The following is a 56288-nucleotide window of genomic DNA, read 5'->3' on the forward strand; positions in this document are numbered from 1 at the left end:
CCTTTTTTCCGTCCTGACCAGTTCGAAAAGAGTGCGACATAATACCTCCGCTGTTCTGGAAGTATTTAGCCCATGCATTGCACCATTAATCGTTAAGGCGTTTCAGCCAGTTCCAGAAATCATCATCTGATTCAGATTCGTCCATACTTACGGTCTTGCCCACGACTTCCGATCCGCGCGCAGGAATGCTCAGCCCAAGTATGTTTTTAACGTAATTTTGGAAAAGTTGCGGTGGCGGCGGGTAGTCATCATCGTCGTATTCATCCTCTCGTACCTCATCTGGCGTTAATTCGAACTGATCAGGCCAACAGTGTTCGTCGTAACCGATCGCCAACAAACGTAATAGGTCTTCTATATTTTCGGCGAGCACACAGAGCATTACCGAGCCAGACCCTGAGCCTAAATGAACAATTCGCTGCTGACCATTATCATCTCGCCAAAGTCCAGCCCACGATCCATCGCCGCCGGTTCGCAAAAAGATCGCTAGCCGGTCGTTTACCTCGGGATCATCACTTTTTGTCCACTGTGCGGTATCAGCAGGGTCAGGTACGAAAAAACCTGTTTTTGCTAGGTCGCTGTGTTCGGGTTTGGGGTACAAGGTCATATAGCGAACGCCGTCGCGACGCGTCCGAACGCAGCCGTGTTCTTCCATGAATTGTAGGGCTTGCCGCAACACGCCCGGAAGCGGGTTCCGCTCCGGGAATGAAGAGGCCATTTCATCAGTAAAACTCATTTCTTTGTAGAACATAAAATGCTAAGAATTGAGTAATTTTTCGATTTCGACATTTGAGAATGGAAGTGTCGGTGACGCAAGCTGTCGAAGGATAGTCAGATGCACGTCTAACTTGAGCTTCCCAAGGTTCTCCAGTCGCATTTTCCCGCCTACAGCTATAGCAGGTTCAAAGCCATAAACTTCGTCTGGTTCAAGTGGGCCTAATTTTTTCAGAGCCCGCTGGAAGAGTTGACGCCCGGATTCGTCTTTTAGGTCACATTCACTAATGCTTAATCCAATAAAAGATCGGACCGACCAATCTTGATCTTCTTTGCTTTTCGGCTTCAAGTCCTTTGGTAGGGAAAAAATTGCGTTGATAGGACAGCTTATTGTCATATTGACGCCGCTGCGTTCGCCGCAAACATAAAGGTCGCCGAATGCCGTTCTACCGATTACGTGGAATGCATCAATTTGTTCCAGCGAAGTATCTTCTAGCCACTCATCAACAATGTCTTCGTAATCGTCTGGATTAACAATCCAAAAAAGGCCATTTGCATAACCGGACCACCCTTCTTCCCTCCAGTATGTTAATAACTGATCGGGTAGCTTGCCTTTCCATTTTTGGATGGCCTCTGCTGGAACATCGGTCCTGTGAGTCGCCTCACCGAATTCATCAATAAATACTTCAAAGTCTTCGTCTCTCATCTCATTCCCTTGCCACGGCAAGGCTCCAGTTTAACATTCATCTTTTGCTCGCCTCGACCGCTATTAATTGCCCTCTCGGCTTCGCGATCCATGCCGGCGACGCGGTCATTTTGGTTCCAACTTGCCCCAATCGACGAGTTTACATCTCGGCGTCCGTGCCCTTTCGGCTCCGGGTCCATCCAACCCCCAGCCACCATGTCAGGATCATGTAGCGCCGCTAACTTGTCCATCACTTGTTTAGCGCGCGCGGCGGCCTCTGTTTTTGCTTCTTGAGCGCTCATTCCCGTTTTTCGCAGGCTGGCGCGAATGCTTGCGCTAATTCTCGACAATGCTCTCTCGTTGAAAGTTTCTTGTGCCGCAGCCGCGGCTGGATTGCGGTTTAGTGCTTTAAACGCGTCTCGTGCCGCTTTGTAATCCGTTGCGCTCAGCTCATTGATTGCGCTTTCTTGACGTTTGAGCTGCGCGGCCATTTCCTTTAAGTATGCCTTCTGTTCGTCCTTACTCATCCGCATGAATTTTTTCTTATCAAACGGATGGAAACAAGGCACTTTATGCTCGCGGCCCTTTACGGTCACCTCTTTTTTTGGTTTTTTGGGACCAGATGCAACTTCCCGCGCCTCTTCTGCCTCTTTGGCTTCTCGGGCTTCCTTGGCTGCTTTGGCTTCTCGCGCAACTCTTGCGGCTTCCTCTGCGTCCTTTGCTGCCTTCGCAGCTTTGGCGACTTCTTCCGCTTCGTGCGCGCCCTTGGCGATCCTTGCAGCCGTGCCTGCGCCTTTCGCCATCCCTACTGCGCCCTTGGCGACCTTACCCACCGTCGTCACAACCTTGCCGCCTGGGATCATACTTGCCGCCGCGATGCCCGCTTCGACAAGATCGCCCTCAGCCGCGTAGATCGCCGTATCCGCCGCACCGGTCACTACTGATAGGCCGGGAACAAAGCTGGCTACACCTAACACTCCATGCACCCAAGGGCTGGACTTTTGCCACATGGTTTTTTCAGCGGCGTTCTCAAGGCTCGTGGCGAGATTGGCTCCGCCGCCATGCGGTTCGACGTGCGTTATAGACCGCTCAGCCTGTTCTAGGATTACCCCCTTCGTACTCATGGCTTAACTTGCCAGATTCATGTCGCACTCGTCGCCATGGCGCACAACGTATTTCTTCTCTGCCCTTACAGAGTTGGCACTTTGCGTAGCACGAACCTTTCCTTTGTTGACACCGGATTTCATGCCGCCGCCTGTTCCGGCCTCATTGCCGGTCACGTTCGTCACCACGCTGTCGTTGAGTAGGAAGACAGGATTGCCATTGAACCTGACCGATTTTGCGACTTCGACGCTATTACTCAGGTCAGCAATGATGGGGTAGGGAACAGGTACCATGTTCGGCCCCATTGGTGTCTTGCATACGTTCGGAACGAGGCTTACGGCCTTGAAGATGCTGTTTTTACGGGCACCAGTTGGCATATATTCCTCTCAAGCGATGGTTGGTGTGGGCTCGTTCGACTGGATTGCCGACTGCGGAGCCTTGAGGTTTTGAGCCTGTTCGCGCAGCGCGTCCACATCAGCGCGTGACAGCATTCGCGCTTCGAGCACCCGTATGGCAGGTTCGGAAGCGACGGTAGCGCGCCACACGCAAACGACGGAAGGCTTTTTGTCCGGGTTGTTAGCGTCGGGAGCCACGTCGATGATGACCGTATCGAGCTTGGCCGCGAGTTCGCCAATGCGTCCGTCTTCAAAACGGACTAGCACGAACGGCAGATGTCCCGGCAGAGCGAACGGCAGGAGCGTGTTGCCCCATGCGTCTTGTGTTGTCCCTGTACCGGCTGGACAAAGGTTGTACAGCGTAATGGTTTCGTCGCCATCCATATGTGGGACAACTTGCTGGTCGGCGGGTGCGCCGTTCCAGTACGCAAAATTGAAATCGGCGGGCAAACTTGGGTGGCGGTTTTCCAGCCATTGCTGGTCGTAGGTGCCTGCCAGCCCCAGGCGCGGCCTCCAGGCACGCCCAATGATGCCAAAGCCATCTGGCTCGCATTCGTCGCCAAAGCGCGCCATGGGCTGGTTAGCGGGCTCTATTTGCGGCGCTGGCACGCGCTTTAGTTTCGTCGCGCGAAGATACCAGTCTTCCGCGAAGCCACGGCCTACCGGGTTTCGCTCGCATACCGTATGGGCGATTGCTTGCGGCGCATCGCCAGTGGCCGCGTTCTCGGGCTGCGGCACTAGGCCTGGCAAGCGATGTTTTTTACTCACGCGCTTGGCTGACCGCTCGGTGACGAGTATTTTGTTCTCACCGCCATAGGCGTATTCGTAGCGCAGCGGCAGCGTTGTGATAGGTTGCGGTGCTGTCAGCTTCCATTTCGGGAGCGTGAACAGGGTCAGCGCCCGTATGAAGGCAGGACGCTTGCGCCATTCGCGAGCACCCGTGATCGTAAGTATCTTGGAGAGAATGAGCGGTCCTTGTTTGGCCTGCGCCGTCAAACGGGCGCACTTCTGCCGCCATTCGGCCATACGTTCGGGCGACGCATGAAATGATGGATTCAGGCCGTGCGGTTCAGGCGGCAAATCTGGCTCGGTAGGCGGGCCGTTGATCTTGAGAGCGACGGCAAACTCTCCGGTCGCGCGGCCCTGCGGCGCGTGCGCGTCGGCGATGACGATCACGTCGGTATGCGGCTTGTACGGCGCAAGGTCGGATTCCTGCTTGACGCTGGAGCGGTTCATTTCGCCGTAGTACTCATCCGACGTTACTAGCGGCGTTTGCTCCGGCGCGAGCAAGAACTTGCCGTCGTGCTGTAACTCGAAGGTGAGCCGCATGACGCCGACGTGGAAGCGCTGGTCATGCTGGTCGAGGGCATCGAACGCCATCGAGGGGTAAGGCGTGAGGTTTCGAAATTCCATGCGCGGCCCGGTCAGTTGATATCGACATCTTTGCCTGATATTTCCATCGGCCCGGATGCCTCGATGGCGATCTGCGTGCCGCTGATGGATATCTTGCCGTCCGCTGTCATTCGAAGGCTTGCCGCGCCGACCGTGATCGACAATTCATCGCCTGCCGTGATCGATATCGTCTTGCCGACTTTTGTAATCTGGTTGATGCCGACGACCGTGGCCATGATCGTGCCAACATTCAGGTTGTAGGCGAGGCCGACATTTTCCATGCGGCCCATGCCGACGTTCTGCATGTAGGCCATGCCGACCGTTTCCGTCTTCATCCGGGCAACGTAAGTCGACCAATTCTTGCCGATGTCGTCCTTGCGGTTCTTGCCGATGGTCTTGACGCGGTTGCCGCCGATATCGACGGTTTCGTTTTTATCGACTGTTTCGATGCGGTTGTTGTGAACAGTGATGGTCTCGTTGTTGTCTACCGTCTCGGTGCGGTCATGTTTGATGTGCGATGTCTCGTCGTGGTCGATGGTCTTGCGGCGGTCGTTGCCGACCCATTTATCCTCGTCGTGCTCGACCTCGGTAAGTTGATCGCGCTCAGCGTGTAGCCAGAGCTGTTCCCGGCCCTTCATGTCTTCGAAGCGCAGCGCGTTAGCGTTGCCGTAGCTGCCCTTCGGCGTGGAACGCGTCAGGATGCCGCTCTGGGTCTTGTTTGCAGGCAGATTCCAAGGCGGCATGTTGGCGGCGTTCGGCACCATGCCGGTGATGAGTCCGCGGTCTGGATTGCCATCCAAGAACTGCACGATCACTTCTGAGCCGACACGCGGAATTGAGGTCATGCCGAAGTTGGAACCAGCCCAAGGGGTAGCGACGCGAAGCCATGCTGAACTTTTCTCGTCGTTCGCGCCTTCGCGGTCCCAGTGGAACTGGACTTTGACGCGCCCGTACTGATCGGTGTGGATTTCTTCGCCCTTCGGTCCAACGACGGTGGCCGTTTGCAGGCCGTAGATTTTCGGTTCTACGCTGTTGAAGCCGCGACCAGGACGCCACGGAATGACCTTGCGGATACACTTGATCCGGTTCTCGTAGTGGGGCCGGCTGGCGTCGTTCACGTGGTAGTTGTTGCTCGCACTGTGACGCACTTCGATGATGAGGAATTCCCGGTCTTCTTTGCTTCCGCCGTCGAAATGGCCTGTCAGCCGGAACCAGTAGCCAGGGACGACGTGGCGATTGTTACCTACGGCCTCGAACAGCTTTCCCGCGTGTTCGAATTCTTCCATGCGCAGCTTCGCGAGACGGTCGCCGTCCTGATGATCCTTAAAGCCATAGGCACCCGCGTATTCGTAGTACTCTTTACGAAGTACCATGCCTTGTCGATTTCGCGTCGGCAGTTCAACGTTTTGCTGCCGAGGTGCCTTGAAATTAAAGGACGTTAGGGCCACGCTCGCAGGCACGATATGCCGCACGCCCGACCATTCATGGATGCCGTTTTCTTCCTGCGAGCCGGTATGACGCTGGTATGCGATCTCCACGCCATCGATGGGTTTGGCGTAGGTCGAATCGTCGCTCAGTATCAGTTTGTGACCCTTGGCCGTGTGTTCGTAGGCATAGTGCCAACCCGCAGCCTCCCAACGTCTGCTTAAGTAGTTGTGGTCGGACTCGTCGAACTGGCACGCCTCGGTCATCGGAGGGTCTTCCGCGTGGCCGCGCAACTCCCACTGAGGCAGAGCGCGGTACTCGCGAAAAATACTCCTCGTTTGATCGTATAGGCTCAGTCCATGGAACAGCATGCAGTTCTTGCGCAGGGCCAGATACTTCAGCCATGGCCCGAGCTTGGCTTCGTAGAACGCGACATTGCCATCCGTCTTCACAAATCGGAAACTGAAGACGTAGCCGGTGAAGTAGCGCAGGCTGCCGTCTTGCCGCACAAGTTCCACAGACATCAATTTGCCTTGGACGTCCTTCAGTTCGAGCGAGGCGTTGTCGGATAGTAGCTCGACAGTGAACTCGAAGTCGCGCGAAAGCCCTTCGTCCGCGTCCAGCCTGTTGACCAGTAACCTGGATTTCGGTTCGTCGCGATTGGGGAAAATCAGCCGCAGGATGCGGGAGTGCTGATAGTCGATAAGGAGGTTTTCAAGACTACGAAGCGTTTTGCTCATGCAGGTTCCCGTGCTCATCAAGACATCATCGCTGATGCAATAATGGCATGTATGATAACCGCTTGCTGAGCTAGCTTGGGGAAATTGCCGACTTGTTGCGCTCGGTCAGTAACATGAGAGCGCACCGGCTACAGCGTCATCTATGACTGCATAAATGTGGCAAGTGTCGTGTGAAGCGACACTTGCTAGGTGTATGCCGGGTCACTGCTTAATTTGTGCTTTCTACCATTGAACCACCGCCGCGAAAGCTTGGCCCCACAACAAAACCCATCTTGTTCATTGCATCGGGCAGATCAAGCATGTCAAATGGAGGCAGTGCCTTGCATTCCTTGGCTGGCTGTTCAGCTTTGGCCTGATCGGTCGCGGCCGTTGACGCCACCCTTTCGATTTTGGCCGCTTGCTTGGCAAGTAAAGCCTTCTCGTCGGGCAACGGTGGCGGCTTCCTCTCAATCAAACGATTGCGACGTTTAACAATAGGAGGGATATCGCGACAAGCTCGGTTGCTCTAGCGATGAGCGCTCGATACTGTGCATCAGGGAACCATCCCCGTGGCTCGTCTTTTTTCTTGATGGTCGGGAAGTTCGGAAGTGTAAGGAGCAGTTGGCGGTGAAGCGCATACCCCATGACTTTGTACACGATACCTAAGTGTCGCTGGATGGAGGACGGTGCCAGGTCGACCCCGATCTTTCCAACGAAGTCTTGCAGGGCGGCGAACGAAATACTCGCAAGCTCCATTGCCCCGAACTCGGCCAAGATTCGCTTGTTGAGCATGTAGATATCGTTGTCGTGCGCCATCTTGGAAAGCTCGCCGCGTTCCACTCGCGACTTCTGCGCTTCAAGCATCTTGTTCGCGCAGATGTCGAAGCGAGTGCCTTGCGTGAGTGCCTTGCCCGTTGCTTGCGCGTGCAGAATCGGGTTGTAGGTCGCCTTTGCGAACTCGATGGCTTCCTGCTTGTCTGTGGTTTTTGTGCTCAGCTTGATCGTCTTGCCGTTTTCAAAGCACCTGACTTGCCAGAACGGGCTTGCTTCGATTCGGTAGATTTTGAGCTTGTCTGGATACCCGCGTAGCGACGTTAGACTGTCCAGTGCGCGTTGATTTGCTAAGGGAAGGGGGAGTGCTTGAGGTCGATTTCGTTACTGGCGCGATTCCAAAAATATCAGGCCCAACTGCGTTGATATCAAAGGAAAACGGACGTGTGAAACCTAACTAAAGTACTACACAGGATACTGTAGTACTTTTAGGAAATCAACGATGGTGTAAGTTGTTGATTTTACTGTGGATTTTGGTCGGGGTGAGAGGATTCGAACCTCCGGCCTCTACGTCCCGAACGTAGCGCTCTACCGGGCTAAGCTACACCCCGACTGGTATGGATACTGCTGAGGGAGAAAAACAGATGGTCGGGGTGAGAGGATTCGAACCTCCGGCCTCTACGTCCCGAACGTAGCGCTCTACCGGGCTAAGCTACACCCCGACTGTTCGAGACGCCGTTACCGGAATCTCGGGAAGGCATTACTATAGTTGCCTCAATGGTTCCTGTCAACAGCGAAGGTGCATAACTGCAGCAGGCTCGCCTTGTATTCGCTCTCCGGCAGGTCGGCGATTGCGGCGGCGGCGCGGCGTGCCGCGGTCTCCGCTTCGCGCCGCGTGAAGTCCAGCGCGCCGCTGTTCGAGACGGCCGCCAGCACGGCGTCGAAATGGGTTTCGTCGCCCTGTTCGATGCAGGTGCGGATCAGTTCGCGCTGCTCGGCCGTGCCGTTTTCCATCACGTAGATCAGCGGCAAGGTCGGCTTGCCTTCGCGCAGGTCGTCGCCCACGTTCTTGCCGATCTCGGCGGCGTCGCCCGCGTAGTCGAGCACGTCGTCGATCAGCTGGAACGCCGTGCCCAGCGAGCGGCCGTATTCGCCGGCCGCTTCGATCTGGTCGTCGTTCGCGCCGGCCACGAGGGCGCCCAGCTGGGCGGCGGCTTCGAACAGTTTCGCGGTCTTCGAGCGGATCACGCGCAGGTAGCTCTCTTGCGTGACTTCCGGATCGTGCATGTTCAGCAGCTGCAGCACTTCACCTTCGGCGATGACGGTCGTCGCGCGCGACAGGATCTGCATGACGCGCATATTGTCCAGGGCCGTCATCATCTCGAACGAGCGCGAGTACAGGTAGTCGCCCACGAGCACCGACGCGGCGTTGCCGAACATGGCGTTGGCCGTCTGGCGGCCGCGGCGCATCGAGGATTCGTCGACGACGTCGTCGTGCAGCAGGGTCGCCGTGTGGATGAATTCCACGACGGCCGCCAGTTCGTGGTGGCCGGTGCCGCGGTAGCCGTAGGCGTTCGCCAGCAGCAGCACCAGCACGGGACGAATCCGCTTGCCGCCGGCACTGATGATGTACTCGGCGATCTGGTTCACCAGCGCGACTTCGGATTGCAGCCGCTGCCGGATCACCGTGTTGACGGCCTCCATGTCGGCTGCGATCGTGCGGGTGATGGGGTTCTGTTGTGCGGTTTGGGTGGCGGCGGACAAGGCGGACCTGCTGACGTTGGATGCGGATAGGTTTTGTTGAGTCGCGATTATACGACATGCAAGCAAAAACCGTCCTTTTTCCCAGTGGCGCCAGAGGGAATCCTCCAGCGCGACGGGCGTCAAGGCCGCGCCACCACAACCGTTTTGACGCCCCGCACCATTCCATGTATAATCCTCTGTTCCCCGAATCCCTGGCTGTGTTTCTTGTGCCGGGAACACGGGAAATTTCTTAACAATCAACGAGGTTTCAAATCATGTACGCGGTCATAAAAACCGGTGGCAAGCAATATAAAGTTGTCGCTGGCGAAAAACTCAAAGTAGAACAGATACCGGCAGACATTGGTTCCGAACTCACTATCGATCAGGTTCTCGCCGTCGGCGAGGGCGAGAGCATCAAATTTGGTGCTCCGCTGGTGGAAGGTGCTTCGGTTCGCGTGACTGTTGTGTCGCACGGTCGTCACGACAAAGTGCGCATTTTCAAGATGCGTCGTCGTAAGCACTACCAGAAGCGTCAGGGCCATCGCCAGAACTACACCGAAATCCAAGTGGTTGCGATCAACGGCTAATCGCCGCGCGTCCCTATTCAGTCATCAAGGAGCATCTAAATGGCACACAAAAAAGGCGGCGGCACTACCCGCAACGGCCGTGACTCAGAAAGCAAACGCCTCGGCGTGAAGGTCTACGGCGGCCAGGCGATCAACGCCGGCGGCATCATCATGCGCCAGCGCGGCACGACTATCCGTCCGGGCACCAACGTCGGCCTGGGCAAGGATCACACCCTGTTCGCCCTGGTCAACGGCACGGTCAAGTTCGTCAAGCAAGGCGTCGGTTCGAAGCAGTACGTGACCGTCATCGCTGCAGAAGCAGCTGCTGCTTAAATCAAGCGGCGCAAGCGGGGCCGGGCCGCAAGGCATGGTCCCGCGAAGTAGGGCGCGAGCCTTACGATCGATAGGCTCTGCCCTCAGGTAGGGCCTTTTTAATTTTTGGCGTTGTCACCGTTAAGTGCGGATCGTTCCGCGGCCGTTCGTCTATCATGGATGCCCGGTCCGTTTTTAACAGTGACACAGCCTTTCGTTTTTGGTGGTCTCATCATGAAGTTTATCGACGAAGCACGCATCGAAGTCATCGCCGGCGACGGCGGCAACGGCTGCGCCTCGTTCCGCCGCGAGAAATTTCGCCCGTTCGGTGGTCCGGACGGCGGCGACGGCGGCCGCGGCGGCTCGATCTGGGCGGTCGCCGACCGCAACATCAACACGCTGGTCGATTTCCGCTTTTCCAAGGTGCACACGGCGCGCAACGGCGAGCCGGGCCGCGGTTCCGACTGCTACGGCAAGGGCGCCGAGGATGTCTACATGCGCATGCCGGTCGGCACCCTGATCGTCGACGACGTCACCGGCGAGATCATCGCCGACCTGACGGAGCACGACCAGGTCGAATTGCTGGCCAGGGGCGGCGAGGGCGGCTGGGGCAACATCCACTTCAAGACGTCGACCAACCGCGCGCCGCGCCAGAAGACGGACGGCAAGGAGGGCGAGCGCCGCGCGCTGCGCCTCGAACTGAAGGTGCTGGCCGACGTGGGCCTGCTGGGCATGCCGAACGCCGGCAAGTCGACGTTCATCACGGCGGTGTCGAACGCGCGTCCCAAGATCGCGGACTATCCGTTCACCACGCTGCACCCGAACCTCGGCGTCGTGCGCGTGTCGCACGCGAAGAGCTTCGTGATCGCCGACATCCCGGGCCTGATCGAAGGCGCGGCGGAAGGCGCCGGCCTCGGTCACCAGTTCCTGCGCCACCTGAGCCGCACGGGCCTGTTGCTGCACATCGTCGACGTCGCGCCGATGGACGGCAAGACGGACCCCGTCAAGGAAACCAAGGCGCTCGTGAAGGAGCTCGAGAAGTACGACGAGGAGCTCGTCAACAAGCCGCGCTGGCTCGTGCTGAACAAGCTGGACGTCGTGCCGGAAGAAGATCGTAAGAAGCTCGTCAAGGACTTCGTCAAGCGCATGGCCTGGAAGGGCCCCGTGTTCGAGATTTCGGCGCTGAACCGCGAAGGCTGCGAAGACCTCGTGCACGCGATCTACAAGTACCTGGAAGAGAAGCGCCACTCCGAGCAGCGCTCGGAAGAGAAGCAGATGACCGAGGAAGCACGCGGCATCGCGTCGATCGATCCGGACGATCCGCGCTTCAAGATCCTCGAAGACTGATCGTTGGCAGTCTCCATCGCCCACATCGCAAGCAGCGCGCGGCGCGCGCGCCTGCGCGGCCAGTTGCTGTCGGCCTGCGCCACGGCGCAGTCGCTGGCTGCGCTCGCGGCCCTGCTGAATCCGGACCGGATGGCGGATGCGATGGGACTGTTCCTCGTCGGCGTGAACGGCTACAGCCAGTTCTACGCCCTCTACGTCGGAGTACGCCTCGCCACCGCGGGGCTGGCTCTGCTGGCGGCAAGGCAGGGCGACCAGCCCATCCTCGGCGACCTCGCAGCATTGTTCATCCTGGCGCAGCCGCTTGGCCGCTTCGTCGCGGCCTTCGCGATCGGCCTGCCCCAGGGCTTATTGTTCGTCGTCAGCGGGATCGAGCTGGCGGTCGGCCTGGCGCTGATCGGCCTGCGCCCGCAAGGACGCTTCCTGTCAATCCGACCGTCGCCATGAACTCTGTCGTCAATTCAGTCATCCTGAAATCCAGCCGCATCATCGTCAAAGTCGGCTCATCGCTCGTCACCGACGAAGGCCGGGGCCTCGACCACGGCGCCATCGCGCGCTGGGCCGCGCAAATCTCCTCGCTCCGCTCGCTCGGCAAGGAAGTCGTGCTGGTGTCGTCCGGTGCCATCGCCGAAGGCATGCTGCGCCTCGGTTTCACCGCGCGCCCGACCGACATCCACGAACTGCAGGCCTGCGCCGCCTGCGGCCAGATGGGCCTCGCGCAGATCTACGAAACGAGCTTCCGCAGCCACGGCGTCAAGACCGCGCAGGTGCTGCTCACGCACGCCGACCTCGCGGACCGCGAACGCTACCTGAACGCGCGCTCCACGCTCACCACCTTGCTGCGCCTGGGCGTCGTCCCGATCATCAACGAGAACGACACCGTCGTCACGGACGAAATCAAGTTCGGCGACAACGACACGCTGGGCGCGCTCGTCGCCAACCTGATCGAGGCGGATGCCCTCGTGATCCTGACCGACCAGAAGGGCCTGTACTCGGCCGATCCGCGCAAGGATCCACAAGCACGGCTGATCGGGGAAGCGCAGGCCGGCGACACGTCGCTCGAAGCGATGGCCGGCGGCGCCGGCAGCAATATCGGGCGCGGCGGCATGCTGACGAAGGTGCTGGCAGCCAAGCGCGCCGCCCGTTCGGGCGCGCACACGGTGATCGCCTGGGGCCGCGAGGACAACGTCCTGACCCGGCTCGCGCACGGCGAAGCGATCGGCACGCAGCTGACGGCGCCGACGGCCCGCCTGACCGCGCGCCGCCAGTGGATGATCGATCACCTGCACACGGCCGGCACGCTCGTACTGGACGCCGGCGCCGCGCAGAAGCTCGTGAAGGAAGGGAAGTCGCTGCTGCCGATCGGCGTGACTGCCGTGCGCGGCGAATTCGGACGCGGCGCCCTCGTGGGCTGCGTGGACGACGCGGGCAACGAGATCGCGCGCGGCCTCACCAATTACACGAGCGGCGAAGTCAAACGCATCATGCGCCACGCGTCGAGCGAGATCGAGGGCATCCTCGGCTACGTCGAGGCGCCCGAACTCGTGCATCGGGATAATCTCGTCCTGCTCTGATCGCGCCTGGCCGGCGTGTAGGGTGGGCGTTTGAGGCCAGGGGCCTCAAACGAAACGTGCCCACGCGTGACGCTGCCCTGATCCCGCCTGGCCTGCGCTCAGTCGGCCTTGAGCACGGCAGCGTCGCCGACCATGATTTTTTCCTTGTCGGGACGGATGGTGATGCGCAGCGCGGCGACGTCGCGCTCGCCCAACGCGAACTTTTGCGCGACCTTCACGAATTCGCAGCCCGCCGGTGCGCCGGCCTGTGCGCCGGTCCAGGCCACGCTCCACGTGCCCTGGGCGTCCCGGCTTTCCACTTTGTCGAGATGTTGCAGGGCTTGCGGATTCAGCGCGATGCGGAAGGCGCCAGCACGGATGGATTCCTTGAACGTGAAGACAAACGCGTACGGCTGACCGGGGGCCGGCGCGGCATTCGTGGTGGCGAGCCACTGGCCCGCCGCGCCCCGGGCGTCGCCGAGCGTGCACTGGGCCGGCAGCGCCGCGAGCTTGGCTGTCAGTGCCTCGTTTTCCCGGCGCGCGTCCTCGATGGTCTTGCGGATGTCCGCGGGCGGTTTCTGGCCGCATGCCGACAGCGCGGCGCAGGTGCCGCCGAAGGCCAGCAGGATGGATGGGATGGCGCGGGCGCGCAGGGAAAACAGGGGCATGGTGTCTCCGCGGGTTGTTGAAAACTTGGCGCGACAGTAGCACGCCGCCCCCGGCCATAAATACGCGCATTGTCACCCGGATCGAACGCCCCCGGCCGGAGATGCATGGCGTGTTCCTTCAGGCCGGGTCGTGGCACACCACGCACAGCTTGTTGCCGTCCGGGTCGCGCAGATACGCGCCGTAATAATGCGCGTGGTAGTGAGGGCGCAGGCCCGGCGCGCCCTCGTCGCTGCCGCCGTGCGCCAGCGCGACGGCGTACGCCGCATCGACGGCCGTGCGGCCGGGGGCGAGGAGGGCGGCCATCTGGCCGTTGCCGGGTGCATGCGGCTGGCCGTCGTACGGGGCGCCGATCAGGAACAGGGGGCGCGCCTGGCCGGGAATCTGCCACCCGGCCCAGGGCCGCGCGCGGTCGCAGAAGCGCTCTTCCAGGCCCAGTGCCGCCATCAGCGGCGTGTAGAACGCGAGCGCCCGTTCAAAATCGACGACGCCGATGAAGACGTGGGAAAACATCGTGACCTCGTTGTCGAAAAAGATGACAAATCCTTACAATAAAAGCCCGGCGCGCGAGGATGAAATCAAGAAGCCGTTCATATTGCTCGGTTATAATACTGAACTTTTGCTATTAAGTATTTCACAGTGTTGGCGGTACTGCACAGTGCGCCAATCTCCTGCAGGACATCCAATTGAATACGGCTCCCCTCATCGTCGACCTGGACGGCACGCTGATCCATACCGACATGCTGCACGAATCCGCGCTGCGGGTATCGCGCGACCGTCCGCTGGACGTGTTGCGCATCCCGTTGTGGCTGCTGCAGGGCAAGGCCGTCCTCAAGAGCCGGCTGGCCAGCCGCAGCAGCTTCGACGCGTCGCTACTGCCGTATAACGAATCGCTGCTGGACTGGCTCAAGGAAGAACGCGCGGCGGGGCGCCGCATCGTGCTGTGCACCGCGTCCGACCGCACCATTGCGGATGCGGTGGCCAGCCACCTGGGCGTGTTCGACGACGTGCTGGCCAGCGACGGCGACGTCAACCTGGCCGGCGACCACAAGGCCGACGCGCTGGAGCGGCACTACGGCCACGGCAACTTCGACTACGTCGGCAATTCCAGCGCCGACCTGAAAGTGTGGCGCCGCGCGCGCCGCGCCATCGTCGTCAACGGCGCCCGCGGCCTCGCGCGCAAGGCGGCCGAGTTGTGCAGCGTCGAGCGCGAGTTCCCGCCGCAGAAGCGCGGCTTCACGGCCTGGCGCAAGGTGCTGCGCGTGCACCAGTGGATGAAGAACCTGCTGCTGTTCGTGCCGCTGCTGGCCGCGCACCGCGTGACCGATATCGACGGCTGGCTGACCCTCGTGCTGGCGTTCGTGTCGTTCAGCCTGTGCGCGTCGACCGTCTACATCGCCAACGACCTGCTCGACCTGGAGAGCGACCGCGCCCACCCGCGCAAGCGCCTGCGCCCGTTCGCGTCGGGCGCCGTGCCCGCGTGGCAGGGCGTGTTGCTGGCGCCCGTGCTGCTCGCCGTCAGCCTCGCGCTCGGGGCCATGGTCGGCGGCACGTTCCTGCCCTGGCTCCTGTTTTATTTCGTGCTGACGTGCGTGTACTCGTGGGGCCTGAAGCGGGTGATCCTCCTCGACTGCATCACGCTCGCGATGCTGTACACCTTGCGCATCACGGCCGGCGCGGCCGCGCTGTCGATGCCGCTGTCGTTCTGGCTGCTGGCGTTTTCCGTGTTCCTGTTCTTGTCGCTGGCCTTCGTCAAGCGCTACGCCGAGCTGCAGACGCAGGCGCTGTCCGGCAAGCAGAAGGTGCACGGCCGCGGTTATTACACCAGCGACGAGCCGCTCGTGCTGAACCTCGGCGTCACCGCCGGCTATGCGTCGGCCGTCGTGCTGGCGCTGTACCTGAACAGCGACGTGGTGCTGGAGCTGTACGCGCGTCCGGAAGCCGTGTGGGGCACCGTGCCCGTGCTGATCTTCTGGATCAGCTGGATCTGGATGCAGGCGCACCGCGGCCACATGCACGACGACCCCGTGGTGTTCGCCGTGAAGGACCGCGCCAGCCGGCTGGCCGGACTCGCGTTCGGCGCCGCGCTCGTCATCGGCGCGCTCGGGTGGCCATGGTAAGAGTCTCGTCGTGGGGCCGGCTGGACAGCCACGAACACGACCTGGTGCCGTTCTCCGACCGCGACCAGGCCGTGCGCGCCGTCGCCGGCGGCCGCGGCCTCGCGCAGGGCAATGCGCGCAGCTATGGCGATGTCTGCCTGAACCCGGACGGCCGCCTGTGGCGCATGACGGGCCTGGACCGCTTCATCGCCTTCGATCCCGCCAGCGGCCGCCTGCGCTGCGAAGCGGGCGTGCTGCTGCGCGACATCCAGCGCATGAGCGTCAATCACGGCTGGCTGCTGCCCGTGACGCCGGGCACGCAGATGATCACGGTCGGCGGCGCCATCGCCAACGACGTCCACGGCAAGAACCACCACGTGCTGGGTTCCTTCGGCGACCACGTGCTCGGCCTGCGCCTCGCGCGCACGGACGGCCGCGTCATCGATTGCGGCCCGGATCGCGAACCGGCCTGGTTCGCCGCGACCGTCGGCGGCATGGGCCTGACGGGCGTGATCGTCGAGGCCGAGCTGCAGCTGCGCAAGGTCGCCGGTCCCTGGCTCGTGACGGACACCGTCCCGTACCGCAACCTCGACGAATTCTTCGCGCTGGCCGACACGTCCGAGGCGGGCTGGGAGCAGACCGTGTCGTGGGTCGACTGCCTGTCCGGCATCGGCCGCGGCCTGTTCTTCCGCGCCAACCTGGCCGAGATCCCGGATCGCATCGCGCAGTCCGGACGCAAGCCGAAGCGCGTGCCATTCGTGCCGCCCGTGTCGCTCGTGAACGGTCTCTCGCTGCGCGCGTTCAACGAAGCCTACTTCCGCGCCAACACGTTCAAGGCCGGCTACGCGGTCGCGCACTTCGAAAACTACACCTACCCGCTCGACAACCTGCACGACTGGAACCGCATGTACGGTCCGCGCGGGTTCTACCAGTACCAGAGCGTGGTGCCGCGCGCGGTGGGACGCGCCGCCATCCAGGCGATGCTGGCGGCGATCAAGGCGTCGGGACAGGGTTCGTTCCTGGCCGTGCTGAAAACCTTCGGCGACCGCGCGAGCCGCGGCATGATGAGTTTTCCGCAGCCCGGCGTCACGCTGGCGCTGGACTTTCCCAACCGCGGCGCGCAAACCGCGGCCCTGTTCGAGCGCCTGGACGCCATCGTGCGCGACGCGGGCGGTCGCATCTACGCCGCCAAGGATGCGCGCATGCCGCGCGACCTGTTCGAGTCGGGCTACCCGCGCCTCGCCGAATTCTTGCAATACCGCGACCCGGGCATCAGCTCGGCCATGTCGCGCCGTCTGATAGGAAGCTGATATGCAGGACTCCCTCCAACGCATCGTGATCGTCGGTGCGACTTCTTCGATCGCCGAGCATTGCGCGCGCCTGTGGGCGACCCGGGGCCGTGTCGCGCTGACGCTGGTCGGGCGCGATGCGGGCCGGCTGGAACGCGTGGCCGCCGACCTGCGCGTGCGCAGCCCCGGCTCGAGCGTCACGGTCCGCACCGCCGACTTCTCCGACCCGCGCGCCATCCGTGCGCTGGCCGACGCCATCGTCACGGACGGCATGCCGCAGCAGGTGCTGATCGCACACGGCTCGCTGCCCGACCAGCAGCAATGCCAGCGCGACCTCGACGCCGCGTACGAAGCGCTCGACGTGAACGGCGTCTCGCCCGTGCTGTTCGCGGAAGCGTTCGCGGGCCACATGGAGCCGGTGGGCGGCGTCATCACGATCATCGGCTCCGTCGCGGGCGACCGCGGGCGCCGCTCGAACTACGTGTACGGCGCCGCCAAGGGCCTCGTCACGCGCTATGCGCAGGGCCTGCAGCACCGCCTGGCCGGCAGCGGCAGCGCGTTGAAGGTCGTGCTGGTCAAGCCGGGTCCGACGGCGACCCCGATGACGGCGCACCTGCCGCAGCGCGGCCTCGCGCCGGTCGAACAGGTGGCGCGCCTGATCGTGGATGGTTCTGCCGCCGGCAAGCCGGTGGTGTACGCGCCGGGCAAGTGGTTCGTGATCATGATGATCATCCGCCACCTGCCGGCGTTCGTGTTCAACAAAATGAATATTTGAGCGAGCAGGCATATGCTGGATACCCGAGAACTGCCGCGCAGCGGCACCCTGTCCATGTCCGCCGCGCGCGGTGCGCCGTCCTTGCTCACCTGGGCCGTGCTGTTCCTGCTGGTCGTCGCGGCGCTCGTCGCCTTCGAATGGCCCATGCTCCGTAACGTCAATTACGAAGTGAGCGACTTCGCCGCCAACAGCCTGCTGATCCAGGACGCCAAGCGGCTGCACCTCATCTACGGCAATTATTCGCGCGTGGGCTTCAATCATCCCGGCCCCGCGATCCTGTACGTGCTGGCGTTCGGCGAGCTGGTGTTCCACGACTGGCTGCACGTCGTGCCGTCGGCGTTTTCCGGCCAGCTGCTGGGCGGGATCCTGTACAACGCCGGCTGGATAGTGCTGGTGTGTGCGCTCGTGCGCCGCATCACCGGGACGCTGTTGCCGGCGCTGATGTTCACGGCGCTGCTCGTGCTGGGCGCAGCAAGCAGCGCCTATTCCATCATCAACGGCATCTGGTTCCCGCACCTGTACGTCTTCCCGTACGCGGCGATGGTCATCGCCATCGCGCCGCTCGTGTACGGCCGGACCGATACCTTGACGCCGCTCGCCGTGTCCAGCGGCTTCCTGATCAACGGGCACGCCTCGTTCATGCCGATGCTGGGCGTGATCCTGATCGTGGTGCTCGTCGCGAACGCCATCGTGGCGCGCCGCGACCGCGTGCACCGCATCCTGTCGCGCGCCTGGTTCGGCCGTCATCGCAGCGATGTCCTCATGGCTTGCGGCATCCTGTTCCTGTTCCTCGTTCCGCTCCTGATCGCCACGGTGACGGAATGGCCCGGGCCGTTGTGGGACTACATCAAGTTCGGCCGCGGCAACAAGGGCAACCCGCCGCTGGAGGCGCTGAAATTCGTCGGCATCTACTGGCGCCTCGGCCAGGCGTCGATGTGGGCACTGCTGGCCGTGCCGCTGTTCGCCGTGCTGCTGGCCAAGGACGCGAAGGCGGACGCGCGCCAGTCCGACTTCGTGCGCGGCACGCGCGCGCTCGCCATCGCTTTCGTGGCCGCGACGCTCGCCGTGCTGTACTACGCCAAGGTCGGCGTCGACGACCTGCACCAGGACTACGTCGCCGTCTTCTATTACGCGGTGCCCGCCATGTGCGTCGCCCTCGTCGTGCTGTACGCGTGCCGCCTCATGGGCAAGCGTGCCGGCAACATCGCCGCGGCCGTCCTCTCGGTGGCGGCGCTGGCCGGCACCGCGCACGTCGAGCGCGCGACGCCGATGTACGAGGTCTTCTACAACCAGCCCGGCGTCGTCGGCCTGTACGACCAGTTGCACGCGCTGCCCGGCGACGGGCGCATCGTGCTCGACCTGGACCCGGACATGCGCACGTGGGGCGTCGTCTGGGGCAATACGCTGGGGCTGCAGGCCTATGCGAAGCGCCAGCACGTGGACCTCGTGTGCATCAACGAAGGCTGGCACATCTCGAACACGCGCCCGGCCAGGTGCCGTCCCGAGGAAGTGGAGCACAATCGCCGTTACTACGTGCAGCAGGTCGATGCCCCCAACGTGGCGCGGGGTGAACCCGACATCGAAACGTTCGGGCTCGCGCTGTACCGCAAGGGCGCGCCGCCGCGGCCGTTCGCCTATCTCACCGTGAAGGATGCGCCCGACGCGTTCAGGCAAATCCTCGGCAAGGGATGGGGCACGATCGAGGGCGATTTCGTGTGGACGGACGGTCACGTGGCCGAGATCAACCTGCCGGCCGACCCCGCGCGCGGCCGCATGCTGACGCTGGACCTGGGCAGCTTCGTGCCGAACGGCGAAATCCGTCTGAGCGTGCAAGCCTTCGCGAACGGCAGGCCGGCGGGCACGGCGCACTTCAATTTCATCGAGATCCGCCACCGCTTCACGCTCGACCTCGGGCCCGAGCCGACGGCGCCCCAGCACATCGAACTCAAGATCGACAACCCGACTTCGCCGAAGCAGTTCGATCTCTCGCCGGACGCCCGCCTGCTCGGCCTGTCGCTGTACGGCATCAGGAAGGACAACCCATGACCGATTTGGACCGCAAGATCATCCTGCCCGGCGGCGCCGGGCTGGTCGGACAAAACCTGGTGGCCCGCCTCATGGCGCGCGGCTACCGCAACATCGTCGTGCTCGACAAGCACCGCGCCAACCTCGACGTGCTGCGCCGCGTGCAGCCCGACATCACCGTCGAATACGCCGACCTGGCCGAGCCGGGCGAGTGGTCGCGCCATTTCACCGACGGCGCCACCGTCGTCATGCTGCAGGCCCAGATCGGCGGCAACGACTGGCAGGACTTCGTGCGCAACAACGTCGACGCGACGCGCCACCAGCTCGACATCATCAAGACGCAGCCGAACACGCGCCTCGTCGCGATCAGCTCCTCGGTCGTCGTCTCGGTCGCCGACGATTTTTATACGCGCAGCAAGCGCGAGCAGGAAGCGATGGTGCTCGCGAGCGGCATCGCGTGTCCGGTGCTGCGGCCCACGCTGATGTTCGGCTGGTTCGACCGCAAGCACCTGGGCTGGCTGTCGCGCTTCATGAGCAAGGTGCCCGTGTTCCCGATCCCGGGCCACGGCCGCTACATGCGCCAGCCGTTGTACGTGGGGGATTTCTGCAACGTGATCATCGGCTGCATCGAGGACCCGTCCATCACGGGCGTCTACAACATCTCGGGCCACGAGGAAGTCGACTACATCGACATCATCCGCGAGATCAAGCGCGTGACCCGCGCGAAGACGCCCATCGTGAAGATCCCGTACGGCCTGTTCTACGCGCTGCTCTGGGTGTGGGGCAAGTTCGACAGCAACCCGCCGTTCACGACGCAGCAGCTGGCGGCGCTCGTCGCGCGCGACAGCTTCGAGGTGATCGACTGGCCCGGCATGTTCAAGGTGCGGAGCACCCCGTTCGCGCAGGCCATCGACGAAACCTTCAACGATCCGAAATACAGCAACGTCGTCCTGGAGTTCTGAATGAAGCAGCGTATTGCCGTCCTGGGGGCGGGGCCGATGGGCCTCGCCGTGGCTTACCAACTGGCGCGCGACGGCCACCAGCCCGTCGTCTACGAAGCGGACGACCGCGTGGGCGGCATGGCCGCGCACTTCGATTTTTCCGGTACGTCGATCGAGCGCTACTATCACTTCCACGCGATCTCCGACCACGCCTTTTTGAAGGTGCTGGACGAGCTGGGGCTGGCGGCGAAGATGCATTGGGTCGCGACGAAAATGGGTTACTGGTACCGCAACGAGGTGCAGGAATGGGGCAACCCGGTCGCGCTGCTCAAGTTCCGCGGCTTGAGCTTCGCCGCCAAGTTCCGCTACGGCCTGCACGCCTTCCTGTCGACCAAGCGCGACGACTGGAAGCCCCTCGACCACGTGGAGGCGAGCGGCTGGATCAAGCGCAACGTCGGCGCGGAAGCGTGGGAAGTGCTGTGGCGCCGCCTGTTCGATTACAAGTTCTACGACTACAGCGACAACCTGTCCGCCGCGTGGATCTGGAGCCGCATCCGCCGCATCGGCCGCTCGCGCTACAACCTGTTCAAGGAAAAGCTGGGCTATATGGACGGCGGTTCCGCGACGCTGCTCGAAGCGATGCGCGCCGACATCGAACGGCATGGCGGCGACCTGCGCCTCAAGACGCCGGCCACGAAGGTCGTCATCGAAGACGGCAAGGTGAAGGGCGTGGAGGCGGGCGGCCGGTTCGAGGCGTTCGACAAGGTGATCAGCACGATTCCGCTGCCGTACGTGCCGCGCGTGATGCCGGACCTGCCGCCCGCGACGCTCGATGCGTTCCGCTCCAAGAAGAACATCGCCGTCGTGTGCGTGATCGCGAAGCTGAAGAAGCCCGTGACGGAGAACTTCTGGCTCAACACGAACGACGAGGAGATGGACATTCCCGGTCTCGTCGAATACACGAACCTGCGGCCGATGGGCGACCAGCACATCGTCTACGTGCCGTTCTACATGCCGGGCGAGCATCCCAAGTTCGCGGAGCCGGACCAGGCCTTCCTCGACAAGGTCAAGCGCTACCTCATGAAGATCAACCCGGCGCTCACGGATGCCGATTTCGTCGACATGCGCGCGAGCCGCTACCGCTACGCGCAGCCGATCTGCGAGCCGGGCTACCTGGACCGCCTGCCGCCGGCCAAGCTGCCCGTGGGCGGGCTGTGGGTCGCGGATACGTCGTACTACTATCCGGAAGACCGCGGCATCTCCGAGAGCATCGATTTCGGCCGCAAGATGGCGCGCGAGGCGGGCGCGTGATCAGGAATTTCGCATCGCGCCAGTTCCTCGTCTTCCTGCTGACGGGAGGCTTTGCCGCGGCCGTCAACTTCGGCTCGCGCATCCTGTACAACCGCACGATGCCGTTTTCCAGTGCCGTCATCTGCGCGTACATCACGGGCATGATCACGGCGTTCGTGCTGGCGAAGCTGTTCGTGTTCCGCGAGAGCCGGCAGGCCACGCACCACGCGGCCGGCTGGTTCATCCTCGTGAACGTGGTGGCCGTCGCGCAGACGTGGGCGATCAGCATGCTGCTCGTGAACTGGGCGCTGCCCGCGCTGGGCGTCACGCTGTTCGCGCGCGAGATCGCGCACGGCGTCGGCGTCGTCGTGCCGGTGTTCACCAGCTATCTCGGGCACAAGCATTTCAGTTTTCGCTGAGCCATCCGCAATGGACGACCAAAGGCGCCGCGGGCGCCTTTTTCATGTAAATGGCATTTATGAATTCCACTAAATGGAAATAAATATTGCGCATCTGTAGTAAAAGCGTTGTTGAACGGTGAAGATACTGTGCTACATTGGCGCCTGATCCGTTGTTTCCACAGAAAGGAAAACGATGTCCAGATTGTCCCGCCTCGGCCCGTACGGTTTGTTGCTGCTTGCATCCCCGGCCCGGGCGCAGGGCCTGAACTTCGCCGCCGAACTGGCGCACGGCGGCCTGGGCATCGTCGCGATCGGCGCGCTGTCCGTGCTGGCGCTGGCCGTGACGCTCGAGCGGCTCGTCAACTTCCGGCTGGAGAAGGTGGCGCCGCCGGATCTGGCGGCCGAAGCGGAAACGCTGTGGCGCGCGGGGCGTTTCGACCAGCTGCGCGAGCGGGTGGCCGGCAGCGGCAGCAGCCTCGCGCGCATCCTCGACTGGATGGTCGAGCACCGGCACCTGCCGGCCGAAAAGCTGGCGGCGCGCGTGGCGGAGATGGCGGGCGTCGAATTGCGCCTGCAGCAGCAGAAGGCGTACGCGCTGAACGTGGTGGCGACGGTCGCGCCGATCGTCGGGCTGCTGGGCACCGTCGTCGGCATGATCGAATCGTTCCACGTCATCGCCTTCAACGGCATGGGCGATCCGACCCTGCTGGCAGGCGGCATCTCGAAGGCCCTCGTCAACACGGCGGCCGGGCTGTCGGTGGCGCTGCCGTCGCTGGCCATGCACCACGTTTTCCGCAACCGGATGGTCGGCATCGGCATCGCGCTGGAGCGCCAGCTGAACCGCGTGCTGGACGGCATGCCGGCGCGCACGCTGGAGGTGGTCCATGCGCATTGACCTCGGCGACGACGAGCAGCCCGAGATCGGCCTGATCGCGCTGATCGACTGCATCTTCTTCCTGCTGATGTTCTTCATGGCGGCGACGTCGTTCAAGCACCCGGACGGCAAGAAGCCCGAGAAGGACATGCACATCGTGCTGCCCACGTCGCAGGTCAGCCTCGACCGTGCCACGGCAGGCGCGGCGCCGCTGGCCATCGGCGTCGACGCCGAGGGTGCGCTCTACATCGACGGCAAGCAGGTGTCGACGCAAGCCCTGCACGACCTGCTCAAGCGCGAGGCGGCGCGTGATCCCGCGCGGCCGATCCGCATCGACGGCGACCAGGCCGCGCGCTACCAGGACATCGTGCACGTGCTCGATCTCTGCCAGTTCGAGGGATTGACCCGGGTCTCGATGCACACGCGCTGACGATGGCCTTCGACGACGCACCGACGTTCGCACCGGCGTTTGCCCCCATCCGGCGGCATCCGTTCCTGGTGGCGGCGCTGGTCCTGCATGCGGTGCCGCTCATCGCGCTCTACCACCTGGGCAGCCAGCGCATCGAGCTCGCCCAGCGCGAGCGGCAGCAACGGCAGGTCGAATCGGGCGCGCGGCTGACGGCCCAGGCCCGCCTCGAAAAGCGCGTGCACGACATGGAGCGGATCAAGTCCCTGCTCGAGCAAAGCGCGGCCGCGCAACCTGCCGCGGACAAGGACGACGACGTGCAGTTCAGCGCGCAGCCGAAGGCGCCGGAGGAATTGCTGAAACAGGCGAGGGAGCTGGCGCGCAAGATCGATGACATCGAGCGCGACACGAAGGCCGAACGGCTGGCGCAGCTGCTCGACATCCCGAAGGAAAAGGCACTGAAGCAGATCGCGGAAACGCCCAGGCCGGAAGCGCCGCCCGTCACGCCGCCGAAGGATGCCGCCGCAGCGGCCGCGCAGATCGAACAGCTCGAAGCGAAGGCGCGCGACGCGCTGGAACAGCGCCGCCAGCAACTGGAACAGCAGCAGAACGGCATGCAGGTCGCGGCCGGCGCGACAGGTGCGACGCAGGGCGGTATCAACAACAGCAAAGGTAAAGGCAACGGCAACGGCAACGGCAACGGCAACGGCCAGCCCGGACAAGGCATCGGCAGCGGGGCGCTGGAGCGGATCGTCGCGTTCGCGAATCCCGACATGCCGGATCGCGCGACGCAGGCCTACACCGGCCGCATGGGCGCCTTCTTCGGCGGTGGCGCCGCGCACGTTCCGACCGTCGACGCGGCGACCATGCTCAAGGGCGCGGGCACGATGATCGGCCCCGGCGGCACGTATGCGAACCGCGTCTGGGTCAACCGCTGGTACGTGATCGGTCCATTCGACGGGCGGCACGGCGAAGGGCTGTTTGCCAATTACCGCCATCCGCCCGAGCAGGGCGTCGTGCTGGACGCTGCATATCGCGGCAAGGGCGGACGCCTCGTCAAATGGGATTACGTCGACATGGCGCACTATCCCCTCGAACCGCCCGTGCACGCGGAAGACGCCGTGTATTACGGCTATACGGAGTTGATGCTCGACGCGGAGCAGGACCTGACGATCTGGGTCGGCGCGGACGACGATGCGCAACTGTGGCTCAACGACCGGCTGGTCTGGAAAGGCGGGAACGTCAACAAGGACTCGTTCTTCGGCCTGGTCTACGAGACGAAGAACACCTTTGTACGCGACTACAACCTGAACGAGGGCACGCGCGTGGTGCACTTCAGGAAGGGTCGCAACAAGCTGTTCTTCAAGCTGTCGAACGGGCCGACCCGGATCTTCTTTTCGCTGGTCCTCACGAAGTGAACGGCATCACCTCGGTCCACGCGTCAGGGGCGCCGCAACCGGCCGATGACGCTCGCGACCTTGGTGGTGATGATGTCGACGGCCGGGTCGTTCGCGCCGTGGGGCAAAATGACATCCGCGTGGCGCTTGGTCGGTTCGATGAATTGCTTGTGCATCGGCCGCACGGTGTCCAGGTACTGGCCGACGATGCTCTCCAGTGAACGGCCACGTTCGGCGATATCGCGCTGCATGCGCCGGATGAAGCGGACGTCGGGAGCGGTGTCGACGAAGATTTTCAGCGACATCATGTCGCGCAGGTCCGCGTCGTACAAGGCGAACAGGCCTTCGATCACGACGACCGGGGCCGGCTTGACCGGAATGGTGCGGGTGGAGCGGTTGTCGATCGTGAAGTCGTACTCCGGCATCGCGATCGTTTCGCCGTTGCGCAAGGCCTGGACGTGCCGTACCAGCAGCGGCCAGTCGAAGGCGTCGGGATGGTCGTAATTCTGCTTGCGGCGGACTTCGGGCGGAAGGTCGGATTGGTCGCGATAGTAGTCGTCCTGCATCACGACCGAGACCATGTCGGCGCCGAAGGAGGCCAGCACCTGTTGGGACACCGTCGACTTGCCGCTGCCGCTTCCGCCGGCGACGCCAATGACAAACGGAAGGAAAGAAATCTCGTTCATCCCCGGATGATACCGGAGACCTCCGCGGCCGGCCATGCTTGACGATCCGGCATCACGCGTCCTTCGGCGCCGGCGTCTTGTCCTTGTATTCGCACAGGTCGTTGATGATGCAGTTCCAGCACTTGGGCGTGCGCGCCACGCACGTGTAGCGGCCGTGCAGGATCAGCCAGTGGTGCGCGTCGTGCAGGAATTCCTTCGGCACGAATTTCAGCAGCTTCCGTTCGACCTCGTCGACGTTCTTCCCGGGCGCGATCTTCGTCCGGTTCGCGACGCGGAAGATGTGCGTGTCGACGGCCATCGTCGGTTCGCCGAACGCGGTGTTCAGCACGACGTTCGCCGTCTTGCGGCCCACGCCGGGCAGGGCCTCCAGCGCCTCGCGCGACTGCGGTACTTCGCCGCCGTACTGGTTCACGAGGATCTCGCACGTGGCGATGACGTTCTTCGCCTTGTTGTTGTACAGGCCGATCGTCGAGATGTATGTCTTGAGTTCGTCCAGGCCCAGGTCGAGGATCGCCTGCGGCGTGTTCGCGACCGGGTACAGGCGGCGCGTGGCCTTGTTGACGCCGACGTCCGTCGATTGCGCGGACAGCAGCACGGCGATCAGGAGTTCGAACGGCGTCGTGTATTCGAGCTCGGTGGTGGGATGCGGATTGGCGTTGCGGAAGCGCGTGAAGATCTCGAGGCGTTTGGCGGGATTCATCGGTGCTTATTCTTTGTTGTCCGGAGCGGGCGGCGTGGCGGCCTTCTGCTTCGCGCGCTCGATGGCGGCGGCGATGATCGCGCGCTTGCGTTCCTTTTCCGCCAGCTCTTCCGCCGTATTCGTCTCTTCCGCCGTCACGGCGCGCATCTTTTCGACGGCCTTGGCGGCCAGGCGCGCATCGTTCTCTTCCTTTTCGCGGCGCAGGCGCGCGCTGCGGAAGTCGTGGCGCGCACGGGCGGCGTCGGCCTGTTCCTGCGACCACGCGGCCCAGCCGGTGGGTTCGCCGGCCGGGTCGTCCGTGAGCGGGATCATGGCGATGCAGTCGACCGGGCAGGGCGCCACGCACAGGTCGCAGCCCGTGCACAGGCTCGGGATGATCGTGTGCATCTGCTTGGCCGCGCCGAGGATCGCGTCGACGGGGCACGCCTGGATGCACAAGGTGCAGCCGATGCACAGGCTTTCGTCGATGAAGGCGACGGGGCGCGGACGCTCGACGCCGTTGGCCGGGTTGATCGGAATGACGGGCCGCCCGGTGACCCGCGCCAGCCGCGCGACGCCTTCCATGCCGCCGGGCGGGCATTGGTTGATCCCGGCCTCGCCGCGCGCGATCGCTTCCGCATACGGGCGGCAGGCGGGATAGCCGCACTTGGTGCACTGGGTCTGCGGCAGCAGGTCTTCGATCTGGTCGGCGAGCGTCTTGGTCACGGCGATGCTGGTTCGAAACTGGATAAACCGACATTATCCGCTAAAAGCCCGAGCCAGTCGAAATGCCCCTCCGATGCCGGCGGTTAATCCAATTTGCATGGTTTCGTGCTGCAACGAACGGATGCAGGCTGAGTCCGGTGGTCTACTGGTGTCCAGGCAATGAACTACATGGAGGGTCTTATGAACAGGAAGCACCTCGCGATGTCCACGTTGCTGGCGGCGCTGCTGAGCGCGGCCGGCGCATCGAGCTTTGCCCAGGACCGTTATCACGGCGGCGACCGCGACGACAGCCGCCGTGGCGACGGACCGTACAGCCAGCGCGACCACGACCGCGGCGACCGCAGCGACCGGCACGGCAACGACCGCAGCGACTGGCGCGGCAACGATCGCCGCAATGACGACCGCCACGACGGCTACCAGGCCCGCGGCGGCGGCCGTTACGGCGACGAGGGTCATGGTGGCGACCGCCGTTGGGATGGTGCCGGACCCAACCACGACATCCGGCGCGGCGGCCATCTGCCGAGCCGCTACCGCAACCATCAATATGTCGTGGATAACTGGCGCGACCACAATCTGCGGCCGCCGCCACGGGGCTACCACTGGGTGCAGACGGGTGGCGATTACGTGCTGGCGGCCGTTGCCACCGGCATTATCGCGGACCTGATCATCAATCACTGACGCCGCGGGCTGCCTTGACGGCGGCCCCGGCAGGTGAATCGCCTGGCCGTTCCTGCCGACGCGGGAGCGGCTTTTGCGTCTTGAGCCCGGCAGCAATCTGCTTTAGACTTGACGCGCCATCAACAGAAGAAAGGAGGCCATCGTGAACCACGTATTCCTGCCGAGCGCAAGTAACGTAAGCGAGGCCCGACTTCCTTCCCGTCGATCGCAAGAAGGTCGCTCGGTGGGCCATCCACTTTCCATTCATGGATTCAACGACTTTCATGCAAGCGATTCCAACGATCTATTTTCCCGGCCTGTGCGCCGAAGCCCTGTCCTTTTATCGTGACATTCTCCACGCCGAGGTATTGTTCCAGCTGACGGCGGTGCCCGACGGTCCGCCGCAATACCTGCAACCCGGCAGCCCGGGCATGATCCTGCGTGCAGGATTGCGCGTCGGTTCCACCACCCTGTACCTGTCCGGCGCGGAGCATGCCGGCGACCTGGCCTTCCGCGGCTTTTCGGTGAGCCTGCAGTTGGCGAGCGCGGACGAGGCCGGCCGGGTGCTGCAGGCGCTGGGCGAGGGCGGCAATATCCGCGTGCCCTTGCGCGCGACGACATTGGCCGAGCACTATGGCGTCGTCATCGACCGGTTCGGACTGCATTGGACCATCGAGGCGGGCGGCACGTACGCCCGCGCCGCCTGACCTGCCGGCGCCTGGCGCCGCAATGAAAAATGCCGCGGTTTCGGCCGCGGCATTTTTATGGGTGCAGGCAACGCTCAGGCGTTCTTGCGGATGAACTCGCCGATCATCGGGCAGATGATTTCGCGCCAGCGGCGGCCGGAGAAGATGCCGTAGTGGCCGCACTTCGGTGCCGTGAACGTCTGCTGCTTGTCGGCCGGGATGCCGCTGCACAGCTCGTGTGCGGCGTGGGTCTGGCCGGCGCCGGAAATGTCGTCCAGCTCGCCTTCGATGGTGAACAGCGCGACGTTCTTGATGTCCTGCGGACGCACGAGTTGGCCGCCCACTTCCCACGTGCCCTTGGGCAGGCGGAATTCCTGGAATACCGTTTTGATCGTTTCCAGATAATACTCGGCCGGCATGTCGAGGACGGCGTTGTACTCGTCGTAGAACTTGCGGTGCGCTTCCGCCGAATCGTCGTCGCCGCGCATCAGGTGCTGGTAGAACTCGCGGTGGCTCTGGGCGTGGCGGCCCGGGTTCATGGCGATGAAGCCGGCGTGCTGCAGGAAGCCAGGATAGACCTTGCGGCCGAAGCCCGGGTAATTGCCCGGCACGGCATAGATCACCGTGTTCTCGAACCACGAGAACGGTTTTTCGATGGCCAGGTCGTTGACGGCCGTCGGGGATTTGCGCGGGTCGATCGGACCGCCCATCATGACCATCGTCTTGGGCAGTTTCGCGTCCTTGTTCGTCGCCATCAGCGAGATCGCGGCCAGCACGGGCACGGTCGGCTGGCAGACGGAGATCACGTGGACGTCCGGGCCCAGGTGGCGGATGAAATCCTGGACATAATAGATGTAGTCGTCCAGGTGGAACGGGCCGTCCGACATCGGCACCATGCGCGCGTCGACCCAGTCGGTGATGTAGACATCCTGGCCGGGCAGCAGCGCGCGGACGGTGTCGCGCAGCAGCGTCGAATGGTGGCCGGACAGCGGGGCCACGACGAGCACCGTCGGCTGTTCGAGCGCGGCGAAGTCGCCGTCGTTCATGTCCTTCTTGAAGTGCAGCAGCTTGCAGAACGGCTTGCTGACGACCGCGCGTTCAACGATGCCGACCGTCTTCCCGTCGATGATGGTCGAGTTCAGGCCGAAAGCAGGTTTATCGTAGTCCTTGCCGAGGCGGTACATCAGCTCGTAGCCGGCAGCGATACGCTGCGAGAACGGGGTGTGCGCGAACGGTGACACCGGATTCGAAAACAGTTTGGCAGAGGCATCGGCCCACTGCATCAGCGGGTTCAGGAAGGAGCGTTGCATTTCGTGCAGTTGGTAAAGCATAATTTTTTCCTTCGTGACTCTGTGCGCACCTGAAATCGATTGCGCAACGTGTTCGATCAATTATAGGCTCATTCGGCTTGGCGCGGGGCAACATCGAGCCTGAGTCGAAATCAGTTATTACTGCATTGCACCATTAGTATCACATTGTCCGGACCCGGTTCGTTAAGTGCACTACATAAGAAAAATGCCCCGCACGGGCGGGGCATTTTCGTCGTACCGGCGTTACGGAACGATCAGTCGAACACGGGTGTCTCGACGCCGAGGATCTTGTGCAGTTTCGGCGAGGTCGTCGTGTACTGCATGTGAATCTTCTTGTCCGGGAAGATGTACGGCGCGGCGCCGAAGGCGGCCAGCGCGGCTTCGTGGAAGCCCGACAGGATCAGCTTCTTCTTGCCCGGGTAGGTGTTGATGTCGCCCACGGCGAAGATGCCCGGCACGTTGGTCTCGAACTTTTCCGTGTCCATGACCTTGAGCTGGCGGCGTTCGATGTCCAGGCCCCATTCGGCGATCGGGCCCAGCTTCGGCGACAGGCCGAAGAACACCATCAGCATGTCCAGCGGCACGCGGCGGGTCACGCCGTCGGCACCGGTGACCTTGACTTCGGACAGCTGGCCGTCCTTTTCGTCGAAGCCGGTGACCTGGCCGGTGATCAACTGCATTTCGTATTCTTCGCACAGCTGCTTCATCTTGGCGACGGACGCGGGCGCTGCGCGGAAGTCTTCGCGGCGGTGCACCAGCACGACGGACTCGGCCTTGCCGACGAAGTTCAGCGCCCAGTCCAGCGCGGAGTCGCCGCCGCCGCAGATGACGAGGTTCTTGCCTTCGAACAGGCTCGGATCCTTGACGCGGTAGAACAGCTGGCTGTTGTCGAACTTCTCGATGCCGTCGACCTTGATCGTGCGCGCCTGGAACGAACCGACGCCGGCCGCGATGAAGATGGTCTTGGTGATGAAGCGGGTGCCGGTCGAGGTCTCGACGTTGAAGCGGTGGTCTTCACGGCGCTGGACGGTCGTGACTTCCTGGCCCAGGTGGAAGGTCGGCTCGAACGGCTCGATCTGCTTGAGCAGGTTGTCGGTCAGTTCCTGGCCGGTGCAGACGGGCACGGCCGGGATGTCGTAAATCGGCTTGTCCGGGTACAGTTCCACGCACTGGCCGCCGACGGCCGGCAGCGAATCGATCACGTGGGCCTTGATCTCCAGCAGGCCCAGCTCGAACACCTGGAACAGGCCGACCGGGCCCGCGCCGATGATCACGGCATCGGCTTCGATGGCGCCGGCGAAGGAGCTGTTGGGAGCGATGGTGCCCGCTTCGGGGGTCGTAGTCATGCTAATTTCCTATGAAGGGGGCACGCCGAACCTGCTGCGCGTTGCAAAGCGGCCTGCGATGCGCGCCGTACGCCAGTACGGCTGCGCTTCTCGACCACTTCTGCCGCCGCTCGCTACGGTTTGGCGCGACCCTGATACTGAGTTGGGTCTGAAGTTGTTTAGCGGGCCAGTTGGTCCAGCTTGCTCTTGACGTCCTTCCACTCCTCCGCGTCGGGCAGGGCCGGCTTGGTCTTGGTGATGGACGGCCAGTGGCGCGCCAGCTCGACGTTAAGCTTGATGAATTGCTGCTGGTCCGACGGCACGTCCTCTTCCGCGTAGATCGCGTTGACCGGGCACTCCGCCACGCACACGGCGCAGTCGATGCACTCGTCCGGGTCAATGGCGAGGAAATTCGGGCCTTCCCGGAAACAATCTACCGGGCATACATCCACGCAGTCGGTATAGCGACAACGGATGCACGATTCGGTGACAACGTGGGTCATAACAGTCCTATCAGTGAGTGGAGGCGGCGGCGCGTGACTTTTACAGGGAACGTTCGGGCACCTCGAAAAACCCTCGCGAGCGGCAGCAATGGCATTCGAGAAGCGCAGCCGTACGAGCAGTACAGCGAGCATCGCAAAATGACAGTGCAACGCGCAGCAGGTTTTCCGACGCGCCCGTTCGCCGGACGCGGCAAAGCACTGTATTTTAGGGCAATTCTGCTTCTACGACAAATCAGGCTTATACACAATACACATAAGCAAATGTGTGCTGGCGGCCCCGGCAGGCCCGGGAAACGGGCCCGTCGGGCGGGTCATGTCGACGCGGGCAGGTCGACGACCGCGGTCGTCGCGACGGCCGTTCCGGCGGCATCCGTCACCGTGACGGCCGTCAGCGCCAGGGATGTCTGCGCCGCCGGCGGGGTTGCGCCGGCGGGCCCGAGCCGGCCGTGTTCGGCGCACCAGCGCGCCAGCGCATCCGCTTCCGCCTGCAGCACCCGTTCGACGTCGTAGTACTCGGCCAGGTTCATCGTGCCGCAGCAGGCGCGCCGGTCCTGGCGGGCGCCGGGCGCGTCCGTCACGAGCGGCAGCAGGCGCAGGCCGGCCGGATGGTCGCTCGTGAGGCCGGCCGGCACGGCGAACACTTCGCGCTGGGCGAAGCGGTCGCGGATCGCGTTGATGACCGGCTGCGGCTTGCCGTCGTCGTTTGCGATGCGCAGCATCTCGTTGGCCACGTCGGCATACGTGGCGGCCGCGTCCGGCGCGGCGATCAGCGCGCGCAGCACGAGCCCGCGCAGCCAGCCGGCGACCCGGTGCAGGACGCTGGCGCAATCTTCCAGCGCGGGATTGCGCTCGAAGGCGAACACGTCGGCCAGGATGTCGTAGACGGCCCCCGTGAACACTTGCGAGATCGCGTGCACCTCGGTGCCGGCCTGCGACAGGGTCAGGTCGTTGTCGGCATTGCGCAGGCCGGTCGTGCTGCCCAGGGCCAGGCCGAACTGCTCGGCGATGTCGGCCAGGAAGGTTTTATCGTGCAGGTGCGCCTTGGTCTGGGCGACGACGGCGTCGCACTGGTCGAGCTGCGACAGCGCCAGGAAGATCGCCGTCAGGTCGCCGAACGACTCGTGCAGGCCGCCCGTCTGCGGCGGATTGTCGGCCAGCAGCCATTGCGGCTTGAGGCCGTCGAGCACGGCGTGCCCGGTCTCGTGCGAGACGATGTCGAACGAGCGGCACGTGTAGACGCGCGCCGTGTCTCCGCCGGGGACGAAGTCGCCGAATTTCAGGCAGGCCTGCGCGCGGCTGTAATAGGCGTTCATCACGTTCGGCAGGCCGTATGGCCAGACCTGCAGCGGCGACGTGTCCGTGCTGCTGTTCCACTGCCAGGGCAGGGGCATCGCGCTGCCCGCCGTCGACAGCGCGCGCTGGTACATCGTCAAGGTCTGGCGCACGACGGCGAACGTGTGGACGGCGTCGAACTGCGGGGTGTCCGGCATCGTCACGAAGTCGCCGAAGGCATTCGGTTCGACGGGCGGGATGGCGGTATCGCCCGACGCCAGCACGATGCGCGCGTCGCGCGGGCCGGCCAGCACGACGCCGGGCAGGAACACCTTGCGCGTGCCGATCTCGTCGACCGACGGGTCCTGCTTCCACATCAGCACGCGCGCGCCGGACGCGTAGGGCAGGGGGACGTCGGCCGGCTGGCCGGCTTCGGGCGCCGAGGGGCTGCCGGGGCCGGCCTGCGGGCGCGGCTTGCCCGGCTGGTCGAGCAGCTGCGCGGCCTTGCGGTGCTGGCGGTAGGCGCTGCTCGGCGTCGGCACGAACCCGACGGGCAACCGCGGGCGGCGGGTGGGGGCGGATGAGTCCATGATCGCTTCCTCCTTGATGCATACGAGGCATGGTCGCCCCTTACCCGATAGCGACATTGAGGCTCATCAATTGATTATTCTCCAGGCAAGCGCTGGCCTTTGCGCCCATCAACTGGCATGATGGCGGGCTTGTTTGATTTGAATCAGTAAGGAAATCGCATGCCGGACATCAGCATCACCCAGCCGCACAGCCTGAGTCAGACCGACGCGCGCGCCGCCGCGCAGAAGGTGGCGGACAAGCTGGCCCGTGAATATGGATTGAGTTGCCAATGGGAGGGCGACGTACTGCGTTTCGCGCGCAGCGGCGTCGAAGGGGCGCTCACCCTGGGCGAGCGCCAGGCCGCGTTGCGCATCAAGCTGGGCTTCCTGATGAGTGCCTTCGCGTCCACCATCGAACAGAAGGTGGGGGAAAGCATGCGCAAGACGTTCAACGCCTGATTACTGGTCCTTCAGTTCGTCGATCAGGTCGACGTACTGCTGCATCGCCTCGTCCTGCGCCGTGCCTTTCAGCGCGGCCCAGGCGTCGTACTTGGCGCGGCCGACCATGTCGGTGAAGCCGGGACGCTCGCCGCCCACGTCGCCGCTCGACGCCTGCTTGAACAGCGCGTAGATCTTCAGCAGGGTCATATTGTCCGGACGCTCCGGCAGATTCTTCGAATCGAGCTGGGCCTGGGCGAACTGTTCTTGCAAACTCATGGTAACTCCTTTGACGATGTGCGGGCATCTTAGCGCATCGTGTCGGGATCACACCCCGTTCGGCGGGTTTTTAGAAGAATTGCTCGGTCTGCTTCGTGGGCTCGGGGAGCCCACCCTACAGCTGCCTGGTGGGCACCCTGTGCCCACCAGGCGCAGACGTAAATCAAACGTCCAGCAGCTCGACGTCGAAGATCAGCGTGGCATTCGGCGGAATCACGCCGCCCGCGCCGCGTGCGCCGTAGCCGAGGCTCGCCGGGATGATCAGGCGGCGTGCGCCGCCGACCTTCATGCCCTGCACGCCTTCGTCCCAGCCTCGGATCACGTGGCCGGCGCCCAGCGGGAACTGGAACGGGTCGTTGCGGTCTTTGCTGGAGTCGAACTTGACGCCGGTGCTGCCGTCGTCGTTCTGCAGCCAGCCGGTGTAGTGCACGGTCACGTGGTTGCCGGCCTTCGCCTCGGCGCCGCTGCCGACGACGGTGTCTTCATATTGCAAGCCGGAATTCGTGGTGGTGATGGACATGGTTTTCCCTTGTTGTTCAGAGTGAAAGGCCGATTGTAGTGCATGGCCTGTCAAAGTGCCATTGACGTCCTGGCCACTGTGTTGCGGCGGCGCGCCGCCCGCGTGCGATTGCGGCGCCCGGCGCTACGGGGTGTTCAAGTTTCCCCTTAGAATAAAGCTTTTCCTCCTGGGCTCGTGCCGTTCCATGCTGCGTCGCTTCCACCAGTCTCTCATTCTCGGTTTCTCATTGTTTTCGGCCATCCAGGCCGCCGATGCGAATGTCGTGGTCGTGCTCAATTCGCGCGACGCCACCGTCCAGCTGCTCGACCAGGCGACGGGCGCCGACAACGGCACGTTCGCGGTCGGCAAGGAGCCGCACCACCTGATGGCCACGCCGGACAACAAGTCGCTGATCGTCGCCAGTTCCGCCGGCAACGAGCTGGTCTTCCTCGACCCCGTCACCGGGAAGGTGCAGCGCCGCCTGCCGGGCGTGCTTGATCCGTACCAGATCGGCTTCTCCCCGGACCAGAAGTGGTTCGTGTCGGCGGCGCTGCGCATGGACCACGTCGACATCTACCGCTACGACGGCGCCAGCCTCACGCTCAGCAAACGGCTGCCGCTCGCGCGCATGCCCAGCCACATCGCGTTCGATGCGAACAGCACGACGGCATTCGTCACGCAGCAGGGCAGCGACCAGGTCAGCGCGATCGACCTCAGGACGCAGGCCGTCAAATGGACGCTCCCGGTCGGCAAGCTCCCGGCCGGCATCACGATGACGCCGGACGACAAGTACCTGCTCGTCGGGATCATGGGCAGCGACTACGTCGAGGTGATCGACTGGCGCGCGCAAAAGACCGTCAAGCGCATCAAGACGGGTAACGGCGCCCACAACTTCCGCGCCGCGGGCGACCGCCGCCACGTGTTCGTGTCGAACCGCGTGCAGAATTCGATCAACGTCATCGACCAGGTCACGCTGGAAAACGTCGGCATGATCCCCGTGCCGGGCGGTCCGGACTGCATGGAACTCACGGCCGACGGCAAGACGCTGTGGGTGACCCTCCGCTGGATCAAGAAGGTCGCGGTGATCGACGTGGCGAGCCGCAAGGTGATCAAGCTGATCCCGGTCGGCCGTTCGCCGCACGGCGTGTTCTTCGCCAACGCGGCGCCGCGGCTGTGATGGCGCGGTCCCCGTACGCCGCGGCCGTGGCGCTGCTGGCGGCCACCTCGATCGCCCAGGCGGCGGCACAGCCCGACGAGGCGCCCGCGTGCAAGGGCACGATCTACCTGACGTTCGACACGGGCAGCCAGTCGCAGGCCGACCTGATCGCCGCCACGCTCCGCCGCCACCGCATCAAGGCCACGTTCTTCCTCGCCAACGAAAAGACGGTGCGCGGCGACTGGTCGCTCGATCCGTCCTGGGCCGGCTTCTGGAAGGCGCGCGTGGCGGAAGGCCACGCGTTCGGCAGCCACACGTTCGACCACGTCTACTTCCAGCGCGACGCGGCGGGCGGGCGCATCGTCGTCAAGCCGCAGTTCGGCGCCCACGCCGGCCAACGGGAAACGTGGACGCAGCAGCAGTACTGCGACGAACTGCGCCGCGTCGACACGCGCTTCGCGCAGCTCACCGGCCGCCATCTCGACCCGATCTTCCGCACGCCGGGCGGCCACAGCTCGCCCAACATCCTGGCGGCCGCCAAGGCGTGCGGCTACCGGCACGTGGGCTGGGCGCCGGCCGGTTTCTCGGGCGACGAGACGGCCAGCGACAAATTCCCGAACGACGTGCTCCTCAAGCGCGCGCTGGCCAATCTGAAGGACGGCGACATCTTCATGGCGCACATGGGCATCTGGTCGCGCAAGGACCCGTGGATGCCCGCGAACCTCGAGCCGCTCATCGCCGGGCTCGAGCGCAAAGGCTTCTGTTTCGCTACACTGAGGGAGCATCCGGACTACCGCCGCATGCAGCCTTGATTGGCGTTGATCCCGACCGGCACACTGAAAGACACATGATCCAGCACTTCCTCGATTGGTTCGCCTTCCTGCAGGGATGGCTGTTCGAGCACATGGTCGAACCGGCGATGTTCGCCATGGGCCTCGGCGAATACCTCGAAGACGCCTTCGAGGGCGTCGAGTGGTTCCTCGCCGGCGCCTGCGAAGTGGCGGCCCTGTATCTCGTGCTGCGTCCGCTGGAAGCCGTCATCCCCGTGCAGGAGATGACGGACCGCGCCGCGCGCCGGAACGATTTCATCTACACGCTGATCCACCGCCTCGGCCTGTTCGGCATGGCCGTGTTCTTCACGCTCGACCCCGTGATGGACCACGTCGCCGGCCTGCTGCGCTTGGAAGGCGTCCACCCGTTCAACCTGGAAGGGCTCATGACGGGCTTCCACCCGCTCGCCAGCTTCCTGCTGTACCTCGTCGTGCTGGACTTCTTCGATTACTGGTTCCACCGCGGCCAGCACCGGTTCCGCTGGTGGTGGGCGCTGCACAGCCTGCACCACAGCCAGCTGAACATGAACCTCTGGAGCGACGACCGCAACCACCTGCTGGACGACCTGCTGCGCGACGTCTACATGGCCGTCCTCGCGCTCGCGATCGGCGTGGCGCCGAGCCAGTACGTGCTGCTGGTATCGGTCTCGCGCGGCCTGCAAAGCCTGCAGCACGCGAACGTGCGCATCCACTTCGGCCGTCTCGGCGAGCGCCTGCTCGTGTCGCCGCGCTTCCACCGCACGCACCACGCCGTCGGCGTCGGCCACGAATCGCCAGGGCATGAGCTGGGCGGCTGCAATTTCGGCGTGCTGCTGCCCGTGTGGGACCTGGTCTTCGGCACCGCCAACTTCGCCGCCGGCTGGCACGGCACCGGCGTGCGCGACCAGTTCGCGCGCACGAATCCGGACGGCTCCAGCCGTCCCGCGCGCGACTACGGGCGCGGTTTCTGGCGCCAGCAGTGGCTCGGTCTCGTGCGCTTGATGGAAGCCGGCAGCCGGCGCAAGGCGGCATGATGCGCCCCGTCGCCATCGCCTACGGCCGCGCGCTGCGCTCCCAGTTTTCGGGACGCATGCTGCTCCTGTCCATCGTGCCGCTGCTGCTGTCGCTGGCCTTGTGGGGCGGCCTGCTGTACGCCGGCATGCAGCCGCTGCTGGACTGGCTGCACGCGCTGTTCGCCGACTACGGCCTGTTCGAGACGAGCAACGGCATCCTCGCCACGCTGGGCCTCGGCTTCTTGAAGACGCTCGTGATCCCGCTCGTGGCGATGCTCGTGCTGCTGCCGCTGATGATCATCACGTCGCTGCTGTTCATCGGCGTGGGCGCCATGCCGGCCATTGCGCGCCACGTCAGCCGCGTGCAGTTTCCGGCGCTCGAACGCAGGGAAGGCGGCAGCTTCCTGGGCAGCCTCGGCGTGAACCTGTCGGGCATCGTCGTATTCGCGCTGCTGTGGCTCGTCACCCTGCCGCTGTACGCGCTGGCGCCCGTCGCCCTCATCGTGCAGGCGGTGCTGTGGGGCTGGCTCACGGCGCGCGTGATGAGCTACGACGCGCTCGCCATCCACGCGAGCCTCGAGGAGCGCCGCACGATCGTGCATGCGCAGCGCCGGTCGCTGCTGCTGATCGGCACCGTGTCCGGCCTGCTCGGCGCGCTGCCGGGCGTCGCATGGGTGGGCGGCGCGCTGTTTTCGGTGGTGCTGTTCCCCGTGCTGGCCGTGCTGTCGATCTGGCTCTACCTCGTCATCTTCATCTTCACGGGCCTGTGGTTCCAGTACTTTTGCCTGCAGGCGCTGGCCGACCTGCGCGCCGGACAGGTCCTGAAAGACATCGAGCCCTGACCGTCGGTGCACGCAGCCGAAGCTCGGCCAATGCGCGCGGCAGGCTGCGGCGCACTGTGGCACACTGGAACCGGAAGGAGGTACGCATGGCATTCGGCCTCATCATCATCGGCGACGAAATCCTGTCCGGGAAGCGGCGCGACCAGCACCTGCCCAAGGTCATCGAGTTGCTGGGCGAGCGCGGCCTGCGCCTGTCCTGGGCCGAGGTCGTGGGCGACGAACCCGCGCGCATCACGGCGCTGTTGAAGCGCACGTTCGCCGGACCCGACGTCGTGTTGTCCTGCGGCGGCATCGGCGCCACGCCGGACGACCACACGCGCCAGTGCGCCGCCGCGGCGCTCGGTGTGCCGCTCGCACTGCATCCGGAAGGGCGTACGCTGGTCGAGGAGCGCATCCGCGAGACCGCGGGTGCCGACGCCGACCTGCGCGCGCCCGAGAACCTGCAGCGCCTCAAGATGGCCGAATTCCCCGCGGGCGCGCGCCTGATCCCGAATCCCTACAACCGCATCCCCGGCTTCACGGTGGCGCAGCACCACTTCGTGCCCGGCTTTCCCGTGATGGCGTGGCCGATGATCGCGTGGGTGCTCGATACGCTGTATGCCGACCGCTTCCACCGCGAGCCCCGGCGCGAACGGGCGTTGCTGGTGTACGAACAGGCCGAAGCGGCGCTCACGCCGCTGATGGAATCGCTGGAGGCGCGCTACCCCGGCGTGCGCGTGTTCAGCCTGCCCAGCGTGGGCGATGCGCACACGCGGCGCCATATCGAATTGGGCGTGAAAGGCGAGCCGGAACAGGTCGATGCGGCGTGGGCCGACATGTGCGCCGCGCTCGAACGTATGGAAGTGGAAACACAGCCGTTGCCGCCCGTGGACAGCCGGGCAAACTGAGCCGTTGTTTTTTTGCGAAAATGGCAGGGCGACGTCAAAAAACTGCATGTGTGGTTCCTGCATGTCACATTGATGTGGTGGAATGATGTTTGTGAGCAGGGACGATCCAGAGTGAGGTCGCCACCTGCTTTGTGAACTTTTACGACCTGGGATCACTCGAACCGACCAGCAGCAGGATGGCGAGCAGGTTGACGGGATTTGCAGGCGTGTTTCAAACCGGTTGAGCCATCATGGATAGTATTCGCCGTCTCCGACGGCCCCGCTTCTTCGCCCGCGCATTCCACCGCTTCTTTGGTGGGGCCGCGCCGGTGCAACCCTCTCTCGCCGGCGTGCCCGCCATGGCGGCCGAGCAGGATGTTCCCGTTCGTATCATGCCGCCGCGATTGGAACCCAGTCTCGAGCCCGCGCTCGATCCGGACGCCGACACCGGCGACGGCGCCGCGCCGCCGCCACAGCAGCCGGCGCCGCCCAAGCGGCGCTGGCGCAAGACCAAACGCGCGATGCTCGTCCTGCTGCTGCTCGTGGTGGCCGCCGTGGCCGCCGTGGGCGTGTACGAAAGCCGCACGTCGGCGCTGGAAGCGCGCTTCTTCGCCGGCCTGGCGAGCAAGCTCACCTACCGCGTCGGCAAGGGGCCCAGCAACGCGATCCGCTTCCCGCAGGCGAGCCCGTACGACGAGCGCCTCGGCTACTCCAATCTGCCGAACTACCTGGCCAAGCTCAAGACGCGCGACTACGTCGTCGTCGAACAGGCGCGCATGTCGCCCAAGATGCTGCAGATGGCCGACCTCGGCCTGTTCGCCACGTACCGCGAAAAGACGCGCGCCGGCCTCGACATCCTCGACAGCAGCGGCGCGCCGCTGTTCTCGGCCCGCTTCCCCGAGCGCCTGTACGAACGGTTCGACGCCGCGCCGCAGGTTCTCGTGAAGAGCCTGCTGTTCATCGAGAACCGCGAACTGCTCGACACGACTTATCCCAAGCGCAACCCGGCCGTCGAATGGGACCGCTTCTCGAAAGCCGTGTTCGACAAGACGGTCCATGCGGTGGGCCTGGGCGGCGGCGGCCGCGTCGCCGGCGGCAGCACGCTCGCCACGCAGATCGAAAAGTACCGCCATTCGCCGGAAGGCCGCACGGCGTCGCTGGGCGACAAGCTGCGCCAGATGGCCTCGGCCACGCTGCGTTCCTACCAGGACGGCGAGGACACGAGCAAGACCCGGCGCCACATCGTGCTCGAATACCTGAACACCGTGCCGCTGTCGGCCAAGCTCGGCTACGGCGAAGTGAACGGCATCGGCGACGGCATGTGGGTCTGGTACGGCCGCGATTTCAATGACGTCAACCGTGTCCTGTCCAATAACCAGGCAAATGCGCAGGTCACCCCCGACTTCGCGCTCGTCTACAAGGAAGCGCTGTCGCTGATGATCGCGCAGCGCCGTCCGGCCTACTACCTGGGCGCCGGCGAAAAGGATCTCGAGACCCTCACGAACTCGCACCTGCGCGTGCTGGCGCAGGCGGGCGTGATCTCGCCCCAGCTGCGCGACGCCGCGCTCGCCACCGTGCTGCATCCCGCGCTGGGTTCGGGCGTGGCGCCGCCGCCGGCGAACACGTTCGTCACGCGCAAGGCCGCCAACGCCGTGCGCAACCACCTGGCCACCCTGCTGGGCGACTCGCGCCTGTACAACCTCGACCGCCTCGACCTCTCCGTCGTGACGACGTTGAACGCCGATGCGCAGAGAGCCGTCACGGCCGCCTTGCGCAAGCTGACCGACAACGAAGCCGCGGCCGCCGCCGGCCTGACGGGCAAGGGCATGCTGGGCAACGGCGACCCGTCCAAGGTCGTGTACAGCTTCACGCTGATGGAGCGCGGCGACAAGGCCAACTACCTGCGCGTCCAGACCGACAATTACGACCAGCCGCTCGACATCAACGAGGGCGCCAAGCTCGACCTCGGCTCGACCGCGAAGCTGCGCACGCTGACGACCTACCTCGACATCATCGACCAGCTGCACCAGCGCTACGAGCCGATGTCGAAGGCGGAACTCGCGAAGGTCACCGTCGATCCGAAGGACCGGCTGAGCCAGTGGGCCGTCGATTACTTCAAGGCGTTGCCGGACGGCGCCGACCGCGGCCTCGTGCCGATGCTGGGCGCAGCGATGGAGCGCAAGTATTCGGGCAACCCGGGCGAAGCGTTCTTCACCGGTGGCGGCGTGCACATCTTCGGCAACTTCAGCAAGCTGGACGACAGCCGCATCCTCACCGTGCAGGAGGCGCTGCAGCACTCGACGAACCTCGTGTTCGTGCGCCTGATGCGCGACGTCGTGCGCTACTACATGTTCCAGTTGCCCGGTTCGTCCGCCCAGCTGCTGGCCGACGCCGACGACCCGCGCCGCGCCGAATACCTGTCGCGCTTCGCCGACCGCGAAGGCAAGGACTTCCTGGCGCGCTTCTGGAACAAGTACCGCGGCAAGAACTGGGACGAGATCGAGACGGCGCTGATGCAGGGCGTGCGCATCAAGGCCTCGAAGATCGCGGCCGTGCACCGCACGATCTACCCGGACGCGTCGCCGGACGAGTTCGCGAAGTTCCTGCATAAGTATCTGCCGGCAGAGGCCGAGGTCGACGACGAGCGCATCGCCAAGATGTACGACCAGTACTCGGTCGCGAACATGTCGCTGGCCGACCGCGGCTACGTCGCCTCCGTGCACCCGCTCGAGCTGTGGCTCGTCGGTTATTTCCGCACCCATCCGAAAGCCGGCTGGGACGAGGTCGTCGCCGCGTCGACGAAGCAGCGCCAGGAAGTCTATTCCTGGCTGTTCAAGACGCACCGCAAGCACGCCCAGGACAAGCGCATCGCCGGCCTGATCGAGGTCGAAGCCTTCCTCAAGATCCACGCGCAGTGGAAGAAGATGGGCTATCCGTTCGACTCGCTCGTGCCGTCGTACGCGACGACCCTGGGCGCATCGGCCGACCGTCCGATCGCGCTGGCCGAGCTGATGGGCATCCTCATCAACGGCGGCGTGCGCAAGCCCACGCAGCGCATCGATTCGCTGCACTTCGCCAAGGACACGCCGTACGAGACCCTCGTCAAGCGCAGCGACGCGGAGAAGGGCGAGCGGGTGCTGAATCCCCTGGTGGCGCGCGCCGTCGTCAACGCCATCCGCGGCGTCGTGCAGGAAGGCACGGCCAAGCGCGTCAAGACCGCCTTCGTCAAGGAAGACGGCAGCGTGATCGCGCTGGGCGGCAAGACCGGCACGGGCGACCAGCGCTTCGACGTCTACGGCGCCGGCCACCGCCTGATCGAGTCGCGCTACGTGAACCGCTCCGCCACGTTCGTGTTCAACATCGGCGAGCGCTTCTTCGGCAGCATGACGGCGTACGTCCATGGTCCGGACTCCGCCCACTACGACTTCACGAGCGCGCTGCCGGTGCAGTTGCTGGTGACGCTGGCCCCGAGCCTGATGCCGATGATCGCGCACCAGGACACCGTGACCATCCCGGGCCTGCACGTCGAGCGCGCCGCGCCGGCGCCGGCGGGACCGGCGGACGCCGTCGCGCGCGATACCGAGCAGGCCGTGCCGGCGGACGCGGCGCCCGCCGATGCCGATGCCGCCCCGGCCGCCAAGGCCGAACCGGTCGCCAAGGCCAGTGCGAAGCCGGCCGAGAAGCCATCCGTCAAGCCGGCCGAGAAGCCCGCCGTCAAGCCGGCCGGCGAGACGCATCCGAAGGCTGTGGGCGAGGGCGCGCACGCCGCGCCGCACAAGCCCGCGGCCGACGAACACGTCCCGGCCAGACCACCCGTCGTCCACAAGGGCGACGCGGAGGGCCACGCCAGACCCGCCGTGCACAAGCCGGCCGCGAAGCCCGCGGCCGAAGCGGATACGCCGCCCAGGACGTCGCGCGCCAAGCCGCCCGCCGTCGAAGAAGTGCTGCAGTGAGCGCCGGGTGCGCTAACCCGGCGCACGGGAGCCGGGCCGCATGAAGCGGCTCCCGCTGCGTAAATTCAGCCTCGTATCGTTGCGCGACCTGCTGCTGGCGGTGGCGCCGACGGCCGTGCTCGTGCTGGCCGCCTGCATCGTCGCGTACATCGTCGTCGACCCGGCGCCGCCGCGCCACGTCGTCCTCGCGACGGGGCAGGAGAACAGCGCGTACGAGGAATTCGGCCGCCAGTACGGCGTCATCCTGGCGCGCGACGGCATCAAGGTCGAGCAGCAGCGCTCGCCCGGTTCGGAAGACAACCTGCAGCGCCTCATCGACGGCAAGGCCGACATCGCCTTCGTGCAGAGCGGCTCGACGAGCGAGGCGCAGGCGGAGCGCCGCGGCCTCGTTTCCCTCGGCAGCCTGTTCACGGAACCCGTCTGGCTGTTCCTGCGCGAGCGCGACGCGCGCGGGCGCAAGCTCGACGTGCGCAGCATCACGCAATTGAAGGGCCTGCGCATCAACCTCGGTCCGGAAGGCACGGGCGTGCCCAAGCTGTTCCGCCAGGTGCTGGCCGTGAACGGCCTGGAGCCGGGCCAGCTGACCACGTCCTCGCTCGAGAACACGCCCGCCACGGTGGAATTGTTGGCGGGGCATATCGACGGCCTCGTGTTCAGCTCGGCCCCGGAAGCGCCGCTGATCCAGATGCTGTTGCAGACGCCGGGCATCCGCCTGTTCGATTTCCACCAGGCCGAGGCGTACTCGCGCCGGCTGCCGTTCCTGACGCACGTCGTGCTGCCGCGCGGGATCGTCGACCTCGGGCGCGACATCCCCGCGCGCAACGTCCACCTGATCGCGCCGACCGCGACCCTCGTCGCGCGCGCGGACCTGCATCCGGCGCTGGTGGACCTGTTCGTCAAGGCGGCCACGGAGATCCACGGCGGCACGGGCTGGTTCCAGCAGCAGGGGCAGTTCCCGTCGCCGCGCTATACCGAGATCCCGGTGGCGCGCGAAGCGGCCAAGTACTACCGCGACGGCCCGCCGTTCCTGCAGCGCTACCTGTCCTTCTGGCTGGCGAACCTGTTCGACCGGCTGTGGGTCGTCGTCGTGGCGCTGGCCGCGTTGATCATCCCGTTGTCGAAGATCGTGCCGCCGCTGTACGTATGGCGCATCCGCTCGCGCGTGTACCGCTGGTACGGCCAGTTGCGCGCCGTCGAGCAGGCGCTGGAGAATGCGGGGGACGCGCACCGCGACGAGGCGCGCGCGGAGCTGCTGCGCCGCCTCGACGACATCGAGCAGCGCGTCAACCACATCTCGATCCCGCTGGCGTATGCCGATGCCTTGTACGGCCTGCGCAGCCACATCAACTTCGTGCGCCAGCGCGTGAAGGTCATGCTGGCGGTGCCCGCAGCCGCGCAGGACGGCTAATAGCGGGCACGGCCGGCGTAGGCGCCACGTGCCCACGGGCGACGTAGCCGGTGTGTTGGCGTGACTGCACAGGCGGTAGGGTGGGCACAGTGTGCCCACCCTACGTTCTGCACAGCCAGTGGGGTGGGCACGGCCGGCGTAGGCACCACGTGCCCACGCCACGTTCGTATTTGCAGCCGGTAGGGTGGGCACCACGTGCCCACGCGTGACGTTGCCGCTGTGTTGGCGAGGGTTCGACGCGTTACGGCAGGACGATCTTGACGACGGCGTGGCCCGACGTCGCGTACAGCGTGCCGTCGGGGGCGACCGTGAGGCCGCGCAGCGTGGCGAAGCTGCCGAGCAGCTTGCCCGTCTTCAGCGCCGTCGCGCCGGCCGTGCCCGCCGGCGTCGTCACGACCGCATTCGTCGTGATCTTGCGGATCGTGTTGTTGACGGCGTCGGCGGCGTACAGGTCGCCGTTCTTGGCGACCGTGAGCGCGACTACCTGCTGGAAGCGGGCTGTCGTCGCGTTGCCGTCGTCCTTGCCCGTCTGCCCGGGCGTACCGGCGAACGTCGCCAGGCTCGACGCGCCGGACGTGGCGCGGCTGATCGTCTTTTTCAGGTCGGCCACGTAGGCCGTATCGTCGGCATTCACGGCGACGCCGCGCGTGACCGGGTCGGTCGTGCCGGGAAGGATCTCGACGGCACCCGTTTCCAGCTTCGTCCAGCGATTCGGATTCGCGAGCGGGACGCGGCGCGTGTCGACGCCCGTCGTCACGATCAGGTTGCCGGACCCGTCCGCGGCGATCCCGCCGGGGAAGAGCCGGGTGTCGCCCGAGAAGTCGCTGGCGGCGAACGTGATGACCGTGCTGACGGTGCCGTCCGGCGTGATCTTGCGGATCGCCACTCCGTCCGTGACGTAGAGGTCGCTGTTGCCGTCGATCGTGATGGCCGACGGCTGCGTGAACAGGGCGTTGGTGCCCGTGCCATTCTTCGTCCCGCTCGTGCCGCGCATGCCGGCGAACGGCGACACGGTGCCGTCCGGCGCGACCTTGCGGATCGCGAAATTCAGCTGGTCGGCCACGTACAGGTTGCCGTTCGCGTCGATGGCGATGCCGCGCGGCGTATTGAAGCGGGCGGCCGCGCCCTTGTTGTCGGAACTGCCGCTGACCGCGGCATCGCCGGCCAGCACGGAAATGCCCGTGCTCGGCCCGGTGTCGCCGCCGCTGCCGTCGTCCGTCTCGCGCTTGGGACCGCCGGGGCCGCATGCGCACAACAGCGCCGCGACGCCCGCGCACAGGAGACGCACGCGCAGGCGGGCGGGTACGGCGGATTCGATCTTCATGGGTTCCATCTCCAGGTCAGCGGTGAGCCGGCATGCTAGCACGCGCGCACCGTGCGGAATCTCAGCGATTGTCACGGTGCGGCCAGGAGATGACGGGGATCAGGCGCCGATCCAGGGCAGGCCGGCCTTGCACCAGCCGCCGACGGTCTTGCGATGGCCTTCGGGGTCGCGGTCGCCTTCGAAACCTTCCAGGATGTCGAACGCGTTCGGGTAGCCCAGTTCCGTGGCCGTGCGGGCCGCGTGGCGCGAACGTACGCCGGACCGGCACAGGAACAGGACGACGTCGCCCGGCGCGGCGACGTTTTGCAGTTGCGTGGCGAAATCGGGATTCGGCGCGCCGCCGGGGTACAGCGACCATTGGACGGCGCCGTGCTGGGCGTCCGGCAGCGCGGGGCGGCCGACCCAGTCGCGTTCCGCGTTCGTACGCACGTCGACCAGTTTGACCCTGGGGTCCGATTGCAGCAGCGCGAACGCTTCCAGCGGCGTGACGGCGCCCGCGTAAGGCTGGCCGGGCGCGCGGGTCCGGGCATTGGCGAGAATCTCGTCGGTCGTACTCATGTCATGTTCTCCATCTATCCTGGTTGCGGGCGCCGTCGCCGCACCGTTACAGTTCGTAGCGACGCCTCGGCTCGCACTTTTGGTGCACTGCGCATCAAATCGGTGCATACTCGACAAATTGCACTTGTTTGGTGCGTATGCATAAGTTTGCATCAAATCCGTGCACCCATACGGTGTCATTGATTTTAAGGGCCAAATTGAGTGGCCTCAAAGTATTCATTATTTATTTGTTCAGGGAAAAATGCTGGCATAATTTCTGCTTAGAAGGAAATGCGCCTGTCGCACGCCCCGTCGGCGTCGACACCCCTTTTTGACTTAGGAGATACGAATGGCAAGGACCGCCGCAGATGTAATGCAGATGCTGAAGGACAACGAAGTCAAGTTCGTTGATTTGCGCTTCGCCGATACCCGCGGCAAGGAACAGCACGTGACCGTTCCCATCTCGCATTTTGACGAAGACAAATTCGAATCCGGCCACGCATTCGACGGCTCGTCGATCGCCGGCTGGAAAGGCATCGAAGCATCGGACATGCTGCTGATCCCTGATCCGAACACCGCGAACATCGACCCGTTCTTTGAAGAGACCACCGTGTTCATGCAGTGCGACGTGATCGAACCGTCGGACGGCAAGGGCTACGACCGTGACCCGCGTTCCATCGCCAAGCGCGCCGAAGCGTACCTGAAGTCGTCGGGCATCGGCGACACCGCCTACTTCGGCCCGGAGCCGGAATTCTTCATCTTTGATTCGGTCCGCTGGAAGATCGACATGTCGGGCAGCTTCGTCAAGATCGATTCGGAAGAAGCCTCCTGGTCGACCGACAAGGAATTCGAAGGCGGCAACAGCGGCCACCGTCCTTCCGTCAAGGGCGGCTACTTCCCGGTCCCGCCGGTCGACAGCTTCCAGGACATGCGTTCGGAAATCTCGCTGATCCTCGAATCGCTGGGCATCCCGGTCGAAGTGCACCACCACGAAGTGGCGGGTGCGGGCCAGATGGAACTGGGCACCAAGTTCTCGACCCTGGTCGAGCGCGCCGACTGGACGCAAAACCTGAAGTACGTGATCTGGAACGTCGCCCACAGCTACGGCAAGACCGCCACCTTCATGCCGAAGCCGATGAACGGCGACAACGGCTCGGGCATGCACGTCCACCAGTCGATCTGGAAAGACGGCAAGAACCTGTTCGCCGGCGACGGCTATGCCGGCCTGTCGGAAACCGCGCTGTTCTACATCGGCGGCATCATCAAGCACGCCAAGGCCCTGAACGCCATCACCAACCCGGGCACGAACTCGTACAAGCGCCTGGTGCCGGGCTATGAAGCCCCGGTCAAGCTGGCTTACTCGGCCAAGAACCGTTCGGCGTCGATCCGTATCCCGCACGTGGCGAACCCGAAAGGCCGCCGCATCGAGACCCGCTTCCCGGACCCGCTGGCCAACGTCTACCTGTGCTTCGCAGCCCTGCTGATGGCAGGCCTGGACGGTATCCAGAACAAGATCCACCCGGGCGAAGCCGCGACGAAGGACCTGTACCACCTGCCGCCGGAAGAAGACAAGCTGATCCCGACGGTCTGCTCGTCGCTGGAAGAAGCGCTGGACTCCCTGAACAAGGACCGCGAGTTCCTGACCCGCGGCGGCGTGTTCAGCGATGCCATGCTCGACGCCTACATCGACCTGAAGATGCAGGAAGTCCAGCGTCTGCGCATGACCCCGCACCCGGCCGAATTCGACATGTACTACTCGTCGTAATTCGTTGGCATCACCCAGTGCCGGATTGGAAACGAACGGCACTGGAGTGTATCCACACAGTAACGAAAACGCGGGGAAAGCCAGCCGGCTGCCTCGCGTTTTTTCTTGGATGGGGTATAGTCGGAAGCTTCCCAACCATGCATCCAGACTGCTCCGATGCGAATGACAAGCAGCTTCTTCCTGCGCCTGGCGTTGCTCGCGGGACTTGCCGCGCACGACGGTGCCCGGGCCGATTCCGTCGTCTACAAATGCGTTTCCAAGGATGGCCGGGTGGAGTTCACCGACATCAATAAACCCGGCTGTAAAGTGCTCGACCTGCCCGGCTATATCTCGACGCCGGCCCCGGCGCCGCGCGCCGCGCCCGCGGTGACGATGCGGCAAGGGGCGGGGCGCCCGGCGGCGAACCCGAATCCGGCGGGATTCCCGCGCGTGGACACGGCCACGCAGCGCGCGCGCGACGACGACCGGCGCGCGATCCTCGAGGACGAATTGCGGTCCGAGGAAAAGAAACTGGCGGACCTGAAGCGCGACTTCAACAACGGCGAACCGGAACGCCAGGGCAACGAAAAGAATTACGCGAAGTACCAGGAGCGCGTGGCCCAGATGCGCGACGACATCGGCCGCAGCGAAAAGAACATCGAAGCGCTCAGGCGCGAGATCGCCAACATACGATAAGGACGACACCCCTGCGATGAACGGAACCCCGGCCCAGCCCCTCCAGCACGACCGTTTCGCAGGCCTCGACATGCTCGCCTCCGCCGTGCTGGTGGCGGACGCCGGCGGGCTCGTGCGCTACGCCAATCCGGCCGCCGAGCACCTGCTCGACATGTCCGCCAAGGCACTGTCGCGCCAGAAGCTCGTCGGCCTGTTCACCAACGGCGAGGAACTGGGCGTCCTGTGCGAGCAGGCGATCGCCCACAAATACGCCGACCTGCGCCAGGACCTCACGCTGTTCCGTCCGGCGCGCGACCCGCTGCACGTGCACAGCATCGTCAGCGCGGCCGGCGAGGCCGAGGTCGTCGTCGAGCTGCGCGAGAACGTCCAGCAACTGAAGCTCGACCGCGAGGAGCGCCTGCTCGACCAGAGCCTGGCCAACAAGGAGCTCATCCGCAACCTCGCCCACGAGATCAAGAACCCGCTGGGCGGCATCCGCGGCGCGGCCCAGCTGCTGGAGCTGGAACTGCCGGACGTGCACCTCAGTTCCCTGCGCGAGTACACGCAGGTGATCATCAAGGAGGCCGACCGCCTGCAGACGCTGGTCGACCGCCTCCTGGCGCCGCACCGCCGGCCGCACATCGTGGGCGACGTCAACATCCACGAAGTGTGCGAGCGCGTGCGCAGCCTCGTGCTGGCCGAGTTCCCGTCCGGGCTCGCCATCCGGCGCGACTACGACGCGTCGATTCCCGAGTTCCGCGGCGACAAGGAACAGCTGATCCAGGCCGTGCTGAACATCGTCCACAACGCCGCCCAGGCCCTGCGCGCCCGGATCGCGGCGGGCGACGCCGAGATCGTCCTGCGCACCCGCGTGGCGCGCCAGGTCACCCTGGCGAAGGTGCGTTACGGCCTGGCATTAGACTTGCATATCATCGACAACGGACCGGGCATCGCCCCCGATATCCGCGACCGCATCTTCTATCCGCTCGTCTCCGGGCGCGAAGGCGGCAGCGGTCTCGGGCTGACCCTGGCGCAGACCTTCGTGCAGCAGCACATGGGACTGATCGAGTGCGAAAGCCGGCCTGGATTGACGGATTTCCGCATCCTGATTCCCCTGCCATAAGCAGCGGATGAGAGGGCGGCTGCGTCGGTCCCCCTTGAACCTTCGCGGGAAAAACGAATTACATGAAACCAATCTGGATTGTCGACGACGATGCATCGATCCGCTGGGTGCTGGAAAAAGCCCTGGCGCGCGAGAACCTCGCCACCCGGAGTTTTGCCAGCGGCCGCGAAGCGCTGGCAGCGTTCGAAACGGATACGCCGCAGGTGCTGGTGTCGGACATCCGCATGCCGGGCGAATCGGGCCTGGACCTGCTGGCGGCCGTCAAGGAACGCCATCCCGGCCTGCCGGTCATCGTCATCACCGCGTTCTCCGACCTCGATTCGGCCGTCGCCTCGTTCCAGGGCGGCGCCTTCGAATACCTGGCCAAGCCGTTCGACATCGACAAGGCCGTCGCGCTGATCCGGCGCGCCCTCGAGGAAAGCCTGCGCGACGCCAGCGTCGACATCGCGCCCGGCGAAACGCCGGAGATCCTGGGCCAGGCGCCCGCGATGCAGGAAGTGTTCCGCGCCATCGGCCGCCTGTCGCAGTCGAACGTGACGGTCCTCATCACCGGCGAATCCGGTTCCGGCAAGGAGCTCGTCGCGCGCGCCCTGCACAAGCACAGCCCGCGCGCGCAGCAGCCGTTCATCGCGCTGAACACGGCGGCGATCCCGAAGGACCTGCTCGAATCCGAACTGTTCGGCCACGAGCGCGGCGCGTTCACGGGCGCGCAGGCGATGCGGCGCGGCCGCTTCGAGCAGGCCGAGAACGGCACGCTGTTCCTGGACGAGATCGGCGACATGCCGTTCGATTTGCAGACGCGTTTGCTGCGCGTACTGTCCGACGGCCATTTTTATCGCGTGGGCGGGCACCAGCCCGTGAAGGCCAACGTGCGCGTGATCGCCGCGACGCACCAGAACCTGGAACAACGCGTGCGCGACGGCCTGTTCCGCGAAGACTTGTACCACCGCCTGAACGTGATCCGCCTGCGCCTTCCGTCCTTGCGCGAGCGGCGCGAAGACATCCCCATTCTGGTGCGCCACTTTCTGGTGCAGAGTGCACGCCAATTGGGCGTCGAGACCAAGCGCATGAGCGAGGAGGCCGTGCGTTTCCTGACCGGCCTCGAACTCCCCGGCAACGTGCGCCAGCTGGAAAACCTGTGCAACTGGATCACGGTGATGGCGCCGGGCCAGACGGTCGAAGTGAAGGACCTGCCGCGCGACCTGACCCAGGCCCAGGCCGCCCCGGCGGGCGGCAACGGCTTTGCCGTCGGACTCGGCTCGGGCGTCGGCGCACAAGGCACGGTCGCGTTCGCCGCGCCGCCCGCCGCCGCGGCGCACGGCGCCGACCATGGCGCGCCGCCGAATGGCGCCGACGGCTGGATCGGCCTGCTCGAAATGCAGGCCGCGCGCATGCTGTCGGAAGGGCAGGTCGAAGTGATGGACGTGCTGGGCCGCCAGTTCGAATCGGCACTGATCCGCACGGCGCTGAAGCACACCCACGGACGCAAGAACGACGCGGCGATCCGGCTCGGGATCGGGCGCAATACGATCACGCGCAAGATTGCCGAACTCGGCATCGACGGCGCGAAGGACGAATAAGGCCCGGGGGGCCTTATTCGAAAGGCCCGGGGGCCTTATTCGAAAGGCCCGCGGGGCTTGTTCGACACTGCGCGCGTGGGCACGGGGTGCCCACCCTACGGCGGGCGGGGCGCGTAGGGTGGGCTCCCCGAGCCCACGCGGACGTTCGCGTAATGCCGGCACGCGTGACGTTGGTGTAAGCTCTGTCATCTTAGCAACAACCACCCGATGACATGCTGATCAACTGTGTCGCCTACCAGGAAGGCAAGAAGCTGTGCGACATCCCGGTCGAGGACATCAGCGATTTTCTCGTTAAACCCGACTGCTTCGTCTGGGTTGCGCTGCGCGATGCCACCGACGCCGAAATGGCGCAGATGAAGGAAGAGTTCAGCCTGCACGAACTCGCCGTCGAAGACGCCGCGCGCGGCCACCAGCGCCCCAAGATCGAAGAATACGGCGACTGCCTGTTCACCGTCGTGCACACGGTCGACCTCGTCGAAGGCGACCGTCTCGCCTCCGGCGAACTGGCGATCTTCGCCGGCAAGAACTACGTGCTGTCGGTGCGGCGCGATTCGGCCAAGGGCTTCCTGGGCGTACGCGCGCGCGCGGAGCGCGAACCGCACCTGCTCAAGATGGGATCGGCGTTCGTGATGTACGCGCTGATGGACGCCGTCGTCGACCGCTACTTCCCCATCGTCGACATGCTCGAGTCGGAACTGGAGACCGTCGAGGACCGCATCTTCACGCACGGCGCCCAGCGCGAGAACGTCGAGCGCCTGTACCAGTTGAAGAGAAAGGGCCTCGTCCTGCGCCATGCCGTGATGCCGCTGATGGAAGCGATCGGCCGGCTGCACGGCGGCCGCGTGCCGACGCTCGTCACCGGCACGCAGGATTATTTCCGCGACGTGCACGACCACCTGATCCGCATCGGCGGCCGCCTGGACTCGATCCGCGACACGACCAGCACCGCGATCCAGGTGAACCTGTCGATGGTCTCGATCGACGAGAGCGAAGTGAACAAGCGCCTGGCCGCGTGGGCCGCGATCTTTGCCGTGTTCACGGCGTTCGCCGGCGTGTGGGGCATGAATTTCAAGTACATGCCCGAGCTGGAGTGGAAGTGGGCCTATCCGACGGCGCTCGCCATCATGATTGCCGTGGGCGTCTACATGTATCGCAAGTTCAAGAAGGCTGGCTGGTTGTGATGCCGGGCGGGCCCGGTGAGCCCGCCCTGCGTTGAATCACCGGCACAATAAAAAACGCCCGGTGCGCGAGCACCGGGCGTTTGCATTGCTACGTGGCGGCCAGCTTAGAACGTGTAGGTCGCACGCGCGTAGAAGGTACGGCCCAGCGGATCCGTGTAACGCGGATCGTAGCCGGCCTGGAACGTGGCGTCCTGGTACGACAGCGGCGGATCCTTGTCGAACAGGTTACGCACGCCGACCGTCAGGCCGAGGCCCTTCGGCTGCGTCCAGGCGACGAACGTGTCGAACGTGGTGTAGGAAGCGACGTGGTTGGTCGGGTCCTGGTCGACGTAACCGCTCTTGTAGTGCGCGGTCAGGCCGGCCGAGTAGGCGTTCTTGTTCCACACCAGGTTGTTGGTCGACTGCCAGCGGAACACCGGGTTGTTGCCCGAGTACACGCCAACGTTCTTGTGCCACTCGCCGCCTTCCGAGTTCTGGTAGTCGTACTTGTGGACGTAGGTGGTGTTCGACGCGAACGTGAAGTTGCCGTAGGCGGCGCTGCGCAAGCGGTAGTTGGCCGACAGGTCGAGACCGTTGGTGATGATGCCGCCCAGGTTCTGGTTACGCAGGTCGACATAGCCGCAGGTTGCCGGGTTCGGGCATTGCGAGCCGTCCACCGACAGTTCGCCGTTCGGGTTGCGGTGGTACACGGAGGCGTACTTGACCGGATCCGCGAACACGTCGTCCTGGCTCAGCGTGCTGATCTGGTGATCCAGCTTCAGGGCCCACAGGTCGAAACCGACGCTCAGGCCCTTCAGCGGCTCGATCACGAGGCCGAGGGTGGCGTTCTTCGACTTCTCAGGCTGCAGCGTGTTGCTGCCGCCGCCCAGCACCTGGAACTGCTGGCTGCAGTTCGCGGCGCGCGAGTGACCCGGCAGCGGGGTGCCGCCCGGGCAGTTGATCGGGTCGTCGTAGGTGCCGGCGGTGTTGGTGTAGGTCTGTGCCGAGTGGATCTCGTACAGCGACGGCGCGCGGAAGCCGGTCGAGTACGAACCGCGCAGCATCACGGACTGTGCCGGCTGCCAGCGGAACGACACTTTCGGGTTCGTCGAGTTGCCGAAGTCGCTGTACTTGTCGAAGCGGACCGAGCCCGTCACGTCCAGGGTCTTGTTGATCGGGACGTTCAGTTCGCCGTAGCCGGCAAACACGTGGCGCGTGCCGGAATTGAACGTGTTCGGGTCGATACCGGTCGATGCGACGACCTTCTCGGCGAACTCCGTATTGGCGGCGCTCGTGAACTTGTCGTACGTACCCTGGACACCCAGTGCCAGTGCGGCGGCGCGACCGGCGTTCAGCCAGTCGCCCACTTCGCGGCTGGCGTGGAAGTCGGCGCCGGTGGACTGGCCGCGGGCGGACTGGATGGTGCCCGACAGTGCAGCCGAGTTCAGCAGCGCGGTGCCTGCGGCGGACTGGTCGCCGAACGGGTTGATGACGCCATTCAGGACGCCGTCGGTGATGATGTTGCCGTTGCTGTAGCCGAACAGCTGCTCCTGCACGCGGTTTTCGTTCCAGGTGACGGCGCTCTCGTAGTCCCAGCCGCCGATGTTACCTTGCAGCGAAACGACCAGGCGCTGCTGGCGGTTCGTGTTCTTGTCCTGGCGCACGCCGTTCGGCATGTCGCGCCATTTCACGTGGGCGAAGCCCGGCTGCACGCCGTCCGGCATGTACGGTTCCGTGTAGGCCGCATCCAGGCCGGCCGGGAAGTACGGGTTGGCCGTGCCGTCCGGACGCAGGCGGTTCATGTACAGGCCGCCGTACGGGACCGGGGCGATGGTGGTGGCCACGATGCTCTGGCTCGTCAGGTACTCGACGCCCAGTTCGTGCTCGCCCAGCTTCATGGTGCCGCGGATCAGGCCGGAGTCGCGCACGTTGCGCGGGACGTAGTCGACGAACGACGAGGTCGTCATCAGGCAGCCGGTGCCGCCGTCCGGGATCAGGTGTACGCCGGTCGTGCAGCCCGGGCCCGCCGGGTTGACGCTGTCGCCGCCCTGGTAGTAGTTGGCCGGGAAGGTCGACGACGACAGGCCGCCGGGATAGCGGGTGTTGTACGAGCGGTCGGTGCCGGTCAGCGGATACTGTTCCTGGTGGTCGATCACGGCCGAGATGTTCCAGCCCTTGGTGTCCAGGTCGCCGAAGCCGAAGGCCACGTTGGCGTTGATCGAACGGCCGCCGCCATGCGACGGGACGTCTTCGCCGAAGGTGGCGACGCCACCCTGGAAATTCTTCTTGGTGATGAAGTTGATCACACCGCCGACGGCGTCGGAGCCGTACAGCGACGATGCGCCGTCGCGCAGCACTTCGACGCGCTCGAGCGCGGCGAACGGGATCATGTTCAGGTCGGGGGCCGAGCTGTCGTAGGCATTGTTCGCCAGGCGACGGCCGTTCAGCAGCACCAGGGTCTTGTTCTGGCCGATGCCGCGCAGGTCGGCGAACGAGGCGCCGCCGGTGCTGGAACCCACCGATTGGCTGGTGCCTTGCTGGGCTTGCGAGACGCTCAGGTTGGCCATCACCTGTTCGATGGTGGTGATGCCTTCCTTTTTCAGGTCGTCGGCACGAATCACCGTGACGGGCACGGAGGTTTCAGCGTCGATCCGTTTGATTGCCGAGCCGGTGATTTCGACGCGGGCGATCGGGGCCTGCTGGGCGTCCTGGGTTTGTGCCAGGGCATTTCCAGCGAAACCAAAGCCGGCCGCGAGGGTGGTGCCGGAGAATACGAGGCGCAGGGTGCGCGCCATGGTTTTTTCAGTGAGCATCTTGGTCCTGTTGTTTTAGGTAAGCAAGTTTGAAATAGCGGTTCACCAATATTTCAAGACTGGTAAAGATACACCACAGAAACTAAAACCCGGGTAATTTTGTTGTGTAATTACGTCAAAAACAGACAGATTTACATCAGCAGTTGTAAGAATTTGAAACAATATTCCTGTGCGAAATCTATTGATGCCTCACATGCACCGTTTGTGCGCACGCCGGCGGGGTGTGGCGGGGCCGGCCGGCCCCGGAACCGGCCCCGGAACCGATGAGGAGGATCAGCCGACCATCGCCAGCGCGACGGCTTCGGCGACGCGGATGCCGTCGATGGCGGCCGACATGATGCCGCCCGCGTAGCCCGCGCCTTCGCCCGCCGGGTACAGGCCGCGCGTATTCAGGCTCTGCAGGTTGTCGTCGTGGCGTTTGATGCGGATCGGCGACGACGTGCGCGTCTCGACGCCCGTCAGCACGGCGTCTTCCTTGTAATACCCCTTGATCTGCTTGTCGAAGGCGACGAAGGCTTCGCGCATCGCGACGATGGCGTAGTCGGGCAGGGAAGGGGCGAGGTCGGTCAGGTGCACGGCCGGCTTGAACGACGGGACGACGCTGCCGAATTCGGTCGACGCCCTGCCTTTCACGAAGTCGCCCATCAACTGGCCCGGCGCATCGTAGTTGCCGCCGCCCAGCACGAAGGCGCGCGATTCCAGTTCGCGCTGGAAGGCGACGCCGGCCAGCGGGTGGCCCGGGTAGTCGGCCGGCGTGATGCCGACGACGATGG

Annotated in this window: 54 protein-coding genes and 2 tRNA genes (1 of these 56 only partly in view); 30 read left to right on the top strand and 26 right to left on the bottom strand. The window is 64.5% G+C overall.

The features are described from left to right. Positions 1-85 precede the first annotated feature (85 nt). The 11 genes from ACEN9Q_RS02315 to ispB form a co-directional block, all read right to left on the bottom strand. Complete coding sequence (locus ACEN9Q_RS02315; protein ID WP_157201762.1) at positions 86-748, bottom strand: hypothetical protein; 663 nt, start codon at positions 746-748, stop codon at positions 86-88. A gap of 6 nt (positions 749-754) precedes the next feature. Next, complete coding sequence (locus ACEN9Q_RS02320; RefSeq protein ID WP_082547803.1) at positions 755-1417, bottom strand: GAD-like domain-containing protein; 663 nt, start codon at positions 1415-1417, stop codon at positions 755-757. Then, positions 1414-2520, bottom strand: coding sequence for a polymorphic toxin type 15 domain-containing protein (locus ACEN9Q_RS02325; RefSeq protein WP_495627235.1), 1107 nt, complete (start codon positions 2518-2520; stop codon positions 1414-1416). The genes ACEN9Q_RS02320 and ACEN9Q_RS02325 overlap by 4 nt, the downstream gene beginning before the upstream one ends. Positions 2521-2523: 3 nt before the next feature. Continuing rightward, positions 2524-2877, bottom strand: coding sequence for a DUF4150 domain-containing protein (locus tag ACEN9Q_RS02330; protein WP_082547805.1), 354 nt, complete (start codon positions 2875-2877; stop codon positions 2524-2526). A 9-nt stretch (positions 2878-2886) separates the two neighbouring features. Then, positions 2887-4308, bottom strand: a complete 1422-nt coding sequence (locus tag ACEN9Q_RS02335; protein WP_056438844.1) for a DUF2169 family type VI secretion system accessory protein — start codon at positions 4306-4308, stop codon at positions 2887-2889. Between the two features lie 11 nt (positions 4309-4319). Next, complete coding sequence (locus ACEN9Q_RS02340; protein ID WP_157201763.1) at positions 4320-6452, bottom strand: type VI secretion system Vgr family protein; 2133 nt, start codon at positions 6450-6452, stop codon at positions 4320-4322. A 208-nt stretch (positions 6453-6660) separates the two neighbouring features. After that, on the bottom strand, positions 6661-6882 hold the full coding sequence (locus ACEN9Q_RS02345; RefSeq protein ID WP_157201764.1) for a hypothetical protein: 222 nt from the start codon (positions 6880-6882) through the stop codon (positions 6661-6663). Between the two features lie 20 nt (positions 6883-6902). Continuing rightward, entirely contained in the window at positions 6903-7295 is a 393-nt protein-coding gene (locus tag ACEN9Q_RS02350; protein WP_056438848.1) for a hypothetical protein, read from the bottom strand. A 441-nt stretch (positions 7296-7736) separates the two neighbouring features. After that, positions 7737-7813 (bottom strand) — tRNA-Pro (locus ACEN9Q_RS02355). Between the two features lie 34 nt (positions 7814-7847). Then, positions 7848-7924: transfer RNA gene (locus tag ACEN9Q_RS02360), tRNA-Pro, on the bottom strand. A 52-nt stretch (positions 7925-7976) separates the two neighbouring features. Then, positions 7977-8966 carry an octaprenyl diphosphate synthase gene (gene ispB / locus ACEN9Q_RS02365; RefSeq protein WP_495627236.1) on the bottom strand — a complete coding sequence of 330 codons (990 nt, stop codon included), beginning with the start codon at positions 8964-8966 and terminating at the stop codon, positions 7977-7979. Positions 8967-9220: 254 nt separating this feature from the next. Here ispB and rplU point away from each other — a divergent pair, with 254 nt between their 5' ends. From rplU to proB, 5 genes are all read left to right on the top strand, one after another. Then, a complete protein-coding gene (rplU, locus tag ACEN9Q_RS02370) occupies positions 9221-9532 on the top strand; it encodes a 50S ribosomal protein L21 (RefSeq protein WP_036230184.1) in 312 nt (103 codons plus the stop codon). Positions 9533-9571: 39 nt separating this feature from the next. Continuing rightward, positions 9572-9844 carry a 50S ribosomal protein L27 gene (rpmA, locus tag ACEN9Q_RS02375; RefSeq protein WP_056438856.1) on the top strand — a complete coding sequence of 91 codons (273 nt, stop codon included), beginning with the start codon at positions 9572-9574 and terminating at the stop codon, positions 9842-9844. Between the two features lie 213 nt (positions 9845-10057). Continuing rightward, positions 10058-11170, top strand: coding sequence for an Obg family GTPase CgtA (gene cgtA / locus ACEN9Q_RS02380; RefSeq protein WP_495627237.1), 1113 nt, complete (start codon positions 10058-10060; stop codon positions 11168-11170). Between the two features lie 3 nt (positions 11171-11173). Continuing rightward, the gene (locus ACEN9Q_RS02385; protein ID WP_056438861.1) at positions 11174-11614 is read left to right on the top strand and encodes a hypothetical protein; all 441 of its coding nucleotides are present in this window, start codon (positions 11174-11176) and stop codon (positions 11612-11614) included. Continuing rightward, the gene (gene proB / locus ACEN9Q_RS02390; protein ID WP_495627238.1) at positions 11611-12741 is read left to right on the top strand and encodes a glutamate 5-kinase; all 1131 of its coding nucleotides are present in this window, start codon (positions 11611-11613) and stop codon (positions 12739-12741) included. Before ACEN9Q_RS02385 ends, proB begins: the two co-directional genes overlap by 4 nt. Positions 12742-12839: 98 nt before the next feature. On the opposite strand, the gene ACEN9Q_RS02395 is transcribed toward proB, so the two are convergent. After that, positions 12840-13388, bottom strand: a complete 549-nt coding sequence (locus tag ACEN9Q_RS02395) for a hypothetical protein (protein ID WP_495627239.1) — start codon at positions 13386-13388, stop codon at positions 12840-12842. Positions 13389-13506: 118 nt separating this feature from the next. Beyond that, positions 13507-13899: a VOC family protein gene (locus ACEN9Q_RS02400; protein ID WP_056438867.1), complete on the bottom strand. Its 393-nt coding sequence runs from the start codon at positions 13897-13899 to the stop codon at positions 13507-13509. Positions 13900-14072: 173 nt separating this feature from the next. Here ACEN9Q_RS02400 and ACEN9Q_RS02405 point away from each other — a divergent pair, with 173 nt between their 5' ends. The 10 genes from ACEN9Q_RS02405 (at position 14073) to ACEN9Q_RS02450 (ending at position 24904) form a co-directional block, all read left to right on the top strand. Beyond that, positions 14073-15506: a UbiA family prenyltransferase gene (locus ACEN9Q_RS02405; RefSeq protein WP_056438870.1), complete on the top strand. Its 1434-nt coding sequence runs from the start codon at positions 14073-14075 to the stop codon at positions 15504-15506. Beyond that, positions 15500-16795: an FAD-binding oxidoreductase gene (locus tag ACEN9Q_RS02410; RefSeq protein WP_495627240.1), complete on the top strand. Its 1296-nt coding sequence runs from the start codon at positions 15500-15502 to the stop codon at positions 16793-16795. The genes ACEN9Q_RS02405 and ACEN9Q_RS02410 overlap by 7 nt, the downstream gene beginning before the upstream one ends. A gap of 1 nt (position 16796) precedes the next feature. After that, entirely contained in the window at positions 16797-17549 is a 753-nt protein-coding gene (locus ACEN9Q_RS02415) for an SDR family NAD(P)-dependent oxidoreductase (RefSeq protein ID WP_495627241.1), read from the top strand. A gap of 12 nt (positions 17550-17561) precedes the next feature. Then, positions 17562-19595 carry a hypothetical protein gene (locus tag ACEN9Q_RS02420; protein WP_495627242.1) on the top strand — a complete coding sequence of 678 codons (2034 nt, stop codon included), beginning with the start codon at positions 17562-17564 and terminating at the stop codon, positions 19593-19595. Then, the gene (locus ACEN9Q_RS02425; RefSeq protein WP_495627243.1) at positions 19592-20536 is read left to right on the top strand and encodes an NAD-dependent epimerase/dehydratase family protein; all 945 of its coding nucleotides are present in this window, start codon (positions 19592-19594) and stop codon (positions 20534-20536) included. Before ACEN9Q_RS02420 ends, ACEN9Q_RS02425 begins: the two co-directional genes overlap by 4 nt. Beyond that, the gene (locus ACEN9Q_RS02430) at positions 20537-21826 is read left to right on the top strand and encodes an NAD(P)/FAD-dependent oxidoreductase (protein WP_495627244.1); all 1290 of its coding nucleotides are present in this window, start codon (positions 20537-20539) and stop codon (positions 21824-21826) included. Next, entirely contained in the window at positions 21823-22224 is a 402-nt protein-coding gene (locus ACEN9Q_RS02435; protein ID WP_495627245.1) for a GtrA family protein, read from the top strand. Before ACEN9Q_RS02430 ends, ACEN9Q_RS02435 begins: the two co-directional genes overlap by 4 nt. Positions 22225-22399: 175 nt before the next feature. After that, positions 22400-23101 (top strand): MotA/TolQ/ExbB proton channel family protein, encoded by a 702-nt coding sequence (locus ACEN9Q_RS02440; RefSeq protein ID WP_157201765.1) that lies wholly within the window; start codon positions 22400-22402, stop codon positions 23099-23101. Further along, a complete protein-coding gene (locus tag ACEN9Q_RS02445) occupies positions 23091-23510 on the top strand; it encodes an ExbD/TolR family protein (protein WP_056438890.1) in 420 nt (139 codons plus the stop codon). The genes ACEN9Q_RS02440 and ACEN9Q_RS02445 overlap by 11 nt, the downstream gene beginning before the upstream one ends. Positions 23511-23512: 2 nt before the next feature. After that, positions 23513-24904, top strand: a complete 1392-nt coding sequence (locus ACEN9Q_RS02450) for a hypothetical protein (protein WP_495627246.1) — start codon at positions 23513-23515, stop codon at positions 24902-24904. 23 nt (positions 24905-24927) lie between these two features. Here the strand turns inward: ACEN9Q_RS02450 and udk are convergent, their stop codons facing one another. From udk to rsxB, 3 genes are read right to left on the bottom strand one after another with little or no spacing between them, the layout of a single operon-like run. Then, positions 24928-25605 carry a uridine kinase gene (udk, locus tag ACEN9Q_RS02455; RefSeq protein ID WP_495627247.1) on the bottom strand — a complete coding sequence of 226 codons (678 nt, stop codon included), beginning with the start codon at positions 25603-25605 and terminating at the stop codon, positions 24928-24930. A 16-nt stretch (positions 25606-25621) separates the two neighbouring features. Then, positions 25622-26269: an endonuclease III gene (nth, locus tag ACEN9Q_RS02460; protein WP_495627248.1), complete on the bottom strand. Its 648-nt coding sequence runs from the start codon at positions 26267-26269 to the stop codon at positions 25622-25624. A gap of 6 nt (positions 26270-26275) precedes the next feature. Next, positions 26276-26974: an electron transport complex subunit RsxB gene (gene rsxB, locus ACEN9Q_RS02465; RefSeq protein ID WP_056438901.1), complete on the bottom strand. Its 699-nt coding sequence runs from the start codon at positions 26972-26974 to the stop codon at positions 26276-26278. A 180-nt stretch (positions 26975-27154) separates the two neighbouring features. Here rsxB and ACEN9Q_RS02470 point away from each other — a divergent pair, with 180 nt between their 5' ends. Further along, positions 27155-27652 (top strand): RcnB family protein, encoded by a 498-nt coding sequence (locus tag ACEN9Q_RS02470; RefSeq protein WP_495627249.1) that lies wholly within the window; start codon positions 27155-27157, stop codon positions 27650-27652. 263 nt (positions 27653-27915) lie between these two features. Continuing rightward, positions 27916-28338 carry a VOC family protein gene (locus ACEN9Q_RS02475; RefSeq protein ID WP_056438907.1) on the top strand — a complete coding sequence of 141 codons (423 nt, stop codon included), beginning with the start codon at positions 27916-27918 and terminating at the stop codon, positions 28336-28338. A 74-nt stretch (positions 28339-28412) separates the two neighbouring features. Here ACEN9Q_RS02475 and ACEN9Q_RS02480 read toward each other — a convergent pair whose 3' ends face one another. From ACEN9Q_RS02480 to ACEN9Q_RS02495, 4 genes are all read right to left on the bottom strand, one after another. Continuing rightward, positions 28413-29648 (bottom strand): polyhydroxyalkanoate depolymerase, encoded by a 1236-nt coding sequence (locus ACEN9Q_RS02480; RefSeq protein ID WP_495627250.1) that lies wholly within the window; start codon positions 29646-29648, stop codon positions 28413-28415. Between the two features lie 233 nt (positions 29649-29881). Continuing rightward, on the bottom strand, positions 29882-30973 hold the full coding sequence (locus tag ACEN9Q_RS02485; RefSeq protein WP_495627251.1) for an NAD(P)/FAD-dependent oxidoreductase: 1092 nt from the start codon (positions 30971-30973) through the stop codon (positions 29882-29884). Between the two features lie 158 nt (positions 30974-31131). Continuing rightward, a complete protein-coding gene (gene fdxA / locus ACEN9Q_RS02490; protein WP_056438916.1) occupies positions 31132-31455 on the bottom strand; it encodes a ferredoxin FdxA in 324 nt (107 codons plus the stop codon). 311 nt (positions 31456-31766) lie between these two features. Next, a complete protein-coding gene (locus ACEN9Q_RS02495) occupies positions 31767-33317 on the bottom strand; it encodes a hypothetical protein (protein ID WP_495627252.1) in 1551 nt (516 codons plus the stop codon). A gap of 159 nt (positions 33318-33476) precedes the next feature. Here ACEN9Q_RS02495 and ACEN9Q_RS02500 point away from each other — a divergent pair, with 159 nt between their 5' ends. Then, positions 33477-33755, top strand: a complete 279-nt coding sequence (locus ACEN9Q_RS02500; protein ID WP_056438919.1) for a polyhydroxyalkanoic acid system family protein — start codon at positions 33477-33479, stop codon at positions 33753-33755. Here ACEN9Q_RS02500 and ACEN9Q_RS02505 read toward each other — a convergent pair whose 3' ends face one another. Together ACEN9Q_RS02505 and ACEN9Q_RS02510 are read right to left on the bottom strand one after the other, a co-directional pair. After that, positions 33756-34013: an acyl-CoA-binding protein gene (locus ACEN9Q_RS02505; protein WP_056438922.1), complete on the bottom strand. Its 258-nt coding sequence runs from the start codon at positions 34011-34013 to the stop codon at positions 33756-33758. Positions 34014-34176: 163 nt separating this feature from the next. Continuing rightward, the gene (locus tag ACEN9Q_RS02510) at positions 34177-34533 is read right to left on the bottom strand and encodes an FKBP-type peptidyl-prolyl cis-trans isomerase (protein ID WP_056438928.1); all 357 of its coding nucleotides are present in this window, start codon (positions 34531-34533) and stop codon (positions 34177-34179) included. A gap of 184 nt (positions 34534-34717) precedes the next feature. Here ACEN9Q_RS02510 and ACEN9Q_RS02515 point away from each other — a divergent pair, with 184 nt between their 5' ends. The 7 genes from ACEN9Q_RS02515 (at position 34718) to ACEN9Q_RS02545 (ending at position 44559) form a co-directional block, all read left to right on the top strand. After that, entirely contained in the window at positions 34718-35689 is a 972-nt protein-coding gene (locus ACEN9Q_RS02515; RefSeq protein ID WP_495627253.1) for a YVTN family beta-propeller repeat protein, read from the top strand. Next, positions 35689-36480, top strand: a complete 792-nt coding sequence (locus tag ACEN9Q_RS02520) for a polysaccharide deacetylase family protein (protein WP_495627254.1) — start codon at positions 35689-35691, stop codon at positions 36478-36480. Before ACEN9Q_RS02515 ends, ACEN9Q_RS02520 begins: the two co-directional genes overlap by 1 nt. A 35-nt stretch (positions 36481-36515) precedes the next feature. After that, the gene (locus ACEN9Q_RS02525; protein WP_495627255.1) at positions 36516-37511 is read left to right on the top strand and encodes a sterol desaturase family protein; all 996 of its coding nucleotides are present in this window, start codon (positions 36516-36518) and stop codon (positions 37509-37511) included. Further along, positions 37508-38332 carry an EI24 domain-containing protein gene (locus ACEN9Q_RS02530; protein ID WP_495627256.1) on the top strand — a complete coding sequence of 275 codons (825 nt, stop codon included), beginning with the start codon at positions 37508-37510 and terminating at the stop codon, positions 38330-38332. The genes ACEN9Q_RS02525 and ACEN9Q_RS02530 overlap by 4 nt, the downstream gene beginning before the upstream one ends. 86 nt (positions 38333-38418) lie before the next feature. Further along, positions 38419-39219 (top strand): competence/damage-inducible protein A, encoded by an 801-nt coding sequence (locus tag ACEN9Q_RS02535; protein WP_495627257.1) that lies wholly within the window; start codon positions 38419-38421, stop codon positions 39217-39219. A 500-nt stretch (positions 39220-39719) separates the two neighbouring features. Continuing rightward, positions 39720-43151: a transglycosylase domain-containing protein gene (locus ACEN9Q_RS02540; RefSeq protein WP_495628909.1), complete on the top strand. Its 3432-nt coding sequence runs from the start codon at positions 39720-39722 to the stop codon at positions 43149-43151. Positions 43152-43191: 40 nt separating this feature from the next. Next, the gene (locus tag ACEN9Q_RS02545; RefSeq protein WP_495627258.1) at positions 43192-44559 is read left to right on the top strand and encodes a TAXI family TRAP transporter solute-binding subunit; all 1368 of its coding nucleotides are present in this window, start codon (positions 43192-43194) and stop codon (positions 44557-44559) included. A 241-nt stretch (positions 44560-44800) separates the two neighbouring features. On the opposite strand, the gene ACEN9Q_RS02550 is transcribed toward ACEN9Q_RS02545, so the two are convergent. Next, positions 44801-45883 carry an NHL repeat-containing protein gene (locus ACEN9Q_RS02550; RefSeq protein WP_495627259.1) on the bottom strand — a complete coding sequence of 361 codons (1083 nt, stop codon included), beginning with the start codon at positions 45881-45883 and terminating at the stop codon, positions 44801-44803. Positions 45884-45982: 99 nt separating this feature from the next. Further along, positions 45983-46441 carry a rhodanese-like domain-containing protein gene (locus tag ACEN9Q_RS02555; protein WP_056438952.1) on the bottom strand — a complete coding sequence of 153 codons (459 nt, stop codon included), beginning with the start codon at positions 46439-46441 and terminating at the stop codon, positions 45983-45985. Between the two features lie 328 nt (positions 46442-46769). On the opposite strand from ACEN9Q_RS02555, the gene glnA reads away from it, so the two are divergent. From glnA to corA, 5 genes are all read left to right on the top strand, one after another. After that, the gene (gene glnA, locus ACEN9Q_RS02560) at positions 46770-48185 is read left to right on the top strand and encodes a type I glutamate--ammonia ligase (protein WP_056438955.1); all 1416 of its coding nucleotides are present in this window, start codon (positions 46770-46772) and stop codon (positions 48183-48185) included. Between the two features lie 162 nt (positions 48186-48347). Beyond that, the gene (locus tag ACEN9Q_RS02565; protein WP_495627260.1) at positions 48348-48860 is read left to right on the top strand and encodes a DUF4124 domain-containing protein; all 513 of its coding nucleotides are present in this window, start codon (positions 48348-48350) and stop codon (positions 48858-48860) included. 16 nt (positions 48861-48876) lie between these two features. Further along, positions 48877-49962, top strand: a complete 1086-nt coding sequence (glnL, locus tag ACEN9Q_RS02570) for a nitrogen regulation protein NR(II) (RefSeq protein WP_056438962.1) — start codon at positions 48877-48879, stop codon at positions 49960-49962. Between the two features lie 62 nt (positions 49963-50024). Next, positions 50025-51542, top strand: coding sequence for a nitrogen regulation protein NR(I) (gene ntrC / locus ACEN9Q_RS02575; protein ID WP_056438965.1), 1518 nt, complete (start codon positions 50025-50027; stop codon positions 51540-51542). A gap of 212 nt (positions 51543-51754) precedes the next feature. Next, positions 51755-52723: a magnesium/cobalt transporter CorA gene (gene corA / locus ACEN9Q_RS02580; RefSeq protein WP_056438967.1), complete on the top strand. Its 969-nt coding sequence runs from the start codon at positions 51755-51757 to the stop codon at positions 52721-52723. Between the two features lie 104 nt (positions 52724-52827). On the opposite strand, the gene ACEN9Q_RS02585 is transcribed toward corA, so the two are convergent. Next, positions 52828-55515 (bottom strand): TonB-dependent receptor, encoded by a 2688-nt coding sequence (locus ACEN9Q_RS02585; protein ID WP_495627261.1) that lies wholly within the window; start codon positions 55513-55515, stop codon positions 52828-52830. Between the two features lie 273 nt (positions 55516-55788). Then, a protein-coding gene (locus tag ACEN9Q_RS02590) for an NAD(P)/FAD-dependent oxidoreductase (RefSeq protein ID WP_056438973.1) crosses the window boundary here: on the bottom strand, positions 55789-56288 show its 3' end. Its footprint extends 1117 nt past the window's final position; the window shows 500 of its 1617 coding nt (coding positions 1118-1617); its start codon lies off the right edge, out of view — the gene reads right to left on this strand; the stop codon is at positions 55789-55791.

The organism is Massilia sp. Masssp93 (assembly GCF_059491295.1).

Coding starts and splice junctions, on each gene's coding strand:
- ACEN9Q_RS02315 (WP_157201762.1), bottom strand. CDS start 748: ATGTTCTACAAAGAAATGAGTTTTACTGATGAAATGGCCTCTTCATTC.
- ACEN9Q_RS02320 (WP_082547803.1), bottom strand. CDS start 1,417: ATGAGAGACGAAGACTTTGAAGTATTTATTGATGAATTCGGTGAGGCG.
- ACEN9Q_RS02325 (WP_495627235.1), bottom strand. CDS start 2,520: ATGAGTACGAAGGGGGTAATCCTAGAACAGGCTGAGCGGTCTATAACG.
- ACEN9Q_RS02330 (WP_082547805.1), bottom strand. CDS start 2,877: ATGCCAACTGGTGCCCGTAAAAACAGCATCTTCAAGGCCGTAAGCCTC.
- ACEN9Q_RS02335 (WP_056438844.1), bottom strand. CDS start 4,308: ATGGAATTTCGAAACCTCACGCCTTACCCCTCGATGGCGTTCGATGCC.
- ACEN9Q_RS02340 (WP_157201763.1), bottom strand. CDS start 6,452: ATGAGCAAAACGCTTCGTAGTCTTGAAAACCTCCTTATCGACTATCAG.
- ACEN9Q_RS02350 (WP_056438848.1), bottom strand. CDS start 7,295: ATGCTTGAAGCGCAGAAGTCGCGAGTGGAACGCGGCGAGCTTTCCAAG.
- rplU (WP_036230184.1), top strand. CDS start 9,221: ATGTACGCGGTCATAAAAACCGGTGGCAAGCAATATAAAGTTGTCGCT.
- rpmA (WP_056438856.1), top strand. CDS start 9,572: ATGGCACACAAAAAAGGCGGCGGCACTACCCGCAACGGCCGTGACTCA.
- cgtA (WP_495627237.1), top strand. CDS start 10,058: ATGAAGTTTATCGACGAAGCACGCATCGAAGTCATCGCCGGCGACGGC.
- proB (WP_495627238.1), top strand. CDS start 11,611: ATGAACTCTGTCGTCAATTCAGTCATCCTGAAATCCAGCCGCATCATC.
- ACEN9Q_RS02395 (WP_495627239.1), bottom strand. CDS start 13,388: ATGCCCCTGTTTTCCCTGCGCGCCCGCGCCATCCCATCCATCCTGCTG.
- ACEN9Q_RS02400 (WP_056438867.1), bottom strand. CDS start 13,899: ATGTTTTCCCACGTCTTCATCGGCGTCGTCGATTTTGAACGGGCGCTC.
- ACEN9Q_RS02410 (WP_495627240.1), top strand. CDS start 15,500: ATGGTAAGAGTCTCGTCGTGGGGCCGGCTGGACAGCCACGAACACGAC.
- ACEN9Q_RS02415 (WP_495627241.1), top strand. CDS start 16,797: ATGCAGGACTCCCTCCAACGCATCGTGATCGTCGGTGCGACTTCTTCG.
- ACEN9Q_RS02420 (WP_495627242.1), top strand. CDS start 17,562: ATGCTGGATACCCGAGAACTGCCGCGCAGCGGCACCCTGTCCATGTCC.
- ACEN9Q_RS02425 (WP_495627243.1), top strand. CDS start 19,592: ATGACCGATTTGGACCGCAAGATCATCCTGCCCGGCGGCGCCGGGCTG.
- ACEN9Q_RS02430 (WP_495627244.1), top strand. CDS start 20,537: ATGAAGCAGCGTATTGCCGTCCTGGGGGCGGGGCCGATGGGCCTCGCC.
- ACEN9Q_RS02440 (WP_157201765.1), top strand. CDS start 22,400: ATGTCCAGATTGTCCCGCCTCGGCCCGTACGGTTTGTTGCTGCTTGCA.
- ACEN9Q_RS02445 (WP_056438890.1), top strand. CDS start 23,091: ATGCGCATTGACCTCGGCGACGACGAGCAGCCCGAGATCGGCCTGATC.
- ACEN9Q_RS02450 (WP_495627246.1), top strand. CDS start 23,513: ATGGCCTTCGACGACGCACCGACGTTCGCACCGGCGTTTGCCCCCATC.
- udk (WP_495627247.1), bottom strand. CDS start 25,605: ATGGCCGGCCGCGGAGGTCTCCGGTATCATCCGGGGATGAACGAGATT.
- nth (WP_495627248.1), bottom strand. CDS start 26,269: ATGAATCCCGCCAAACGCCTCGAGATCTTCACGCGCTTCCGCAACGCC.
- ACEN9Q_RS02470 (WP_495627249.1), top strand. CDS start 27,155: ATGAACAGGAAGCACCTCGCGATGTCCACGTTGCTGGCGGCGCTGCTG.
- ACEN9Q_RS02475 (WP_056438907.1), top strand. CDS start 27,916: ATGCAAGCGATTCCAACGATCTATTTTCCCGGCCTGTGCGCCGAAGCC.
- ACEN9Q_RS02480 (WP_495627250.1), bottom strand. CDS start 29,648: ATGCTTTACCAACTGCACGAAATGCAACGCTCCTTCCTGAACCCGCTG.
- ACEN9Q_RS02485 (WP_495627251.1), bottom strand. CDS start 30,973: ATGACTACGACCCCCGAAGCGGGCACCATCGCTCCCAACAGCTCCTTC.
- fdxA (WP_056438916.1), bottom strand. CDS start 31,455: ATGACCCACGTTGTCACCGAATCGTGCATCCGTTGTCGCTATACCGAC.
- ACEN9Q_RS02495 (WP_495627252.1), bottom strand. CDS start 33,317: ATGGACTCATCCGCCCCCACCCGCCGCCCGCGGTTGCCCGTCGGGTTC.
- ACEN9Q_RS02500 (WP_056438919.1), top strand. CDS start 33,477: ATGCCGGACATCAGCATCACCCAGCCGCACAGCCTGAGTCAGACCGAC.
- ACEN9Q_RS02505 (WP_056438922.1), bottom strand. CDS start 34,013: ATGAGTTTGCAAGAACAGTTCGCCCAGGCCCAGCTCGATTCGAAGAAT.
- ACEN9Q_RS02510 (WP_056438928.1), bottom strand. CDS start 34,533: ATGTCCATCACCACCACGAATTCCGGCTTGCAATATGAAGACACCGTC.
- ACEN9Q_RS02515 (WP_495627253.1), top strand. CDS start 34,718: ATGCTGCGTCGCTTCCACCAGTCTCTCATTCTCGGTTTCTCATTGTTT.
- ACEN9Q_RS02520 (WP_495627254.1), top strand. CDS start 35,689: ATGGCGCGGTCCCCGTACGCCGCGGCCGTGGCGCTGCTGGCGGCCACC.
- ACEN9Q_RS02525 (WP_495627255.1), top strand. CDS start 36,516: ATGATCCAGCACTTCCTCGATTGGTTCGCCTTCCTGCAGGGATGGCTG.
- ACEN9Q_RS02530 (WP_495627256.1), top strand. CDS start 37,508: ATGATGCGCCCCGTCGCCATCGCCTACGGCCGCGCGCTGCGCTCCCAG.
- ACEN9Q_RS02535 (WP_495627257.1), top strand. CDS start 38,419: ATGGCATTCGGCCTCATCATCATCGGCGACGAAATCCTGTCCGGGAAG.
- ACEN9Q_RS02540 (WP_495628909.1), top strand. CDS start 39,720: ATGCTCGTCCTGCTGCTGCTCGTGGTGGCCGCCGTGGCCGCCGTGGGC.
- ACEN9Q_RS02545 (WP_495627258.1), top strand. CDS start 43,192: ATGAAGCGGCTCCCGCTGCGTAAATTCAGCCTCGTATCGTTGCGCGAC.
- ACEN9Q_RS02550 (WP_495627259.1), bottom strand. CDS start 45,883: ATGAAGATCGAATCCGCCGTACCCGCCCGCCTGCGCGTGCGTCTCCTG.
- ACEN9Q_RS02555 (WP_056438952.1), bottom strand. CDS start 46,441: ATGAGTACGACCGACGAGATTCTCGCCAATGCCCGGACCCGCGCGCCC.
- glnA (WP_056438955.1), top strand. CDS start 46,770: ATGGCAAGGACCGCCGCAGATGTAATGCAGATGCTGAAGGACAACGAA.
- ACEN9Q_RS02565 (WP_495627260.1), top strand. CDS start 48,348: ATGACAAGCAGCTTCTTCCTGCGCCTGGCGTTGCTCGCGGGACTTGCC.
- glnL (WP_056438962.1), top strand. CDS start 48,877: ATGAACGGAACCCCGGCCCAGCCCCTCCAGCACGACCGTTTCGCAGGC.
- ntrC (WP_056438965.1), top strand. CDS start 50,025: ATGAAACCAATCTGGATTGTCGACGACGATGCATCGATCCGCTGGGTG.
- corA (WP_056438967.1), top strand. CDS start 51,755: ATGCTGATCAACTGTGTCGCCTACCAGGAAGGCAAGAAGCTGTGCGAC.
- ACEN9Q_RS02585 (WP_495627261.1), bottom strand. CDS start 55,515: ATGCTCACTGAAAAAACCATGGCGCGCACCCTGCGCCTCGTATTCTCC.